Raw genomic sequence first — 53,793 nt, forward strand, 5'->3', positions numbered from 1 at the left:
TTGCCGGTGAACTTGGGCCACCAGAAGTGGAATCCGGCGAACATCGCGAAGACGACCGTACCGAAGACCACGTAGTGGAAGTGGGCGACGACGAAGTACGAGTCGGAGACGTGGAAGTCGATCGGCGGGGAGGCGAGCATCACACCGGTCAGGCCGCCGAAGACGAACGTCACCAGGAAGCCCGTGGTCCAGAGCATCGGGGTCTCGAAGGACAGCGAGCCCTGCCACATCGTGCCGATCCAGTTGAAGAACTTCACTCCCGTCGGGACCGCGATCAGGAAGGTCATGAAGGAGAAGAAGGGGAGGAGCACGCCTCCCGTGACGTACATGTGGTGGGCCCAGACGGTGACCGACAGGCCCGCGATCGCGATGGTGGCCGCCACCAGGCCCAGGTAGCCGAACATCGGCTTGCGGGAGAAGACCGGGATGACCTCGGAGATGATGCCGAAGAACGGCAGGGCGATGATGTAGACCTCCGGGTGGCCGAAGAACCAGAAGAGGTGCTGCCAGAGCAGTGCTCCGCCGTTGGCCGCGTCGAAGACGTGGGCGCCGAACTTGCGGTCCGCCTCCAGGGCGAACAGCGCGGCGGCGAGGACGGGGAAGGCGAGCAGGACCAGGAGTGCCGTCAGGAGGACGTTCCAGACGAAGATCGGCATGCGGAACATGGTCATGCCGGGGGCGCGCATGCAGATGATCGTGGTGATGAAGTTGACCGCACCGAGGATGGTGCCGAAGCCGGAGAGCGCCAGGCCCATGATCCACATGTCGGTGCCGACGCCCGGCGAGCGGACCGCGTCCGACAGCGGGGCGTAGGCGAACCAGCCGAAGTCCGCGGCACCCTGCGGGGTGAGGAAGCCGCCGACCGCGATGGTGGAGCCGAGCAGGTAGAGCCAGTAGGCCAGCATGTTCAGGCGCGGGAAGGCCACGTCCGGGGCGCCGATCTGGAGCGGCATGATCCAGTTCGCGAAACCCGCGAAGAGCGGGGTCGCGAACATCAGCAGCATGACCGTGCCGTGCATCGTGAAGGCCTGGTTGAACTGCTCGTTCGACATGATCTGCAGACCGGGGCGGGCCAGTTCGGCGCGCATGAACAGGGCCAGCACGCCACCGACGCAGAAGAACGAGAACGCCGTGACCAGGTACAGCGTTCCGATCGTCTTGTGATCCGTGGTCGTGAGCCACTTGAGGTTCCTCATACCCCGCCTGTGTCCGGGCTGTGCGCAGCGGTCACACTCGACGGATGCGACGAGCGTCACGCGGAAGGCTGTGACGATCGGGACGGTGCCGGACATGAACGGGACATGAGCAACGACGAGATCTTCGCCGCTGCCTATCGCGAGCACTACTGGGCGGTCAGCCGCTATGTCGCGCGGCGACTGGACGGGCGGACCGGCGAGGTGGAGGAAGTGGTGGCAGAGGTGTTCACGGTGGCCTGGCGCCGCCGCGCCGACCTGCCGGCCGCCCCGCTGCCCTGGCTGTACGGCGTGGCACGCAACTGCCTCGCCAACGCGGTACGCGGGTACGGGCGCCGGCGCCGGCTGGTGGACCGGCTGGGCAACGACGACACCGCGCACGGACGGCACGTCGTGGCCAGCCCCGGCAGCGAGCCGCCCGGCGGCTGGGTGCACGAGGCGCTCGCCCGGCTGTCCCCGGCCGACCAGGAGGTGCTGCGGCTGACCGCGTGGGAGGAACTCGGCGTCGAGGACGTCGCCGTCGTCCTGCGCTGCGGGAAACGGGCGGCGGCGATGCGGCTGCACCGCGCCCGCGGCCGGCTCAGAGCCGAGATCGACCGACTGCGACCCCCCGCCGCCGAGGCCCTTCGCGAGGAACACCGCCATGGCTGACGAACTCGACCTGCTGCGCGCCGCCGACCCGGTGCCCGCCGACGGCCCGCACTTCGGCGACGGCCCCCTCGACCACACCGCCGAACGGCGCCTCGCCCGGCTGCTGGACGAGCCCCGCCCCGCGCGCCGGGCCCGGCCCCGGCTGGCATGGGGCCTGGTCGCGGCCGCCGCCGTGGTCGCGACCCTGCTGACGCTGCTGCTCGGCGGCTCCGCCGGCACCCCCGCGCTCGCCGCACCCCGGCCGCTGACCGTTCGCGCCCACTCCGTGCCCGTACCGCTCGCGGACGTGGCGAAGCTGGCCGCCGTGGCAGCCCGCGACGGGTCGCCGGCCCTGCGCCAGGGCACCCATGTGCAGTCCTGGAGCCTGGGCATGAGCGATGACAAGCCGCCCGTCACCCTCCCCGAGGAGAGGGTGGTGCGCTGGCGGGCCGACGGCAGCCACACCGAACTCGTCGTGGCCACCGACCCGAGCCGTCCCGGCCGCCCGGTCCTCACCGACGAAGGCGACACACCGCGGCTCGTCGAGGACGGCCATGTGCTCAGCCGCCGGACCTTCCCGCCGATGTGGGGCGACGCCCCGCCACTGGCGACACCCCCGCACGACCCGGCGAAGCTGCGCGCCTACCTCACCGAGCTGAACTACACCGACACCCTGAGCACCCCCGAACTCCTCGACGCCGCCGCTGAGTTGCTGGACAACTGGACGCTCGGCGCCCACGAGTCGGCGGCGCTGGCCGAACTCCTCGCGAAGGCCGAGGGGCTGCGGCCGGTGGGGGAGGTCACCGACCGGCTGGGCCGCACCGGGCAGGCCTACGTCTGCGACGACGGCTCCGGGGCGCGCCGCATGCTGATCCTGGACCCGGCCACCGGGACCGTCCTCGGCATGGAGGCCACGCTCACCCGGGCCGAGCCGGAGTACGGCGTGCAGGCCGGGGCCGTCATGCAGTACAGCGCCTGGATGCGCTGAGCCCCCCGCGTCACGCCCCGAGCTGCCGGGCGGCCGCCGTCACCGTCTGCTCCAGCAGCACGGCGATGGTCATCGGGCCGACCCCGCCCGGCACCGGCGTGATCAGCGAGGCCCGCTCGACGGCGGTGTCGAAGTCGACGTCACCGACGTTGCCCTCGTTGTAGCCGGCGTCGAGCACGACCGCGCCCGGCTTGAGGTCCTGGCCGCGGATCAGCCGGGGCCGGCCCACCGCGGCGACCACGATGTCGGCCTCGCGGACGGCCGCCGAGAGATCGCGGGTGCGGGAGTGGCAGTAGGTGACGGTGGCATCGCGGGCCAGCAGCAGCATGCCGGCCGGCTTGCCCAGGATCGCGCTGCGGCCGACGACCACCGCCCGCTTCCCGGCCGGGTCGACGTCGTACGCGTCGAGCAGGCGCAGGATGCCGCCGGGGGTGCAGGAGACGAAGCCCGGCAGGCCGAAGCTCATCGTCGCGAACGACGCGAAGGTCACGCCGTCCACGTCCTTCTCCGGCGCGATCGCCTCGAACGCGGCCCGCTCGTCGATGTGTTCGCCGACCGGGTGCTGGAGCAGGATGCCGTGCACCGCCGGGTCGGCCGACAACTCCCGCAGGACGGCGACCAGTTCCTCGGTGGTCGTGGTGGCGGGCAGGGCCACGTGCCGGGAGGCGATGCCGGCCTTGCGGCTGCGGTTCTGCTTCATCCGGACGTAGGTGACGGAGGCGGGGTCCTCGCCGACCAGCACGGTCGCCAGACACGGCGTGACACCGGTCCGTGCGGTGAGGTCGGCGGCCTGCTTCGCGGTCTCCTCGACGATCCGGCGGGCGACTGCGGTTCCGTCCATGAGGCGGGCCTGGGTCATGCGGCACACTCCTGAGCTGGTTCGACCTTGATCGCCCAGGCGCACGGCATCGACAGTGCGGACCGCTCCCCGGTGGTGCTCCACCTCAGCGCCAGTCACGGCCCGCACCCAGGGTAACCGAGCCGTCAGCGCTTCCCGCCGTCGGTGCGTGCTTCCCGCCGTCAGTGCTTCCGGCGGCGGTGCGGCGCCCGCAGGACCGTCCACAGCAGCACGGCGGACGCACGGCGACGCGGCCGGCGGGTGTGCCCCAGCGCCGCCCGCGCCGAGAAGGTCCAGGTCAACCGGGAACTGACCTGGACCCTCGCGGTCCTCCCGGCTACTCGTCCCATGCCTGGATCATGATCTGCTCGGCGATCTTGCCGTCGCGCAGCGTGATCATCGACTCGGCGAGCACCCGGACCCCGTCCTCGTACTCGCAGGACTCGCTGAAGGCGGCCTTGTCGCCCTGCACGATGCACTGGTCCAGCGTGTGCGTCATGTCGCGGCTGTAGACGTCGTCCAGCAGCGCGGCGATGTCCCTGCGGCCGTGCAGGACCTTGGGGTGACTGGGCTGGGTGTTGCGGTCGATGATGCGGATCTCGGCGTCGTCCGCGTAGAGCGCGAGAAGGCTGTTCCCGGTGTTCCCCTCTATGGCCCGGCGCAGCGTGTCGGTGTCGAACGTGGAACCGGTCGCGGTGCCCATGGTGACCTCCTGCGGGAGCCCGCGACCCGATGCGGAGCAGGCCGCGCGAGCCCCTCACATCGAGCGTCCTCCGGCTCACCGGGCTCGGCAAGCGCAGGCCGTGCGCTCCGCCTGACGGGTGAGGGGGACCGGCTGCCCGTGTCCGGCGCGGCGCCGGGGGCGTTGCTGAGGACATGATCTCAACACGACGTATCGTCGCCGCCGTCGGTCTCGCCGTCGGGGTCACCGGCCTCGCCGCGCCGCTGGCGAACGCGGCCGACGCGAGCGCGCAGCACCCCGGGAAGGTCACCGCGCTCGGCGTGCTCGACTCAATCTCCCGCAGTGACATCCCGGCGGAGTACCGGGGCAGGATGCCGAAGGTCTCGGAGCAGGTGCAGGGGCTGAACGGAGTCCACAAGCTCGGCGAACTGCACCAGGTGACCGACCTGGCCGCGCCCGCCATGGGACTGGTGCCGGGCATCGAAGCCTGACCCCGCCGCACACCGAGGGCCGTCCCGCGCAGGGGCGGCCCTCCTCGTTGCCCGTCGTCCTCAGTGCTCCGAGGCCAGGAACTGGGTCGCCGCCAGCTCCGCGTACAGCGGATCCGCCGCCACCAGTTCGCGGTGCGTGCCCACCGCGCGGACCCGGCCCGCGTCCATGACGACGATCCGGTCCGCCATGGTCACCGTCGACAGCCGGTGCGCGACCACCAGCACCGTGGTCGACCGCGCCACATCGGCGACCGTGTCCCGCAGCGCCGCCTCGTTCACCGCGTCGAGCTGCGAGGTGGCCTCGTCCAGGAGCAGCAGCCGGGGCCGGCGCAGCAACGCCCGGGCGATCGCGACCCGTTGGCGCTCGCCGCCCGACAACTTGGTCCCGCGATGCCCGACCAGGGTCTCCAGCCCCTGCGGCAGCCGGGCCACCAGACCGTCGAGCCGGGTCGTCTTCAGCACCCGCGCGACCGCGTCCTCGTCCGCCTCCGGGTTGCCGAGCAGCAGGTTGTCCTTCAGCGTGCCCGACAGCACCGGAGCGTCCTGTTCGACATACCCGATGGCCGAGCGCAGCAGCGGGAGTTCCCAGTCGGCGACCGGGCGGCCGTCCACGGCGACGGTGCCGGACTCGGGGTCGTAGAACCGCTCGATCAGCGAGAACACGGTGGTCTTGCCCGCGCCGGACGGCCCCACGAACGCTGTCATGCCCCGCGCGGGGACGTCGAAGCTGACGCCGTGGTGGACGTACGGCAGGTCGTCGGCGTACCGGAAGCGCACGTCGGTGAAGGCGACGGCGGCCGGTTCGGCGCCGGCGGACGGCAACTCGGCGGGCCGGGCCGGGAGTTCGGCGGGCAGCCGCAGCGCCTCCTGGATCCGGGCGAGCGCGCCGGCGCCGGTCTGGTACTGGGTGATCGCCCCGACGACCTGCTGGATCGGCTGCATCAGGTAGAAGACGTAGAGCAGGAACGCCACCAGCGTGCCCACGCCGATCGCACCGGTCGCCACCCGGGCCCCGCCCACCGCGAGCACCGTGATGAACGCCAGCTGCATCGCGAGTCCCGCCGTGTTCCCCGCGGCCGCCGACCACTTGGCGGCCCGCACGCTCTGCCGCCACGACTCCTCGGCGGCCTCGTGCAGCGCCAGTTCCTCCCGGTGCTCGGCGCCCGACGCCTTCACCGTGCGCAGCGCGCCCAGCACCCGCTCCAGCGAGGCCCCCATCACCCCGACCGCGTCCTGCGCCCGGCGGCTCGCCCGGTTGATGCGCGGCACGATCGTGCCCAGCACCGTGCCCGCCGCGGCGATCACGACGAGCGTGACGCCAAGCAGCACGGGATCGACCACCCCCATCATCACCACGGTGGCGACCAGGGTGAGTCCGCCGGTGCCGAGCGCGACCAGCGAGTCCGTGGTGACCTCGCGCAGCAGGGTGGTGTCCGAGGTGATCCGCGCCATCAGGTCACCGGGTTCGGTACGGTCCACGGCGGTGATCCGCAGCCTGAGCAGGTACGACGACAGGGTGCGCCGCGCCCCCAGCACCACCGACTCGGCGGTGCGTCTGAGAACGTACGAACCCAGCGCGCCCACCCCGGCGTTGGCGACCACCAGGCCCGCCATCGCGAGCAACTTGGCGGTGATGGAGCGGTCGTGGGACAGGTCGTCGATCAACCCCCGGGCCACCAGCGGCAGCAGCAGCCCGGTCGCCCCCGTCACCAGCGAGAGCACCGCACCCGTCAGCAGGGCCCAGCGGTGCGGCCGGACATAGGAGAGAAGCAGCCGCAGCACGGGCTCTTTCGGCTCTCTCGTCGGAACTGCGTCTGCGGCGGTCACGGTGCTCCTCGTCCGGCGGCGGGCGGCGCCCGCCGACGATCCCCAGGCTACGTCGGCCGCTTCCGGCTCCGGCGTCCGCTCAGCCGCGGGCGGAACCCAGGGCCGCGAGGGTCGCGTCGAGGTCCGTCGCGCGGGGCCGGTTGTGCGGCAGCTTCGCCAGCAGCGCGGCCATGCCGCAGGTGTCGCTGACGGCCGAGAACACCAGGCCGCCCGCCACGCCGGCGGACAGCAGCAGCCAGGCCGGGTGCAGTTGCCCGAGACCCAGCCCGGCGAGGACGACCGTCCCGGCGGTGAGCCGGACCTGGCGCTCCATGGCCCATGCCGTACGGGACGCGCCCGGCGGACGGTGGAGTTCCTGACCGCGCCCGGCCCAGCCGCGGGTGCCGCCGGTGAGGGTGGCCGCCGGGATGCCGTGCCCGGCGAGGACCGCCCGGGCGGTCTCGGCCCGGGCGCCGGAGGCGCAGACCAGGAGGAGCTCGCCGCGTGCCGCGCGCAGCGTGGGCAGGGCCCGGGGCAGGGTGTCCAGAGGGATGTTGTGGGCGCCCGGCAGGTGACCGGAGGCGAACTCGCCGGGGGTGCGGACGTCGACGACGGTCAGCTCCGGCAGGCGGGCGAGGACGTGCTCGGGGTCGAGTCTCGGGTGCGAGGGCGTCGTGGGCATGGGGGTGCGATCCTTCCCGGAGGTGGTGAGCAGCGGGGTAACATACCCCTACGGGTATGTGAGGAGTGGTTGTGGAGCTTCAGTTCGAAGGCGATGAGCTCAAGTCGGTGCTGAACCGGCTGCGCCGGGCGCAGGGCCAGATCTCCGGAGTGATCAAGATGATCGAGGAGGGCCGTGACTGCGAGGACGTGGTCACCCAGCTCGCCGCCGCCTCGCGCGCCCTGGACCGGGCGGGCTTCGCGATCATCGCGACCGGGCTCCAGCAGTGCATCGCGGATCCGGGGCGCGGCGGCTCGGACGGCGAGACCACCGAGCAGATGAAGGCACGGCTGGAGAAGCTGTTCCTGTCACTGGCCTAGCGCGTCGGCCAGCATGAACGCGGCCACCGCGAGCAGCGCGTAGGCGAAGAGCCGCTGGAGGGTGCCCGCGGACAGCCGGGCCGCGAGCCGTCTGCCGTCCCAGGCGCCGAGGACCGCGGCCCCGGCGAACGGGCCCACGGCCGACCAGTCGACGTCCGCCGCCGAACCGGCGCGCGCCGCCAGCGCGGTGACCGAGTTGATCGTGATGACCAGCAGGCTGGTGCCGATCGCCGCGCGCATCCGCAGCCCCACGACGTTCACCAGGGACGGTACGGCGAGGAATCCGCCGCCCACACCGAGCACCCCGGTCACCGCGCCGAGACCGGCGCCCGCCCCGGCCACCCGGGACGCCCGGGCCGGTGCCGGCGTCGTGGACCCCGCGGCCGCCGGCGACAGCATGCGCAGTGCCGCCACGGCGGCGAGCACCGCGAACGCCCCGGTCAGCAGCGCCGCCGGCAGCTGCCGGGAGACCGCCCCGCCGACCGCCGCCGGCACCACACCGGCCGCCGCGAACACGGCACCGGCCCGCCACCGCACCGCGCCCTCGCGGGCGTGCGCGACGAGTGCGGTGGCCGAGGTGACCGTGACGACGACCAGGCTCGCGGTGGTGGCCGCGGCGGGGGTGAAACCGAGCAGATAGATCAGCGCCGGTACGGCCAGCACACTGCCGCCACCGCCCAGGGCCCCGAGCGCCAGCCCGGTGACGGCCCCGGCGCCGAGCGCGAGCACAAGCGCGCTCATCCGGGGGTGACCTCGGCGCTCACCGCGAGGCCCGCCGCGCGCCAGGCGGTCATCCCGCCCACGACGTCCACCGCGTCCAGCCCCCGGGCGGTCAGCAGCGCCGCCGCCTCCCGCGAACGCCGTCCCGAGCGGCAGATCACGACGAGCGGGCGGCCCGCGGCGGCCGGCGGCAGCGGAGCCCCGGCCACCAGCCCGGAGAGCGGGGCGTGCACTGCCCCCGGCGCGTGTCCGGCCGCCCATGCGTCGGCCTCGCGGACGTCCAGCAGCACGGCATCAGCGTCCGTGCGTTCCCGCGCCTCGGCCGGGGTGAGCCGCGCCATCGGCAGCCCGGCCGCGCGCGCCGCCGCGAACCCGTCGTCGACGGCGACCACGGCACGACCGGCCGCGTCGAGGAGCGAGGCGGCGACGGCCGCCCGCATTCCGCCGGCGCAGTGCACCCACACCGTGCCGCCGGGTATCTCTCCGAGCCGCTCCCGCACCTGGTGCAGGGGTATGTGGAGGGAGCCCCGGAGGTGGCCGTCGGCCCGTTCGGTGTCCCGGCGCACGTCCAGGACGACGACGTCCCGTGTCCCGTGTGCCGCCAGCTCCGCGAACGTGGCGCGGGGGAAGGAGCGGGGCCGCTCGCCCGCGCGCAGCCAGGCCCGGGGAGTGCCGGTGGCGGCCGCGGCCGGGCGGTCGATGCCGACGCGGGTCAGTTCCCGCTGGGCGGCGGCGAGCTGCGCGGCCGACTCGGCGAGCAGGGTGACCGGTCTGCCCCAGGGCAGCAGCCAGGCCAGATGGGTGGCGAGCCGCCCGTCGGCCTCGAAGTTGAGCGTGCCGGCGACATGCCCCTCGGCGAACGCCACCCGGTTGCGCAGGTCCACCACCCATTCCCCGGCCGCCAGCCGTGCCGCGATCTCCGTCGCGTCCGCCCGGTGCGGCGGCGTGAGGTCGACGGGGGCCGGGCCCCGGGAGTTCAGCGGGCCCATGTGGGCGTAGTAGGCCGGTACGTCGTCGAGCCGGGCCAGCAGGCCGGCGACGAACGTGTCGACGTCCTTGACCAGCGCCTCGTTCACCGCGCGCTCCCGGCCGACGGTGCTGGCCGGGCCGGACGCGTCCCCGGCCGAGCAGAAGCTGCCGAAGCCGTGGGTCGGCAGCACCGCGGTCCCGTCCGGCAGCTCGGCGGCCAGCCGGTGCGCCGAGGCGTGCTGCGCCCGGGCCAGCTCACCGGTGAGCCGGGGCTCCACCAGGTCGGGCCTGCCGACGGTGCCGATCAGCAGCGAGCCGCCGGTGAAGACGGCCACCGCGCGGCCGGTCTCGCGGCCGGTCTCGCGGCCGGTCTCGCGGCCGGTCTCCTCCAGGACGTACGACGTGTGGTGCGGGGTGTGCCCGGGGGTCGCCAGCGCGCGCAGCGCAAGCCCCGCCTCGATCTCCAGCACGTCCCCGTCGGCCACCGGCACCCGCTCGTACGCCACCCGCGCCCCGGCCGGCACCACGTAAGCGGCCCCGGTCAGCCGGGCCAGCTCCAGGCCGCCGGAGACGTAGTCGTTGTGCACGTGCGTCTCCACGACATGCGTGAGCCGCACCCCGCGCCGGGCGACGGCCGTCAGCACCCGGTCGACGTCCCGGGGCGGATCGACCGCGGCGGCGCCGTGCGCCCCGCCCGCCAGATAGCCGCGGTTGCCCAGTCCTGGCACCTCGATGGTGTCGATGAAGGACACGACAGCACTCTCCTCTCCTCGTTCCCCGAGGTGAATTACCCCCTGGGGTATATCTAGCACCGTAGCAGAGGTACCCCCGGGGGTATGTGGCGAAGAGGGTGAGCACCACGGACGGTGGTCGTCCGGGAAGATCCGCGACGAGCGATGCGTGCCGTCGCTGATCGTTCCCGCGTAGGGTCGGAAGCCAGCACGGCAGCAGAGCGACGAAAGGGCAGGTCCATGGCGCAGGAAGTACGCGGCGTGATCGCACCGGGCAAGGACGAGCCCGTGCGGGTCGAGACGATCGTGGTGCCGGACCCGGGGCCGGGCGAAGCCGTCGTACAGGTGCAGGCCTGCGGGGTCTGTCACACCGACCTGCACTACAAACAGGGCGGGATCAACGACGAGTTCCCCTTCCTGCTGGGCCACGAGGCAGCCGGGGTCGTGGAGTCGGTCGGCGAGGGCGTCACGGACGTCGCGCCCGGTGACTTCGTGATCCTCAACTGGCGTGCGGTGTGCGGGAACTGCCGGGCCTGTCTGCGCGGCCGGCCCTGGTACTGCTTCAACACCCACAACGCGAAGCAGAAGATGACCCTCGCCTCCACCGGGCAGGAGCTCTCCCCGGCGCTCGGCATCGGCGCCTTCGCCGACAAGACGCTGGTCGCCGCCGGACAGTGCACCAAGGTCGACCCGGCCGTCTCCCCGGCGGTCGCCGGGCTGCTCGGCTGCGGGGTGATGGCGGGCATCGGCGCCGCGATCAACACGGGCGGCGTCGGCCGGGGCGACTCGGTCGCCGTGATCGGCTGCGGCGGGGTCGGCGACGCCGCGATCGCCGGGGCCCGCCTGGCGGGTGCCGCGAAGATCATCGCCGTCGACATCGACGACCGGAAGCTGGAGAAGGCCCGCTCCCTGGGCGCCACCCACAGCATCAACTCGCGCGAGAGCGACCCGGTCGAGGCGATCCGCGACCTGACCGGCGGCTTCGGCGCCGACGTGGTCATCGAGGCGGTCGGCCGCCCGGAGACCTACCAGCAGGCCTTCTACGCCCGCGACCTCGCCGGCACCGTCGTCCTGGTCGGCGTGCCCACCCCCGAGATGAAGCTCGAACTGCCGCTGCTGGACGTCTTCGGCCGCGGCGGCGCGCTCAAGTCCAGCTGGTACGGCGACTGCCTGCCATCCCGGGACTTCCCCATGCTCATCGACCTGCACCTCCAGGGGCGGCTGCCGCTGGACGCCTTCGTCTCCGAGACCATCCAGCTCGACGAGGTGGAGAAGGCGTTCGAGCGGATGCACCAGGGCGACGTGCTGCGTTCGGTGGTGGTGCTCTGATGACCACGCGCATCGAACGCCTCGTCACCTCCGGGCAGTTCACCCTCGACGGGGGCACCTGGGACGTCGAGAACAACGTCTGGATCGTCGGCGACGAACGCGAAGTGATCGTCATCGACGCCGCGCACGACGCCCAGGCCATCGCCGAGGCGGTCGACGACCGCGTCCTGAAGGCGATCGTCTGCACCCACGCCCACAACGACCACATCGACGCCGCGCCCGCCCTCGCGGACCTCACCGGCGCCAAGATCTGGCTGCACCCCGACGACCTGCCGCTGTGGAAGCTCACCCACCCCGACCGCGACCCCGACAACCACCTGTCCGACGGGCTGGTCATCGAGGCCGCGGGCGCCGACCTGACCGTGCTGCACACGCCCGGCCACGCGCCCGGCGCCGTCTGCCTCCACGACCCCGGCCTGGGCGTCGTCTTCACGGGCGACACCCTCTTCCAGGGCGGCCCCGGCGCGACCGGGCGGTCGTACTCGCACTTCCCGACGATCATCGACTCCATCCGGGACAAGCTGCTCACCCTCCCGCCCGAGACGAAGGTCCTGACCGGGCACGGCGACCCGACCACCATCGGCGCCGAGGCCCCCCAGCTGGCGGAGTGGATCGCCCGGGGCCACTGAGCCGACCCGGCGGACGGCGTCCGCCGGGAGAAGCAGGAGACGACACGTGATGTCAGGCTTCCGCGAGAAACCCGCCACCGGCTACCGCGGAACCGGCACGCCCCTCAGCCGCCGGAATCCGGCCGGGTCGGCCAGAGCGCCGGGTGCCCCGGAGGCAGCGCGAGATCCTCGCGTACGGCGGTGTAGTAGCGCTCCCGGCAGGCCCGCTGCCGTGCCAGCAGGTCCTGCCAGGCGTCCGGGTCGACCGTCCCGGCGCGCATGAACCGCTCCATGGCCATCACCGCGGTCACCCAGTGCCGTGCCTGCTCCACCACCTCCCGGCTGCCCAGCATGATCAGCGCCTCCCCGGCCGGATCACGGCCGTCCGTGGCCGCCGCCAGCTGCGGCTCGGCCTCGGCCGGGGAGATCGGGTGCGGATGCGGATCGTTGCCGAGATGGGCCGCGACGCGGTAGGTGAGGTTCACCGTTTTCTTCAGCGCCCGCGCATAGTCGCTGTACACCGCCAGCCGCCGCTCCTCCCAGCGTGCCTCCTGCTCCCGCCGGAACCGCACCCGGTCGCCCCGCACCACCGCGAGATACGAACCGAGCGCGCCGATCACGACGCCTATGAGGGCCGGGAGTTGCTGCAAGAACGAGGACATGTGCGCACGCTATCTGTCCTGTTGATCGTCCGACCCGTACGGTCGTCGTCATGACCGGACTCGATCGCTTTGCCGGACACGGAGTTCTCGTCACGGGCGCGGCCCGCGGCATCGGCGCGGCCGTCGCCCGCCAGCTGGCGGAAGAGGGTGCCAGGGTGCTGGCGACCGACCGGGACCTGCCCGAGGCGGAGCGGACGGCGGCCGCGCTGCGCGAACAGGGCCTGGCGGTCACGGCGTTCGCCTGCGACGTCGCCGACCGCGACTCGGTGGAGGCCGCCGTCGCCCGTGCCGTCGATGCCTTCGGCAGGCTCGACGTCCTGGTGAACTGCGCCGCGCACTGCACCCCGGACGTCCCGCTCTTCGAGGACCAGCCGGACGACGGGTGGGCCCTGGACCTCGACATCACCCTCACCGGCGTGTACCGCTGCTGCCGCGCCGCCCTCCCGCACCTGGCCGCCTCCGGCCGGGGCGCGATCGTGAGCATCGGCTCCGTCAACGCCGAGGCCGACTTCGGCAACCACGCCTACAGTGCCGCCAAGGCCGGTCTCGCCTCGCTGACCCGCACCCTCGCCGGGCGCGCGGCGGCGCGCGGGGTACGGGTCAACCTGGTGGAGCCGGGCACCGTCCGCACCTCGGCCTGGGCGGACCGGGAGGACGAACTCGCCGCCCTCCGGCCGCTGTACCCGCTCGGCCGGGTCGGCGAGCCGGAGGACATCGCCGCGGCCGTCGCCTTCCTGGCCTCCCGCGACGCCGCCTGGATCACAGGTACCACCCTCCGCGTCGACGGCGGGCTCACCGCCGTCAACAGCGGGTTCCACGCAGCGCTGCGGCCGCACCGGGAGGCCCGGCGCGGGTCAGAGAGCGGCTGAGGCGGCAGCGAGGACGGCCAGTACGCGCCGGGTGTCGTCCTCGGTGGTCCGCCAGTTGCTGAACGCCGCCCGCAGCGCCGGGACCCCGCCGTACACCGTCGGCGTGAGGAACGCCTCGCCGGACGCGGCGACCGCCCGGGCCAGGGCGGCCACCCGCTCCTGCGTGGGCTGCTCGGCGAGGGTGAAGCAGACGACGTTGAGCCGGACCGGGGCGAGCAGGCGCAGGGCGGGCAACTCCCCGATGCCGGAGCCGAGCCGGCGCGCCTCGGTGACGTTGCGCTCCACGATCTCGCGGTGCCCGTCCCGGCCGTACGCGGTCAGCGCGAACCAGGCCGGCAGCGCCCGCATCCGGCGGGAGTTCTCCGGGGTGAGGTGCAGGAAGTCCGGGGTGTTGGTGGGCAGGCCCAGGTAGGGGGACTCGTTGTGGAAGACGGCCACCTGGAGGTCGCGGCGGCGGGTGAACTGGACGGCCGCGTCGTAGGGGACATTGAGCCACTTGTGCAGGTCCACACAGACCGAGTCGGCCGCGTCCAGACCGGCGACGAGCGGGGCGTGGGCGGGGGAGAGGGCGGCGAAGGCGCCGAACGCGGCGTCCACGTGCAGCCAGAAGCCGTACCGCTCCTTGAGCGCGGCGATCGCCTGCAGGTTGTCGAAGTCGACGGTGTTCACCGTGCCCGCGTTGGCGACGACGATCGCGGGCCGCCCGCCCAGTCCGGCCAGCGCCGCGTCCAGCGCGGTCACGTCCACCGCCTCCCGGCCGCCGGGCAGCAGCGGCACCGGACGCAGCCGGTCCCGGCCGATGCCGAGCACCGACAGCGCCTTGCCCACACTGGAGTGCGGGCTGCCGGAGAGCACGTCGACCGGGCCGAGCGCGGCGGCCCCCGCCCGGGAGACGTCGACCCCGAGCCGCTCGCCGAGCCATTCCCGGGCGATCGCCAGGCCGACGGTGTTCGACATCGTGGCCCCGGTCACAAACGCCCCGCTGTGCGCCTCGCCGAGCCCGAACAGCTCGGCCAGCCAGGCCACGGTCTCGCGCTCCAGGGCGGCACCCCAGGAGCCGGCGTCCCCGGACAGGTTCTGGTCGTAGGCCGAGGTCAGCCAGTCGCCGGTGAGGGAGGCGGGGGTCACACCGCCGGTGACGAATCCGAGGTAGCGTGGCCCGGCCGAGGCGGACATTCCCGGCGCCCATCGCTCGGTGAACCGGGCCAGTGCGCCGGCACCGCCCTCTCCCCGCTCGGGCAGCGGCGCCCGCGCGGGCGCCGTCGCGAGCGCGGCCACCGGCCGTTCGGCCGACCCGGCCGCCGCGCGGGCGGCCACGTCGCGGGCGGACTGGAGGAGTTCGGGAAGCCGGGCGAGATCGTCGGCGAGTGCGGGATGCATGAACCGCAGACTAGGTCGGCCACGACGCTGTGGCGCGGTCCACTTCCGGGTAGGTGGACCGATGCCGGCAGCGGCGGCCGCGGCGGCGAAGTTAACCGTTTCGTCACAGCCTGACCAGGGCTACAACCAATGCCGGGCATCGGCCGGTCCAGTACGACGAGACCACAGGACAGGAAAAGGAGACAGACGTCATATGGGGGACATACGCAGACGAAGTGCCGTAGTGCTCGGTGTCACCGGGCTTGTGGCGCCGCTCACGCTCGCTCTCACCTCCGCTCCGGCGCAGGCCGCGAGCTGCACCACGCAGGCCGGGCCGTACCAGAAGCAGGTGGAGAAGTTCCTCGGGCGACCGGTCGACGGCAAGCAGTCCGCGGCGGACTGCAAGGCGATCAAGGCATTTCAGGACAAGCACGGAATAACGCCTGACATCGGTTACGCCGGCCCGGTCACCTGGGGCGTGATGGACCTGATGAACAAGCAGAAGGCCGTCGGGAACAAGCCCAACAAGGACGGCAAGTGCCCCACGAACAAGGGGCGCATCGCCTGCGTCAACCTCACGCTCCAGCTGAGCTGGATCCAGGACGGCAGCAAGCTGGTCTACGGCCCGGTCCCGGTCCGTACCGGCCGTGACGGGTACGAGACCCGGACCGGCCTGAAGAAGATCTACTGGCGTGACATCGACCACGTCTCGTCCGTCTACAACGTGCCGATGCCCTACAGCCAGTTCTTCGACGGCGGCCAGGCCTTCCACTCGGTGAACCTCAGCATGTGGAACCCGCCGGGCTCGCACGGCTGCGTCAACATGACACCCACCGTCGCCAAGAAGTACTGGTCGTTGCTGAAGACCGGCGACGACGTCTTCGTGTACGGCCGCAAGCCGGGCACCTGACGGCACCCGGCCCGGGCCGGCGGCTTCGGCCGGCGGCTTGGGCTCAGCTCTCCGGGGCGTCCCCGAAGTCCGGGATCTCCAGCCTGGCCCCGCCCTGCCGCGCCGACTCGTGCGCGATGATGCCCGGCAGGGTGTAGCGGGCCGCGACCCAGGCGTTGACCGTCGGCAGGCCGCGCGTGTTGACCGCGGTCACGAAGTCGTCCACCAGGAAGTGGTGGCTGCCCTCGTGCCCGTTGTGCAGCGCGTCGAACTCCCGCGGCAGCCGCGCCCGGTCGTGCACCGGCGCCGACCCGGAGGTGAAGGCGGCCCGCAGCTCCGGCGCGATGTGCTGCAGCGAGGGGTCGTCGGGCGACATGGTGGGCTTGGGTTCGAGCAGCTCGCTGATGTCCTGCACACCCTTCTTGTCCTGCCACAGCGCCACCGTCGCCAGCTGCTCCATGCTCGCCTCCGTGCCGAAGAACCGGAAGCGGGACTCACGGATGTGCGACGGGTAGCCCACCCGCCGGAACTCGTTCGTACGGAACGAGCCGCCGCCGGCCACCTCGAACAGTGCGGTCGCGTTGGAGACGTCGTTGCCGAACTGGCTGACCTCCTTGTCGAAGACGCCGTCGCCCCGGTCGTCCACGACCCCGATCGCCGACACGCTCACCGCGTGCGTCTGCCAGGCGCCGAGCACCCCGCCCACCGCGTGCGTCGGGTAGAGCAGCGGGGGATAGCTGGCGGTGGCCTTCCAGTTCTCGCCGCCGCTGTAGCGGTAGGCGTCGTAGAAGCCGAGGTCCATGTCGTGGACGTAGTCGCCCTCGGCGTAGAAGAGCCGCCCGAAGGCGCCCTCGGCGATCTGGTTGCGGGCGTGCACGGTCGCCGGGTTGTACTGGCTGGTCTCGCCCATCATGTAGGTCAGGCCGGTCGCCTTGACCGCGTCGATGATCGCGGCGATCTCCTCGGTGGTGATCGCCATGGGGACCGCGGAGTACACGTGCTTGCCGGCGTTCAGGCCCGCCAGGACCAGCGGGCCGTGCGTCCAGCGCTGGGTGAAGATCGCGACCGCGTCGACATCGGACTCGAGCATGGCCTCGTACGACGGGAAGGTGCCCGCCAGGCCCTGGGCGGCGGCGAGCTGCTCCGCCCGCTCGGGGAGCAGGTCGGTGACGTACACGTCGCCGACGCCGGGATGGGCCTGGAACAGCGTGGCGAACTGGCCGGAGAACTGTCCGGCGCCGACGATGCCGAGTGAGAAAGTCATGGGGTTACTTTTGCTGCGGAAGAATCTTGGCGTCAAGGGGCGGAAGGAAGTCGGAAAGATGCGGGGAGGGCGCTTATGCGGCGCACCCGGCGCACAGTAGGGTGGCTTGGTTGCTTCAGCTCCGGAAGAAAAGGGATGCCGTGTCCGATTGGCTGCCGCTGAGCCCCGCGGAGCGCTCCGTGGCGATCGAGGTGCTCGTCCACGGCCCGCTGTCGCGTACCGAGCTGGCCCGCCGGCTGAACCTCTCCCAGGGCAGCCTCACCCGCCTCACCAAGCCGCTCATCGAGTCCGGCCTGCTCGTCGAGGCCCCCTGGGCAGGTGCCCCGGCGGAGGCGCGCCAGGGCCGTCCCTCGCAGCCGCTCGGCGTGGTCGCCGAGTCCCGGTCCTTCCTCGGCTTCAAGATCACCGACGAGATGGTCTACGGCGTCGTCACCAGCCTCAGGAGCGACATCGTCGACCGCCTCGACCGGCCCCTCGCCGGCCATGACCCGAAGTACGTCGCCGACCTGCTGGCCGCGATGACCGCCGAGCTCGCCGGCCGCCACCCCGCGGTCGCGGGCATCGGCATCGGTGTCGGCGGGTTCGTGCGCGAGAACGCGGTGGTCGGCGAGTCGTCCTACCTGTCCTGGCGTGACGTTCCGCTGGCCGGGCTGGTCCGGGAGCGCACCGGGCTGCCGGTCGTCGTGGAGAACGACGTGGCCGCCCTGGTCGAGGCCGAGACCTGGTTCGGCGCCGGCCGCGGACTCGACCGCTTCGTCGTGCTGACCATCGGCGCCGGCATCGGCTACGGCCTGGTGCTCGGCGGCCGGCGCGTCCCCTACGCCGAGGAGGACCGCGGCTTCGGGCGGCACTGGATCATCGACCCGCAGGGCCCCCTCACCCCGCAGGGCGACCGCGGCAGCGCCGTGTCGCTGCTCACCATCCCGAACATCCGCTACCAGGTGCGGGCCGCCACCGGCCATGACGCGTCGTACGAGGAGATCCTCGCCGGCGCCGCCGCGGGCGAGCCGATGGCCGCGCGGGTGATCGGCGAGGCCGGCCGGGCGCTGGGCACGCTCCTTGCGCAGATCGCCAACTTCGTCATGCCGCAGAAGATCCTGCTCGCGGGGGAAGGGGTCGGCCTGATGGAGGTGGCCGGGGGGACGGTGCGGGACGCGGTGCGCGCCCACCGGCATCCGCTCGCCGCGCCGATCGGCCTGGAGACCAAGGTCTCCGACTTCCACGACTGGGCGCGCGGCGCCGCCGTACTGGCCATCCAGGTGCTGGTGCTCGGCCGGGCCGGGGGCTGAACTGCCGTTTCCGCTCGCACGGCCGCTGCCGAGCCGCATCGAACTCCCGCCTCTGCTTGACACATTGACGTGATGAGTAACACGGTCCGATATGTCCGGATCGATCGTACTTACTCACGGCGCCTTCACGCCGACCGGCATATGCTTCACACCATGTCCACCACTGTTGAAACCGTCACCGAGCGATCGGCCGACGAGGTCAACGAGGAGATCCGGGCCCTGTGGCTCCGGTCGGGCGGGACACTGAGCACCGAGCAGCGCGAGGAGTACCAGCGGCTCGTCCTCGAATGGGCGGCGGCAACCCCGTAGCAGCCGGACCAGACGGCCTGACCGCCCGTCCCGGGCACCCGCAGCGGGCGGGTGCCCTTCTCGTAAGACCTCGCGCGGCGGACTTCGCGCCGCCCCTCGTCAGCCCCAAGTAGCCGAGTAGTAGCGCTGGTACGCCTTGCGGTCCTGTTCCGCGCGGATGTACCGGGTCCCGACCAGCGCGATCAGACTCCCCCCGATCACCAGCAGGCCCGGCCCGACGTTGCGGGTGTCCGTGAGCCGGGCGATCAGACTGGTTTCCTCCCCGGTGACCGGCGCCGTCGAACCCGGCGAGGTCGTGCTCGGCGCGATCGCACTGTGGTTGGCCGACGCGGACGGCGCCGGCGTTGCGCCCTGGGCCCCGGCGGCCTGCTTCGTCACGATCAGCTGCACGTTCAGCGCCGCCATCGCCCGCGTCAGCGGCTGGAAGAACGTCACCCCGCCCGTGGTGCAGTCACCGCTGCCGCCCGAGGTCACCCCCAGCGCGATGCCGTTGGAGAACAACGGACCCCCGCTGTCGCCCGGTTCGGCACACACATTGGTCTGGATGAGCCCGGTGACCGTGCCCTCGGGGTAGTTGACCGTCGCGTTGAGCGCGGTCACCGTGCCGTCGTGCAGCCCGCTGGTGGAGCCGCTGCGGAACACCTTCTCGCCGACCGTGGGATCGGCCGCCCCCGTGATCCGCACGCCCTGGCCGTTGCCGATCGCGACCACGTCCGCGTTGTCACCGGCCTTCCCGGACGCGTACTGGATCAGCGAGAAGTCGTTCCCCGGGAACTGCGTGTTGATCGTCGTGCCCAGCTGCTGGTTGCCCTGGCTGTCGTCGAACCAGATGGTGTTGGCGGGACCGCAGTGACCGGCGGTGAGGATGAAGTCGGTCGTCCCGTTGGTGACGTTGAAACCCGCCGAACAGCGGCCGCCCGTGGACAGGATCGGCTGCGCCGGGTTGAGCCGGGTGGTGAACTTCCCCTCGGAGCGCTGCATCTGCACGAAACTGCCGATGCCCCCCGCGACCCGCTTCAGGTCCGACCAGTCGGCGGCGGAGACCGTGCTGTCCGCCTCCACCATCACCCGGTTGGTCTTGTAGTCCACCGCCCATGCGGTGCCGGGCACCCGCGGCGCCGCCTTCAGCGTGGCCGCGGCCGCCTTCAGCACGTTCATGCTGTGCGACACCATCTTGGGCTCGGCGCCCGCCTGCTTCACCATCGCCGCGGCCTGCTCGTCGGTCACCGCGACCACCGGCTTCCCGTCGGCGCCGATCCAGCTGCCCGCCGTACGGGCCGTGCCGAGCTTCGCCACCAGTGCGGCACCGGTGTCACCGGCCTCGGTCGCCGAGCCGGAGCTGAACGGGACGGCGGACGTCCCGGGAGTCTCGCTCGCCATGGCCGTGGTGACCATGGCGCCTCCCAGAAGGAGTCCGCCGACCGCCGCCAGCTGTGTACCCCGCCGGACGACCCGTCGTCGTGCGTGCCTCATCCATGGCTCCCGAACCCCGAACGCGCGGTGCCTGCACCGCGGGGCCCTCCGGTCGTCGAGCGCCCTGCTCTCCATACGCGGGCGGCCCCCAGGGTGTTCACAGCGATAGTGATCTTTACGATCCCGTGGCGTACGGCACGGCCGCACGCCTCGTTCCCGGGTCCGCCGCAGCCGCCTATCTTGAGCCCATGACCAGCATCCCGCAGGAGAATCCGGGCGAACCGAACCCGCTGCGCGCCCTCACCCTCGACCGGTTGCGATGTCGTACCAGCATGAAATGGCGCACCTATCCCGAGGACGTGCTCCCGGTGTGGGTGGCCGAGATGGACGTGCCGCTCGCCGCAGCGGTCGTCCGCGCGGTCACGGCGGCGATGGAACTCGGCGACACCGGCTACCCGGCGGGCACCGCCTACGCCGAGGCGCTCGCCGCGTTCGCCGCGAAGCGCTGGGGCTGGGACGGGCTCGACGTGGCCCGCACCGCGATCGTCCCCGACGTGATGCTCGGCGTGGTCGAGATGCTGAAGCTGGTCACCGGGCCCGGCGACCCGGTGGTCGTCAACTCGCCGGTGTACCCGCCCTTCTACCAGTTCGTCGGGAACATGGACCGGCGGGTGGTGGAGGCCCCGCTCGGCGCCGACGGGCGCATCGACCCCGACGTGCTGGAGGCGGCGTTCCGCGGGCTCGGCGGCGGCCGGGCCGGCTATCTGCTGTGCAGCCCCCACAACCCGACCGGCACCGTACACACCGCCGCCGAGCTCACCGCCGTCACCGCTCTCGCCGAGCGGTACGGCGTCCGGATCGTCGCCGACGAGATCCACGCCCCGCTCACCGCTCCCGGCGTCGACTTCGTCCCCTACCTGAGCGTGCCCGGCGCGGACCGCGGGCTGTCGCTGATGTCCGCGTCCAAGGCCTGGAACCTCGCGGGTCTCAAGGCCGCGCTCGCCCTCGCCGGACCCGGGGCCGCCGCCGACCTCGCCCGCCTGCCGGAGGAGGTGAGCCATGGTCCCAGCCATGTCGGCGTCATCGCCCACACCGCCGCGCTGACCGACGGCACCGCCTGGCTGGACGCCCTGCTCGCGGGCCTCGACGAGAACCGGCGGCTGCTCGCCGGGCTGCTCGACCGCCACCTGCCGGGCGTCCGGTACCGGCCCGCCGAGGCCACCTACCTCGCCTGGCTCGACTGCCGCGCCCTCGGCCTCGGTGACGATCCGGCCGAGGTCTTCCTGGAGCGCGGCCGGGTCGCCGTGAACTCCGGCATCCCCTTCGGGACCGGCGGCGCAGGGCACGTACGGTTCAACCTCGCCACCTCGCCCGAGGTGATCACGGAGGCGGTACGGCGGATGGCGGCGGCGCTCGCGTGAGGCGTGACCGCACGGCTGACATCATGGCCGTATGCGTGTGCTGATTCCGCTTCCCGACCGGGACTTCGACGTGACCGAGGTGGCCGTGCCCTGGCGGGAGCTGACCCGGGCCGGCCACCAGGTCGTCTTCGCCACCGAACGCGCCGGCACCCGGCCCGCGGCCGACCCCCGGCTGCTCACCGGCGTCCTGTTCGGACAGCTCGGCGCCGCGGCCGAACCCCGGCGGTTCTACGAAGAGCTCACCGCCGCACCGGAGTTCACCGCCACCGCCGCCTGGGCCGACCTGGACGTCACCGGCTTCGACGGGCTGGTGCTGCCAGGCGGACACGCGCCCGGCATGCGCCAGTACCTCGGCTCGCCCGAACTCCGCGAGCAGGTGCGGAAGTTCTGGGTGCTCGGCCGCCCGGTCGGCGCGATCTGCCACGGCGTCCTGGTCCTCGCCCGCACCCTGGACCCGGCCACCGGGCACAGCGTCCTGTCCGGCCGCCGGACCACCTGCCTGCCCAAGTACATGGAACGCACCGCCTACTTCACCACCGCCTGGCGCCTGGGCCGCTACTACCGTACCTACCCCGCCTACGTCGAGGACGAGGTGCGGGCCGCCCTCGCCGAGCCGGACATCCAGTTCGAGCGCGGCCCCCGCGAGCTCACCCGGCGCGGCACCGCGGGCGACGACACGCACGCCTTCGTCGTCGAGGACGGCACCTATCTCTCGGCGCGTTGGCCCGGCGATGCGTATCTGTTCGCGCGGAAGTACCTCGGACTGCTCGACCGGGGTACGGCCGCCTGAGCGCTCCGCTCAAAGAGCCGCGCCATGTTGTCTGTCGACTGCGACACCGTCGTGGCTGGTCGCGCCCACGCGGCGGAGCCGCGTATTGACACAGCCCCGCGCCCCTTCGGGGCGCTGCCTCGCCGGACCCGCCTAGACTCCGGGCATGGACAACACCACCGAGACGGACCTCGACCGGCTCGGCGCCGGGAAGTACCTGCTCGTCACCAGTTTCCGTAAGGACGGCACCCCCGTTCCCACCCCGGTGTGGGTGGTGCGGGACGGGGACACGCTCGGCGTCTGGACGGCCGCCGACACCTTCAAGGTCAAGCGGATCCGGCGTCGCGCCGATGTCAAGGTCGGCCCCTGCGACCTGCGCGGCCGCCCGACCGGCGACCCGGTCCCGGCCACCGCCGAGATCGCCGACGCGGCCACCACCGCCCGCTACCGCGACCTCATCGCCCGCAAGTACGGCATCACCGGCCGCCTCACCCTCCTCGGCAGCAGACTGCGCCGCGGTGTCGACGGCACGGTCGGCATCCGGGTCACCCTGACACCCTGAGGGGACCCGGGCCGCGGCCGGGACCGCTGGGTCCGACTCTGCACCTGCCGAGTTCGGGGGCGGGCCGTCCCGTGGCGAGTTCCGCCGCGACCAGGCGGCCCACGGTGGGGGCGAGGGTGACCGCGGAGTGGGCGACCGCCAGGTAGGCGGAGCCGTCCTGGGTGAGCGGGCCGATCAGCGGGCCGGCCGCGGGCACGGGGCGGACGCCCACCCGGGAGCCGAGCACGCGGAACTCGCCCTCGAACGCCGTGCGGAAGGCGGCGACGGCCGTTTCGTCGTTCGCCTTCGTATGGGTCAGCAGCAGTCGGCCCTCGCTCACTTCGCGTACCTCGAAGTCCGGCCCGGCCACCACGGACCGCACCAGCCCCGGTGGCGCCGCCAGCCGCAGCAGCCGGGCGGGGGAGCCGGTGACCGGCAGGGTGATGCCGAGAGGGGCGGCCAGCTCCACGACTCCCGTCCCGGCCGCCAGGACCACGGCGGAGGCGGGACGGAACCCGGCGGCGGTGTCGACTCCCATGACGCGCCCGGTGTCCGTGCGCAGTGCCACCCCCGCCGCCCCGTACCCGACCCGGGCACCCCGGGCCCGCGCCGCCCGCACCAGCGCCGCCGTGACCGCGACGGGGTCCACGCCCGCGTCGGACGGGGTGTGCACGGCCGCGTCGGGGGGCGTACGGAAGTGGGGTTCCAGCGCCTGGATCGCCGCGCGGCCGACCGGATGCCGGTCCCCGGAGAGCCGGCCCGCGCCGGGACCGTACGGCACCGGCCAGGTGAGCGACCCGGTGCGGCGGACCGTCACACCCGGCACCTCGCGCTCCAGCCGGCGCCAGTCCGCCAGGACCGCGGGGCGGAGATCCTCGGCACCGCCGGGCCAGTTCCCGCCGGTCGTGCCCCCGATCCACGCGAAGGAGTCGGCGGTGACGCCCGGGGCCGGACCGGCGCCCTGCTCGACCAGCGTCACCGGTACGTCCCGGCACGCCAGGTGGTAGGCCACCGACGCGCCGAGGATGCCGGCCCCCACCACGACCACCGTCACGGCTGTCCTCGGCCCCGCGCTACTCGACGCCCGGCGGGACGACCGTGGCGTGGTGGTAGTACATCCGCCAGCCGCTCGCCTCGTCGCGCCGGCGCCAGAGGGAGCTGTGCCGGGAGCGGCGGTCGCCGAGCCGGGCCTCGAAGGTCACCTGGACCAGCCCCGGAGCGAGCAGGACACCGGTCATGCCGGACGGCTCGTACCACGGGCCGTCCTTCGACGCGCCCGGCTTGTCCGGCAGTTCGGCGAGCAACTGCTCGTACGTGAACCGGCGGCCGGACGCACCCACCTCCACGAACTCCGGGTCCAGCAGTTCGGCCGCCAGCTCCCGGGAGGCGCGCACCTCGGGGTCCAGGAGCCTCAGCTCGCCCGCGACCGCAGCCGCCACCTGGGCCGTTTCATCGCTCATGGGCCCATCCTCGCCCAGGCCACCGGTCGCCGGACAACCGGATTTCCGGGCATCAGCTCCATGCGCGGTACGGCTCGTCGAGCAGTTGGAAGACCGGCTCGCCGCGCACCGGGTCCCTGGTGGTGGAGAGCTTGACGCGGTCGCCGCTGTGGATGCCGATCGGCGGGCCCATGACCCGGCCGCGCACCACGAACCCCTCGGCCATCTCGATCAGGGACACATTGCGCGCGGCGGGCGTGTTGCGGTGCACCACCGTCGAGTGGCGGACCGTGCCCGTGCCCTCGCTGTGCTCCGTCCGCAGCTCGCTGCCCTGGCACACCGGACACAGCAGCCGGTGGTACATCGCGGTGCCGCACCAGGTGCAGCGCTGGTAGACGATGGCGTCCTTGGCGCGGTCCGCGGGCGCGGGGTCGAGAACGCCCGTCGCGAATCCGACCGCCGACTGCGCGGCGCTCGTCGAGTGGTGGTACACGCTGGTCAACTCCCTGCGCTCGCCCGGAATGCCGCGTGTCCGGACCCGGCCGGGCACGCCTGTGCCCGGTTCGCGGTGCCACCGTGCACGCCGACAGAGTATGGCACTCAGTGTCAACCGTAAAGGCACTGCGTACCCTCAATATGGGTTCATCGGAACTTCTCAGGCGCGGCCGAACGCGGTCTCGATCTCCTGCACCACCCGCCACAGCGGGGCGTCGCGCCGCGAGACGAGGACGACCACGTCGTCCGGGTGCTCCATCGGGCCGCCGAACAGCGCCGTCGACGCCCCGCCCGGAGCGGGCCCGGCAGGGCCGGCGGGCTCGGCGGGCCCGGTGCCGAACGCGGCCTGCACGTACCCGAGGGCGTGGTCGACCGTCTCCTCCGCGTCGCTCCGCCCGTCCGAACGCAGCCAGGAGCGGAGCGCGTTGTTGTGTGCCGCGACCACCGCCGCCGCGACGACATCCGCCCGCAGTGTCCCGTCCGGGCGGCCGGCGTACCGGCCCCGCAGATACTCGGCGAGCGCGCGCTCGTAGCGCCACACCACCGACAGCTCGTACGCGCGCAGCCCCGGCACCTGCTTGGTGAGCCGGTAGCGCTGCACGGAGAAGGTGGGATTCTCGGCGTACATCCGCAGCACCAGACGCGCCGCGTCGCACACCCGCCGCACCGGCTCGCACTCCGGCGCGTCCGCCGCAAGGAAGGCGGTCATGTCGGCCAGGCACCCCTCGTGGTCGGGGAAGACCACATCCTCCTTGGACGGGAAGTACCGGAAGAACGAGCGCCGTCCGACCCCCGCGAGGGCAACGATGTCGTCGACGGTCGTCTGCTCGTAGCCGCGCTCCAGGAAGAGCCGGAAGGCCGCCGCGACCAGGGCGTCCCGCATGGGCGGCTTGGCGGGCGGTGCCGCGCTGCTGGAGCTCATGAACGCGAACGTAGCACCCCGTCGGCCACATGGCACTCAGTGCACAAGATCGGGGGACTGAGTGCTCTGCCAGCCGTCCCGGGGCCCGCTCGTGCTCCCGGGCTGAACCGGTGGGCCGGTCCTCCCGTATGTGTTCTCGGGGATCGCGGATCCCGTGCGCACGGGACGTGGAAGGAGAGCAGTGTGTCGACACCGCCCGACCCTGAACAGCCGCACCGCGGACCGGTCCTGGAACCGGTCCGGGTCCTGCGCCCCCGCCGGCTCGACACCCTCGCGGAGCTGATGCGCGAGTTCCACGAGGGGGCGGAGGCCGACGCGAAGGCGAGGGCGCCGAAGAGCCGGGACCCGGCGGACTTCGAGGCCTTCGACCCGGCCTCCGACTCCGGCACGGAGGACGAGACCCAGGAGCTGCCGCCCGTCACCGACGGCCCGCGCACCGCGTCCCGCGGGCGCCGCGGTGGTCACGGGTACGACCACGGGTACGCTCACGGCCCCGACGCCGGCTCGTCCTCGTCCCGTGCCTTCGGCTTCGGTCCGGGACTGCGCCGGGCCGCCGTCGTGGTGGCCGTGAGCGCGGCCGCCCTGGTCGGCTTCGGCTGCGCTCTGCTGCTGCCCGGCCGCGAGGGCACCGCCGAGGCCGCCCAGCCGTCCGCGTCCGCCACCACGGCACCGGCCACCACCCCGTCGGCCACCGCCACCGCCACCGACCCCGACGGCGCCGGCACCCTCCGCCAGGGCGACACCGGACCCGACGTCGTCGAGCTGGAACAGCGCCTCCTGCGCATCCCGGACGTCTACCGCGACGGCTCCACGAGCGGCACCTACGACGCGGCGCTGACCGCCGCCGTGGAGCGCTTCCAGGTCTGGTACGGCATCAGCGGCGACGAACGCGGTGTCTACGGCGACGACACCCGCCGATCGCTGGAGTCCCGTACCAGCCTCACCGACGGCTGACGCTCCGGCTACCCCTCGCCCGCCGCCGGCACCCGGATGTCCAGCACGCACACGTCGTCCCGCCGTTCGCCCGTCAGCATCGTGGCGAGGAGCGCGTCCAGGGAGGCGGGGCCGGTGTCGAGGGCGGCCGCGGCCAGCCGGGCCAGGCCCACCTCGATGTCCTCGCCGGGCCGCTCGACCAGGCCGTCGGTGTACAGCAGCAGCCGGTCGCCCGGTTCCAGCCGGAACTCGGCGGACTCGTAGACCGGATCCACGGACGCCCCGAGCAGCATGCCCGCCGGACGGCCGAGGAAGCGGGCCTCGCCGCCGCGCACCAGCAGGGGCGGCGGGTGACCCGCCTGGGCCCAGGCGAGACGGCGCTCGGCGGGCTCGTAGCGGGCGAGGACGAGCGTCGCCGTGGACTGGGTGTCGCGCGAGTGCAGGAGCAGGAAGTTGAGCCGGGCCAGCGCACCGGTCAGGGAGGAGCCGGTGGTCACCATGCCCTTGGCGGTGAACCTGAGCTGGGCCATCGTCGCCACGGCGTCGACACCGTGCCCCGCCACGTCGCCGACCACGAACAGTGCGGCCTCGTCGGGCAGTTCGATGGCGCTGAACCAGTCGCCGCCGACGTGCACGCCCGCCTGGGCGGGCAGATAGGCCACCTCGATCCGCAGCCCGCGCAGCCGTACCGGCTTGCTCGGCAGCGGCAGCAGCGCGTGCTGGAGCCGGGCGGCCAGCGCCCGCTCGGCCTCCAGGACCCCGCGCTGCATCAGGATCGCCCGCTCGCTGTCCACCAGGGCGAGTTCGGCGCTGCGTTGCGCGGTGAGGTCCTGTACGAAGCCGTGCACCTCGACGACCGTGCCGTCGGGTGCGGTCACCGCCTCCGCGACGGCCCGCAGATGCCGTACGGCGTTCTCGGACCTGATCCGGAACGGGACGTCGACCCGGCGGCCGGTGCGGGCGAGTTCGGAGACCGCGCGGGCCAACGCGTGGGCGTCCTCGGGCAGTACCAGGTCCGGCAGCAGGTCCAGCGGGACCGCTCCCCGCCCCGGATCGCGGCCCAGGATGGTGTACACCTGCGAGGACCAGTGGATCTGATGGGTGACCAGGTTCCAGTTGGCCCAGCCGAGGTTGCCCAGCCGCTGCATGTCCGCCAGCCGCTGCTCCTGCCGTTCCTCCGGGTCGTGCCGCAGCCAGGTCACCAGCAGTCCGTCGCCGAGCCGCGCGGCGCGCACCGAGTAGGTGGCGGTCACGGTCACCCCCGCGACGACCTCCTCGTAGACGAACGGCTCGCCCTCGTACGGCTCTCCGCCGAGCGCCTTCAGATACCCCTGCCACAGCGACTCGCCGGCGACCGAGGGGTAGCTCTCCAGGATGCGCGAGCCCACCAGCTCGTGGCCGGTGCGGCCCAGGATGTCGACGGCGTTCGGGGTGGCCGCCTCGATGCGGTAGTCCTCCACCTCCCCGGTGCCGGTGCGCAGCGGGGTCAGCAGGACCGTGGCTCCCGGCAGTGCGTCCAGTACCGGCTGCACCGCCCGGGAGAAGTCGGAGGCCACCGGCTCGGCGGGGGTGCCCAGGGCGACGAGCCGGCCGGCGCACAGCCGCGCGACGGCTCGCAGCAGCTCGCGGTCCGCGCGCCGGAAGGCGGCATCGGTCCGGCGCAGTACGCCGAGGGCCACCTCGGCCGTGCTGTCCGCCGGGACCGGCAGCCACGCCCGGGACCTCCAGCGTGCGGCCGGTTCGCCGATGAGCCGGAACTCCTGCCGGTCCTCGGGGAAGTGCTCCAGCCAGAGCGGCTCACCGTCCTTGATCGCCTCCAGCGGGGCGAAGCCCTCCAGCGGCGGTACCTGGTGCCACTGGGCGGCGAGGGTCGCGTCGACACCGGCGTACCCGATGAGTTCGGCCCCGCCGCCGGGGAGGCGCCGGTAGAGGAGAACCGCGTCGGCTTCGGTCTCGGGTGCCAGGTGTTCGAGCAGCATCACGGCCAGCTCCTGGGGAGAGCCGACGCGTACCAGGGCCTTGCCGAGGCGGCCGAGCGTCTGGGCGGTGCCGGCCGGGACGGGCACCTCCCGGGGAGCCGTCGGCTCGGGCGGGCCGGTGTCGTCGCCGGGGATCCCCGGGGGTATCAGAGCGCCGAGGGTCAGCCAGCACTCCTCCAGCAGCGTGCGGTGCCCGGCCGCGGCCCGCTGCGACAGTGCCTGGTGCGCGGCGTCGGGTGAGCAGCCCAGGGTGGCCATCAGCGCGCCCTTGGCCCGCTCCAGCACGGCGGAGGTGGCCACGGAGTCCCGCAGTCGTTCCAGCTCGGCGCGTTGCCTGGACACCACCTTGGCCAGCGCTGCCGGCTCGGCGACGGCACCGGTGTCCACCGCCGGCACGTGCTCACTCGTCACGGGTCGAGCATGGCACAGGAAGGTGCCTCCGATCACACTCGTGCCCGGCCGGTGAAGGACATGGACATCCGTGGACCGGTACGGTCAGCGGCCGGTGCTGTGCCCGACGAGCGCCTCGGTGACCGCGCGGACGCTGCGGGCGATGTGCTGGAGTTGCAGGACCTCCGCCGCGTACAGCTTGATCGTGTGCTCGATGACCGACTCCGGCAGGCCCAGCAGCGGCAGTTCCGCGCGTGCCGTCTGGAGCGCCGTGCGGGCCACCCGGACCTCCTGCTGGACCTGGATCTGCGCGTGCCGGGCGAGCAGTACGGGGTGCTTGATCAGCGCCGGATAGCTGGCGTAGCGGGCCGGTACCAGTTCGCGCAGCCACTTGGCGGCGGAGCGTTCCCAGTCGTAGCTGCCCGGTGCCTTGACCTGGCAGGGCCAGTCGGAGCTGATGCGCGCGGTCGTCGTCAGAGTCATGATCATCGCTTCCGGGGGTGCGGCGCCGTGAGGGTGTGCGACGGAGGTCTGGGCGGCTCCGGCCTAGGGGATGGCCGGAGCCGCCGCGGGCAGATCGCGCAGGCGATGCCCGTTCGAACATCCCCGGCGCCGACGCGGGTAGGAGACGGCGGCTGGGGGTGTCCGTGCGAGGCCCCGGACGCCGGCCGCCGGCACTGCGGGTGGTGCTGCGTGCGCATGGGCGGTCCGTCGGCTTTCTCGGGGCGGGTGCGAGCGGTGCGTGCTCGGGTGCGGAACGAGCCCGGAGTGGGCCGGGGGTGATCCGTGAGCAGTATTTATATATGCCGTCCCGTTTGCAAGACGTATGAAAACATTCATGCGCGAAATGCGGTGAATGCTCCCCCTACGCGATCATGCGGGGGCGGGGGAAGGACGCCGGAGGAAAGCCGGGACAGCCGGTGCGCCGGATCTCCGGGTCAGTCCTTCAGGAAGAACTGGTGCTCCTCGGCGACCTGCTCGTACTCCTCCAGCCGCGCCTGGGTGCGCTCGGGATCGGCGTCGGTCATGGCCTGGAGCAGCGTGGCGGCCATCAGGCCGGGTGCCGCGTAGGTGTCGAAGACCAGGCGGGACCCGATGCCGGTACTGAAGGTGACGTCGGCCTCGTCGGCCAGCGCGCCCAGCGCCAGGTCCGTCACCAGCGCGACCCGCAGCCCCGCGGTGCGCGCCACCCGGATCGCGGTCAGCGTCTCCTGCGCGTGCCGCGGCATGCCGAAGGCCAGCACCCAGGTGCCGCCCGCCTCGCGCGACTGCAGCAGCGCGTCGTAGGCCACGCTGCCGCCCCGGGTCACCAGCCGTACGTCGGGGTGGATACGGCGGGCGGCGTAGGCGAAGTACTCCGCCAGCGAGACGGAGATGCGCAGGCCGAGCACGGTCAGCGGGGACGACTGGGACAGCTCCCGGCCGATCCAGATCACCCGGTCCGGGTCGGCGAAGTCCCGGCGCAGGTTCTCCAGGTTCTCGATCTCGGCGTCCACGGCGGCCTGGAGTTCGTTGCTGCGGTGCTCGGTGGCGGCCCCGGTGCCGCCGGCCAGGGTGCGCAGCGCGATCGACTGCAGCCGCTCGCGCAGCGCGGGGTAGCCGCTGAAGCCGACCGCGCCCGCGAACCGGGTCACCGACGGCTGGCTGACCCCGACCCGCTCGGCGAGGTCGGTGATCGACAGGAAGGCGGCCTCGGTGATGTGGTCGATCAGGTACTGGGCGATGCGGCGCTGGCCGGGGGAGAGCCGGGGCCCGTCGAAGAGTTCGCGGAGCTGGGAGGTGGGCGCGGCCTCGGCCTCCGGCACGGTCTTGCCCGAGGTGATCGCGGACGCCTGTGCGCGGGCCTGCTGCGGCGATGGCACCGAAGCGCCTCCTTTGTCTCCCACGAGGACTCAACATAGCTCACGGACCGTGGTGACCAGGGGTTGTGCGGTACGCCGGACCGTCCCGGCGTCCGAACGCACAGGATGCGGAATCAGCACCGGGATTCCGGTGCGCACCGGCGACGGATGCGGTGGCCGACGCCGGTGGATCGGATGGATCGTACGGTCACCGGCGATAGATGGTGATCGAATGACCGACATCATCGACCGGACGGCTGGTGTCGATCAATTCGGCCAGTTCGCCCCGTGCCTTGGCGGCCGACGAGTCCGAGACGACCAGCAGCCCGTGCACCCTCCCGGGCGGCACCTTACGGGGATCGGCGGCGTGGATGCCGTAGTACGCCGGGACGCCACTGCCCTTGTAGACCAGCCAGATCCGCTCGCCCGTATAGCGCTGCTCCAGCCGGTCGGCGAGCCGGCCGAGGTCCTGCCCCCAGTCCACGTTGGAGTCGTGCAGCCGCAGGTGCGTCTTCGCCGGCCCCCCGAACGCCTCGTTGGCGTACGGGAGATAGAACGGGAACGTGCGCAGCGAGCTCACCGCGACGAACAGCACCAGCGCCCCGCCCACCGGCCGTACCCACCGTCGGCGCACCGTCAGGACCGCGGCTCCGCCCACCGCCAGGAACATCGGCATGAAGATCGCGTACCGCGTCCCGAAGTCCCGTGACCCGGTCATCGCCGAGGCCAGCAGCACGGCCGGCGGCAGCAGCAGGTAGGGCGCGGCCCGCCGCAGCCGCCGTACCGCCACCAGCGCGACGGCACCGGCCGCCCACAGCACCAGCATGCCGAGCGGGGTCTTCACCAGCAGGGCGGCCGGCAGGTAGTACCAGCGGGAACCGGTGTAGACGTGCCCGAAGAGATAGCCCTGCCAGGGGTAGTCCTCCAGGGCGAACTGCATCCGCATGCCGTCCCGGTAGGACTGCGGAAAGGGCATCAGGTCGACCAGGAGGCCCCGCAGTCCGTGCACCGCAGGGACGGGCTCGGCGGACAGCGCGCGCAGCCGGGGATCGACCGCCAGATAGGAGAGCCACACGACGGCGACCGCGGTCCCGGCCACCACGGCCGCGGCCACGAGGGCGCGCAGCGCACGGCCAGGGCGCGCCCCCCACACCGACACCACGGCCAGTGCGACGAGCACCGGGACCGCGGGCAGCGCGCTCATCTTCGTGGCCACCGAGGCCCCCAACGCGGCTCCGGCCAGGGGCAGATACCGCCGGGGACGGCGCCGGGCCCGCCACACCAGCCAGGCCGCGGTCAGCACGAACCCGGCCGACGGCACGTCCAGGGTGGCAAGGGAGCCGTGCGCGATCACGTCCGGGGAGAAGCAGTACAGGGCGAGCGCCAGCAGCCCGGCGGCCGTACCGAGGATCTCGCGGGCGAAGGCGAGGACGACCAGACCGAACAGCAGCGTCAGCACGATCACCGGCAGCCGCGCCCACAGCATCACCCGCCAGGGGTCGTTGCCGGACGAGTACAGCAGATGCCGGCCCACCTGCCCCTGGTCGCCGTGGTACGACGGGTCGTAGTGCGGGTCGGCGACGGCGAGGCCGGCCATGACGACGAGCTTGCCGAGCGGCGGGTGCTCGGTGTTGTAGCGCAGCCGGTGCTCGTGGAGGTAGTCGGTGGCGGTCGCCACGTAGACCGGTTCGTCGATGGTGGGTGTCTGCTGGACCGCGGTGGTCACCATCGCCGCCGCCATCTGGGCGAGCAGCAGCACCGCGAGGACCGGCACCAGCCACCGCCGGCGGGCGCGCAGCGCGGCGGCCAGCCGGGCCGCGGCGGCGGGCCGGGGGCGGGGCCCGGGGCCGGCGGGGAGGTCGGGGACGTCGGGTTCGAGGACCGACTGCTGTTCGCTTGCCATCATCCGCCCCACGGGGACACCGGGCCCGCGGTGACGGGAGCGATCACGATCGGCCATGGGCCCTACTGTCGCATCGCTCCCGCCACCGGGCGCGTCACCGCTTCACGAGTCGTACCGACAGACCGTCTGCCGTGTACACGGGTACGGCCCGGAGCGTGGCGGAGTTCAGCTCCACCTTGTCGAACTGGCCGCGCAGCCGCGGAGCGTCGACGACCGGGAGGGTGCTGCCCGCGGCCGGCGGGCGCTCGGTGTCGAGGTTCAGGGACAGGGTGGTGCCCCGGCCCAGGACGGCCAGGTGCTTGACCGCCAGCGGTGCCTTGCGGCCCTTGCCCAGGGTGACCTCCAGGGCACCCGCGTCCTGTGTGTACGTGCCGCGCACGAACAGTTCCCCGGCGACCCGCAGGGTGCCGGCCGAGACCCGGACGTCACCGCGGCCCAGCGCGTCCTCGGAGGCGGCGACCAGGGTACCGGCGGCCAGCACGGTGCCGCCCCGGTAGCGGTTGCGGCCGGTCAGGGTCAGGGTGCCGGTGCCCTTCTTGGTCAGACCGCCGTGGCCGTCGATGTCGTTGCGCCAGCTGTCGGCCGCCGCGAGGCCGCCGGCCGCGGCGTCCAGGGTGACCGTGACGTCGGAGTCGAAGGCGCCGTAGCCGTCCGCGGCGGCGAACAGGTTGAGGCGGCCCCACTGCTCCGGGCCGTCCAGCAGCACGTACCCGGAGGGCAGCCCGGTGCTGCGCAGCACCTCGCGGCGCTGGTCGGCGGTGAGGTACGGCTGGCGGGTCTCCAGCAGCACCTCGGCGCCCTTCGGCACGGTGAGCGGGAGCTCGCTGCCCTCCCGGTCCAGGATGTACGTCAGCCGGGGCGTGGCCGCGCGCTCGTTGGCCTCGCGGTCGGCGTACGGGTCGGTGGCGGTGCCCGCCGAGTGGGCGTAGGCGTACAGCGTGTCGGCGGTGCTGCCGGTCTGCGCCTCGAAGTACGCGAGGGCCTGGGCGCGGGCGGCCGCCTTCAGGCCGGCGTTGGCCGGGTCGGCGAGGGTGGCGGCGGCCAGGGCGGTGGCCATGATGCGGCCGCCGATCACGTCGACCGTGTTGTGCATACCGGCGATGATCCGGGTGTCGCTCAGTTCCAGGGCGCGGGTGACCAGCTCCTGGAAGCGCTCCGGCACCGCGTACGCGTAGGCCAGGCCCGCCAGGTGGAAGGCGTTGGTGTGGCCGGACGGGAAACCGCCGTCGTCGGTGGGGGAGGTGCTGCGCTGGCGCAGCAGCTGCGGGGCGACGACCACGTCGGACTCGTACACCGGGAAGCCGTACGCGTCGGTCTTTCCGGTGTCGACGACCTCGCTGTCCTCGTTCATCCGCCATGGACGCGGGTACTGGTAGGCGTACTTGGACGGGTTGCCGGACGCGTAGTTGCCGCGCAGGGTGTCGACCAGGGTGGCCACCTGGCCCAGCGCCGAGTCGTGGGAGCCCGCGCCGAGCGCCGAGCCCGCCGGGGCGTCGGCCGGGACGGCGTCGTTGATCGTGGTGGCGGGGGTGCCGTCGGGGGCGCTGGTGATCGAGGTGACCGCGAGCGAACCGGCCTTGTAGAGGTCGGCGAGCGGGCCGAGGCCGGCGATCATCGCGTAGCTCTGGTGCTGGCGGTCGTAGAGGAACGCCTTCTTCGCGTCGGCGGCGCTGCGCTTCCTGGTGATCTTGGCGCAGTAGCGCATGTTGGCGCGCAGGATGTCGGCGCGCAGCACGGAGCCGGTGTTCCAGACGGCTCCGGTCTTCCAGATCCGCGCGAACCCGCCGAGGATGCGGACCACCGCGTTGGTGTCCGCGGTGAGGTTGGTGCTGATGTTCGTCTTGTAGTCGTCCACGAACGCGAGGGCGGCGGTCGCGGCCTTGGCGTCGGCCGCGGCGAGCCAGCCGACCAGGGTCGGAGCGGCCACCACACCCGCCGACGCGCCGAGCGAGGTCTTGAGGAATCCCCGTCGGCCGACGGCGAGTCCACGGGCCGGAGAAGCGGAGTGGTGCCCGGCAGGTGACGGCATGGGTGTGCCTCTCTTCAGTTCTGGCGGAGTTCACGCGGGCGGCCGGTGCTCCGGATGCGCGTGAGTGTGTGGGATCGCGGGCGAAAAGTGTTGAACGAGCGAAGTTCTAGGGCGAGTTCGTGTCCCGGCGGTCATCGCCCGACGACCGCCGTGTGGCCCGGAGTTGAACGGCAGCTCTGTGGTTCACAGGAAGAACCGCCCGGGACCTGCGCGTTCGCAGCGTCGAACAGCCCGTGGTCCGGGCCCGCGGGACCGGACGGGCCGCGGACGGGTTCCTCACAGGATCGAACGCGCCAGCGCCACCGCGCCCTCGACCGGCGGGAGCCGCAACGGCTGCGGCCGCGCTCCGGGTACGGCCTCGGCGAGCGCGGCGGCGAAGGCGTCGTACAGGCGCGGCTGGGAGAGGATCGTGCCGCCGGCGACCACCACGTCGTCCACGGCGAGACCGCGGGTGGCGAGCCGGGCCACGAGGCCGGCGAGGGCGCGGCCGCCGTCGGCTATCACGTCCGCGGCGAGCGGGGAGCCCGCGTCGGCCGCGGCGAAGAGCACCGGGGCGTGCCGGCCCCACTCGGCGGAGACGTCGGAGGCGCTCTCGAGGGCGGCGCCGAGGGCGGGGACCTCGGCCACCTGGAAGGCGGCGACGAGTCCGGTCGCGAGGGCGTCGGGGGCCTCGCCGCGGTCGTGCGCGGCCCAGACGGCGCGGGCGGCCTCCCGGACCAGCCCGGCGGCCCCGCCCTCGTCACCCAGGACCGCGCCCCAGCCGCCCACCTGCACGGGGCTGCCGTCGGGCTGCCGGCCGACGGCCACCGAGCCGGTACCGGCGACCAGGCCGACGCCCTTGTCCAGGCCGGCGGCGGGGACGAGGAGCTCGGCGTCGCCCACCACCCGGACGGGAACATCGAGAAGCCCCCGCAGTGCGGCGGCGATGCCGGCGCACTGGCGGGGGGTCTCACAGGCGTGCCCGCCGACGGCCAGGGCGGCCGGGCTAAGGCCGGCCGGCAGGGCGTCGTGGACGAGTGCGGCAAGCCAGTGGGCCGCGGCGGCCGCGTCGTGCGGCCGCCAGCCGCTGCTCGGGCGGACGTGGTCGGCGACCCGGTCGGCGCCGGCCAGGGCGCGGAGCTGGGTCTTGGTGCCGCCCACGTCGATGCCGACCACAAGCGGGGAAGAAGGTGCGTCCTGCACGGATCCTCTTTCGTCGTCTGGGCGAACAGCGCCGAAGAGCGGGTCCGGCGCGGTCCGCTGCGGATCGGCAGCGCCCCGGAGGGGCGCGGGGCCGTATCCGGCATGCGGTTACCGCCGCATGGGCGCGAAAAGCCACGACGGCGCCGCGGGTGAACGACGGCGCGTCGCGGCACTTCCAGCGGAGCGCTTGGCTGCGACAGCGGGCGAACCGTGCCTGGCCGAACAGGAGTTGAGCAAGTCAGGAAGCCCCGGGACGGGCTTCTTCGGGAGCACGGCAGGCGAGTACCGTGTACTTCGTTAGGAAGTTAACTAACGAAGTACAGTGCGTCAAGAGTTGCCGCGGACTCGATCAACGGGACGCTGTCGAGGCCACAACCGCGCGGCACAAGGGCACCGCATCGCCGCATCCCGCGACACCCGGGGGAGCGCGGCCCCTGACCCATGGGGGAACTGTGGAACACGTCGTGGCTGAAGCCCCCCGGCTCACCGAGAGCGCCGGCGCGGTCTTCGCCGTGCTGGCCCAGGCCGGCAGCGCCACCCGGCCGCAGCTCGCGAGCCTCGCGGGCCTGTCCAAGCCGACGGTCTCCGCCGCCGTCGCGGAGCTGGAGGGGGCCAAGCTGGCCACCCATTCCGGCAGCGCGTCCAGCGGCACCGGCCGCTCCGCCGCCGTCTACGGCCTCGGGCCCGCCTCCGGCTCGGTCCTGGCCGTCGACCTCGGCCCGGCCCGTACCAGGGTGCGCGGCTGCGCGCTGGACGGCACCCTGCTCGCCGAGGCGGACACACCCCGCCCCCGCGCCGCCGACGCCGTCCGCGAGGCCCTGGCCGCGCTGCCGGCGGGCGCTCCGCTGCGGGCCATCGTGGTGGCCATCGGCGACGTCACCGCCCCGGACCTGGCAGGCACCGCCATGCGCCCGGCGACCGCGAAGGCCGGGCCCGTCTTCGACGCGGTCTCGGTCGCCCTGCCGCCGGGGGTCCCGGTCCACCTGGAGAACAACGTCAACTGCGCGGCCCTCGCCGAGCTCCACGAGGGCGCCGCCCGGGGCCGCCGGACCTTCGGCTACCTGCGGATCGGCGTCGGTATCGGTCTGGGCATCGTCATCGCCGGCCAGGTGCTCCGAGGCGCCAACGGCGCGGCCGGTGAGCTGGCCCGGCTGCCCTACCCCTGGGACGACGACCGGGAGCCCCGCCAGGAGGCCCTGGAGGCCTACGTCGGCTCGCAGGCCCTGCTGCGCCGGGCCGCCGAGGCCTGGCGGGATACCGACGGCCCGTGCCCCCGTACCGCCGACCGGCTGTTCGCGCTGGCCGCCGAGGGCCGCGAACCGGCCCGCTCGCTCGTTGCCAGGCACGCCGCCGACGTGGGCCGGCTGGCCGCCGCCGTGGCCGCCGTACTGGACCCGGGGCTGATCGTCCTGGGCGGCAGCACCGGCGCCGACCCGCAGCTCCTGCCCGGGGTGCGGACCGAGCTGGGGCGGCTGAGCTGGCCCACCGAGGTGGTCAGCAGCCAGATCGGCGATCTCGGTACCGTGGTGGGGGCCGCCCGGCTCGCGGTGGCCAAGGGAGTCCAAAACGTGACCGAAGGTGTGCAGGCGAAGGATTGACGGGTTCCTTATCGGTCTGCCAATGTCCGGACAAGCGCTTTCTAAGTCGGCCGGGACGCCGACTTGGGGTGAGTCTCCCAGCCCGTACACGACGTACGGCAACCGCACGAGGGCGTGTCCGTGCGGTGACGGCCAGGACGGCCGGGGATCTCGCCCCGCGTGGACGATGCGGCCGGGTGAGGCCGCGCCCCCCGGAAAGCGACTTTTCCTTCAAAATGCACCAGTGCCGCCTCAGCCGGCGCCGTGCTCCGTCCGTACGACGAAATGGGATCGAAGATGACCACTGTGGGTGTGCGGCGCTCCCGCCGACTCGGCCGCGGCGGTATGCGCCGCCTGGTTCCTCTCGCTGCCGTGGCTTCGGCAGGAGCCCTGCTGCTCTCCGCCTGCGGGTCGGGGTCCGGCTCGGGCGGGACCGCGAAGTCGCTGACGTTCTGGATCTCCACGGTTCCGGGACAGGACGCGGGCTGGAAGAAGCTGGTCGCGCAGTACAAGAAGGAAACCGGCGTCAACGTCAAGCTCGTCAACATCCCCTACGACGGGTACCCGACGAAGCTGCACAACGCCGCGCAGGCGAACTCTCTGCCCGACGTGGCGGACGTGCCGGCGCTTGACCCGATCTGGTCGAGCAAGCTGATCGACCTCAGCTCCATCGCCAACAACAAGAGCTACAACATCAACGCCAACTTCCTGGCCAAGGACTCGTCCGGGAAGGTGCTGTCCATCCCCTCGGACGTCACCGCCTCCGGCCTGTTCATCAACAAGACGCTGTTCCAGAAGGCCGGCGTCTCCGTCCCCACCTCGCCCGACAAGACCTGGACCTGGTCCGAGTTCATCGCGGCGGCGAACAAGGTCCGGGCCAAGACCGGTGCGAAGTACTCCCTGACCTTCGACCAGTCGCCGTCCCGGCTGCGCGCCATGGTGTACGAGATGGGCGGGAAGTACGTCCACGCCGATTCCTCCGGCAAGTTCTCGGTGGACGCGGCGACCACGAAGGCCGTGAAGTACTTCGTCGGGCTGAACGACGACAAGGTCATGCCGAAGTCGGTGTGGACCAGCGGCGCCGACCCGTCGGCCATGTTCCAGAGCGGTGACGTGGTCGCCTACTGGTCCGGTGTCTGGCAGGTCGCCTCCTTCGCGGACAGCATCAAGAAGTTCGACTGGGCGAGCGTCCCGACTCCCGCCCAGCCGGTGCAGGCCAGCGACGTCAACAGCGGCGGCATGATGGTGGGCTTCAACAACAACGGCGCCGCGTCCACCGCCGCGAAGAAGTTCCTGTCCTGGGTCTACGAGCCGGACCAGTACCGCACGCTGTGCGAGGCGTCCGGGTTCCTGCCCGTCGAGAGCGGTCTGAACCCGAAGTACCCCTTCACCTCCTCGGCGGCGCAGGCGGCGTTCACGCTCTACAACGAGGAGATCCCGCTCTACGACCCGATCTCGGGCTACTTCAACGGCGCCCAGACCGCCTGGGTGCTGAAGGGCAAGAGCCTCACCACCGACCCGACCAAGACGGAGCTGGGCAAGGCGATCAACGGTCAGGAGTCGGTCGACAAGGCCCTCCAGAACATCGTGGACGGCTACAACCAGCAGGTCGGCGGCTGATCGTAGGCCGGGGGCCCGGGCGGCGGGGTCGAGACACCCCCCCCCCGGCCCCGGCGGCCACCGGATTCCCGGGGCACCGCGGGTGCCCCCACCCAAACAAGACACCGCCGCCCGGGCCCGGTCGACCACGTGATGCCGGGCTCACGGCGTGAGCCCACAGCAATCCATCCACCAGCACGGAAGTCAGGAAGATGACAAAAAGTGCCGCGGCAGTGTCCGTGAGGCCGCCCAGGAGACGCAGTACCTACACCCTCGCGCCGCTCGTCCTCATCGCGGCCAATGTCGTGCTCTTCGCGCTGTTCTTCGCGTGGCCGGCGGTGATCGGGCTCGTCTACTCCTTCACGAACTACACGGGTGTGGGGGCGTTCCAGTTCATCGGACTGGACAACTACCACAACCTGTTCGGGGACTCCGCCTTCTACGACGCGCTGACCCGGACGCTGCTGTACACCGTCCTCTTCGTGCCACTGAACTTCGCGCTCTCACTGCTCGCCGCCAACCTGCTGGTGAGCAAGCATGCCAAGGGCGCGTCGGTGGCCCGTGTCATCTTCTTCATCCCGTGGCTGCTGTCGCCCATCGTCGTGGGTGTCCTGTGGCGGTGGCTGTTCGGTGAGAACTTCGGACTGGTCAACTACGTCATCGAGAAGCTCGGCGGGTCCGCCGTTCCGTGGCAGTCGAACGCGGACCTGTCGCTGCTGGTGGTGGTGTTCGCGGCATCCTGGGCCTGGACGGGCTTCTCGATGCTGCTGTTCATCGCGGCGATCAAGAACGTACCGGTGTCGTACTACGAGGCCGCCTCGCTCGACGGCGCCGGCCCCTGGCGCCAGTTCATCAGCATCACGCTGCCGAGCATCGCGCCCACCTCGTTCATCGTGATCCTGCTCAACACGATCAACGCGATGAAGGAATACCCGGTGTTCGTCTCCCTCAACAACGGCGGACCCGGAACGTCGAACAACCTGCTTGTCCAGTACATCTATCAGACCGGCTTCCAACGGGGCCAGATCGGCTACGCGAGCGCCGCGTCGTTCGTGCTCATGCTCATCCTGATGGCCGTCGCGATCATCCAGCTGATCGTCAACCGACGGGTGGAGAACCGATGACAACCACAGACATGCCGCCCAAGGCCGACGCCGGTCCCGGACGGGCCGTATCCAGAAAGCGGCCCCGCGGTGCGAGCACTGGTGGGCTCCGGCAGGCGGTGTCCGCGACGACACTGCTGTGGATCATGGCGTGCCTCTACGGGCTGCCGGTGCTGTGGTTCATCCTCAGCTCCCTCAAACCGGCCGGGGACCTGTTCTCCTATCCGCTGACGCTGGTTCCGCACCACCCCACCCTGTCGGGTTACTTCCAGGCGTGGCGCAGTGCCAACTTCTCCCAGTACTTCATCAACACGACCCTCGTGTGCGTGATCACCACGATCCTCACGGTGGGCGTCAGCTGCTGCACCGGCTACGCGCTGGCCAAGTACGACAACAGATGGCTCAAGGCGTTCTTCATCTGCATCCTGGCCACCACGATGCTGCCGGGCGAGGTCATGCTCGCCCCCGAGTTCCTGGTGGTCCGCAACCTAGGCCTCTACAACTCGTTCGCCGGCATCATCCTCCCGGCCGTCCTCACCGCGACCGGCTGCTTCATGTTCCGCCAGTTCTTCATCACGGTCCCCGACGAACTCGTGGAAGCCGCCCGCATCGACGGCGCCCGCGAACTGTCGATCTTCCTGCGGATCATGGTGCCGCTCTCCCGGCCCATCATGCTGACCCTCGCCATCCTGTCCTTCCAGTGGCGGTGGAACGACTACATCTGGCCGCTGCTGATGCTGAACGACCCCAACAAGTTCACCGTGCAGATCGGCATCCAGAGCATCGTCGGCGCGCAGAACATCAACTGGTCGGTCCTGCTCGGCGCATCGGTCATCTCGATGATCCCGCTGATCGTGATCTTCCTGGTCTTCCAGCGCTACGTCATGGGCGCCGACATCAACGCCGGACTGAAGGACTGACCTTGTCCACCCCGCTCGACCACGAGTTCGTCCGCGCGGTGGCCGGCGCCGCCGACCGGTCGGCGGCGCCGCTGGCGGCCGACCCGGACGTGGAACCCGCCGGTGTGCCGCACCGCGGTCTGGCGCGGCGGGTGAAAATGCTGACAGCGGCATACCGTTCCCCGGACTCGGCACTGCACGGCAGCGGACAGGCGGTCGCCGCCGCGACGACCCACCTGCGCGCTCTGCGGGCCGTGCAGACGGCCTCCGGCCTCTTCGCGGGCGGCGACAACGTGCAGTCACCACCGGACTCCGCCTTCACCGTCAACGACGTGTGCGACGCCTACGTCCTCGCCGCCGACGCGGGACCGGAACTGGGCGAGGTGACGGCCGTGCTCGCCGATATCGCCGGCGCCGCCACCACCAGTCTCCTGACCGGTGGCGTGCACACCCCGAACCACCGCTGGGAGCTGAGCGCGGCGCTCGCCCGTCTGCACCGGTCGTTCCCCGACGACCGGCTGCTCGACCGCGTCGAGGAGTGGCTCGCCGAGGGCGTCGACATCGACACGGAGGGCCTGTACTCGGAACGCAGTGCCGTCTACGCGTCCCTCGTGACCAACCCGTCGCTGCTGTTGCTGGCCGAGGTGCTCGGGCGCAGCGACCTGCTGGACGCGGTCGAACGCAACCTCGCCACGACCCTGGACCTGATCAGGCCGGACGGCATGGTGGAGACCGTCCACTCGCGCCGCCAGGACCAGAAGCTTTCGTTCCCGCTGTGGCCCTACCTGCCGCACTACCGGCTGCTGGCGATCCGCACCGGCCGGGGCGACTTCGCCCGCGCGGCCCGCCTGGCGGCCGCCGACGGCATCGACGACCCCGACCTGCTCGCCCAGACCCTCCTCACCCCGGATCTGTGCCGCGCCCTGCCGGCCCCGGACGCGGAGAAGCTCCCGCGCGACCGGTACCTCCGCACCGCACGCCTCGCCGCACACGTCTCGGCCACCGCGCACACCGTGGTCTACGGCGGCTCCGACGTGCCCGAGCACCGGCGCATCCGCTCGGGCCTCGCCTGCAACCCCACCTTCCTGCGCCTGTTCGCCGGTGCCGCCGTCCTCGACGCGGTCCGCCTCTCGCGGGTGTTCTTCGATCTGGGCCCGTTCCGTGCCGCCGACATGGAACAGCTCGCCGACAACCGGTACCGGCTCACGCAAACCCTCACAACCGCCTACTACCAGCCGCTCCCGAAGGACCGGAGGCGCGACGACGGCGCCTACCCTCTGGTGGACGAGGGCCGCTTCTCCGCGGCGATGGCCTTCCCCGACCGCCCTCAGGACGAGGTCTCCCACACGACCCGAGTCGAGGTCGACCTGCGGGAGGACGGGGCCGACCTGCGGATCGACATCAGCGGCCCACCGGTGGCCTGGTCCCTCGAACTCACCTTCCGAGCAGAGGGAGTTGTGGAGGGCGCCACACCGATCGGCGACGGCCGCTGGTGCCTGACGACCGGGCCGCTGACCTATCGGGTCGGCGACGACGAGATCCGTGTCGAGGTCGACGTCGAGGCGGGCGAACCCCTCGCCGGTCCGGACCGCGGCGACGTACTACGGTACGACCCGGGCCAGGACTACACGGTGGTGGGCGGCACCGACGCGACGACAGGGAACCGCGTCTACATCGGTGGAATCGGCCCCCAGACACTGAGCGTCGCCCTGCGCACCAGCCGCCCCGCACCCGCATCCTGACCCCGACGAACCACGCCACGGCCATCTCCAGCATGAAGGGCTGACCTCCTCCGATGCACCTGCCGCGCCAGCTCGGCCCGCTGCACGACCTGCCGTCCACCCCCGAGGCGTACGACGCGGTCCTCGTCGACGTCGTCGAACAGGCCCTGGCCCGCCTCACCCCCGAGGGCAACCTCGAACACCCCGACGCCGACGACGACATCGGCGACACCTCCCTCGGCGTCACCTCCCTGCTGGCCCTGGCCTGGCAGCGGTCCAAGGACCCGCGGCTGCCGGAGGCGGTGCGCCGCAGCCTCGCCTTCCATCTCCGGGAACGGGTCTACACCGAGGACAACCCCGGCTACCCGAACCTCACCGTCCGCGACTCCGGCCTGCCGTACGCCCGTTACGTCCTGGCGCCGGGCGCACACCCGATCGGCGACTGGCCCAGCACGGTCTGGGCGCTGCTCCAGGCCGTGAACATCCTCGACCTCGCGGACGGCCTGGTCGACGACGGACAGCGCGCCGAGCTGGTCGAGGTGGGCCGCGGCTACTGGCGCTGGCTGACCGAGGCCACCTTCTTCAACCCGCAGGAGGCCGGCAACCAGGCCATCGGGTGCGTGGTCGGCGGCCTGATGCTGGCGCGGCACCTCCCGCCCGCGGAGGCGGAGCCGGTCCGCGAGCGGGCCCTCGCCCTGTACACGGACAAGATCCGTGCCCACCGTGTCCTGGACCGCGGCGCGCTGCTGCCGCCCGAGCACGGCGGCGCCTACGACAACAACTACGGCCCGATCTCCCTGTCCTTCCTCGCCCAGGCCCACCGGATCAGCGGCGCGGAGATGTTCGCCGAGGACGGCGACGCCCTCGCCCGCTACATCGACGCCCGGCTCACGGGCGGCGGCTTCGACAACGGCGGACCGCGCTACAGCGAACAGCACTCCGCCTTCGAGTCGGTCCTCGGCCTGCGCTACTTCGGCGCCCGGATCGGCTCCGACCTGGGCCGCTACCGGGGCGACAGCCGCTGGGCCCGGCACGCGGTCAAGGCGGACGGCGGGGTCGACGGGCACTTCGCGTGGATGCTGGTCTGGCAGATCCAGGACTCCACCCCCTGGCACCGCGACCCCTCTACGGCCCCGGCCCGCCACCAACTCCGCGCGGGATCCGTCTCGGTGGCCTTCGACACCCGGATGACGCCGTCCCTGGTCGAGGCGGGCGGCACCTACTACCTGCCGGCGGCGGTGAACCGGCAGCACGGCTTCGGTCCGGCGCTGGACGGCTTCCTGTACTGCCGGCCGATGGGCGAGGTCCGGGTCCGGGACGTGCGCGTCGACGGCCTCACCGCCAAGCTGGTCAGCAAGCCGGTCGTGGGGCGTGACCACGTCCTGCGCCACGTGCGCTCCCTGTACGTCACGGACGGCACCCGGCTGTGGGCGACGGTGGCCGTGGAGCGCCTGGACGGGGCGCCGTACCTGCTGGCCGGGCTGCCCTACGCGGCCGACGACGGCGACCGGGTGCGCCGGGTGGCCGAGGGCGAGGTCGCCGCGGCGGGTGCGGTGCGCCTCACGCACCCCGCCGGGCAGAGCGTGGACCACTTCGACGCGCGCGCCGAACTCACCCAGGAGCAGGCCGCGTTCGCGCTCGCCGCCGACCCGCGCGGCTACGGAAACCCGGACGAGGGCTGGCACCACCTGGTCACCTCGACGGCCTACGAGGCCGAACCGGCGCCGGGCGCACCGGAGCACCTGCACGTGTTCGCCGTGCGGTACGGTCCCGGCGGTGACTTCACGCCGTCGTTCGAGGGCGACCTGACCGTGCACACCGAGGCGTTCACGGCGGTCGTCGGGGCCGAGGACGCCTACGGCAATCCGGAACTGGCTCTCGCTGCCTGCTAGGCGCTCCGCTGGAAGGGCCGCGATATGCCGTCTGCTGACTGCGGCGCCGTCGTGGCTGGTCGCGCCCACGCGGCGGTAGCCGCATGTCGGATACGGCCCCGCGCCCCTTCAGGGCGCGGGCAGCGCCGCCTCCGGGACCACCAGGTCCGCCCGGTCCCGGGTGGCGGCGACCAGGTCGGCGTTGTGCTGGTCGGTGCCCGCCACCCAGGCCACCGCCTCCTCGTGCCCCTTGCCGAACTCCTCGTGCCGGGCGACCAGTCGCCGTACCCGCTCGCCCTCGTCGATCTCGCAGAACCACGCCTCGTCCAGGGCCGGCCGCACCCGCGCCCACAAGCCCTCCGCCAGCAGCAGGTAGTTGCCCTCCGTCACCACCAGCCGGGCCGTCGGCAGGACGGGGATCACGCCCGCGAGCGGCTGCTCCAGGACCCGCTCGAAGCCCGGCGCGTACACCACGACGTCCGTCTCCTCGCGCAGCCGCCGCAGCAGGGCCGCGTACCCGGCCGCGTCGAAGGTCGCGGGCGCCCCCTTGCGGTCCCGCAGGCCGAGGCGGTCCAGCTCGACGTCGGCCAGGTGGAAGCCGTCCATCGGCACATGCGCGGCCAACGGCCCACCGGCGCTGTTCAGCTCCCGCACCAGATGTTCGGCCAGGGTCGTCTTGCCGGCACCGGGGCTGCCCGCGATGCCGAGGATCGCGCGCGGGCCGCGTTCGGCGAGTGAACGGGCGCGGTCGAGAAGGTCGTCGAAAGTCAGCGGCACGCAAAAAGTGTGACAGCAGGCCCGGAATGTGGCGGGCGCCACCCCCTTGAAGCCGTCCGGTGGGGAAGATGCGGGTCATGACTGCACTCGGTCTGCCCGAGACCATCCAGGCCTGTCTCTTCGATCTCGACGGGGTCGTCACCAAGACCGCCGTCGTGCACGCCGCGGCCTGGAAGGAGACCTTCGACGCCTTCCTGCACGGCCGCGACGGACAGCGGCCCTTCGACGCGGTCGCCGACTACGACGAGTACGTCGACGGACGCCCCCGCGCCGACGGGGTCCGCGCCTTCCTCGACTCCCGGGGCATCCACCTGCCCGAGGGCACCCCCGACGACCCACCGGACGCCCCGACCGTGCACGGCCTCGGCAACCGCAAGAACGAACTGCTGCTGGAGAAGATCCGCACCCAGGGGGTCGAGGCCTACGACGGCACCCTGCGCTACCTGGAGGCGGTCCGCGCGCAGGGGCTGCGCACGGCGATCGTCTCCTCCAGCGCCAACTGCCGTGACGTACTGCGCTCGATCGGCGCCGAGCACTTCTTCGACGTCCGCATGGACGGGGTCGTGGCCGCCGAGCGCCGGCTGCCCGGAAAGCCGCACCCGGACACCTTCCTGGCCGCCGCCCGTGACCTGGGCGTCGAACCCGCCCATGCCGCCGTCTTCGAGGACGCCCTGGCCGGGATGGACGCGGGTCGCGCGGGCCGTTTCGGGTACGTCGTCGGCGTGGACCGAGTGGGCCAGACGGACGCCCTGTACACACACGGCGCGGACACGGTCGTGAAGGACCTCGCCGAGCTGGGAGGCAAGCAGTGATCACGCACCGGGCGTACGTCGTGGAACCCTGGACGGTCCGCGAGACCGCGCTCAACCTGGACGTGCTCGCGCAGAGCGAGTCGGTGTTCGCGCTCTCCAACGGGCATGTCGGCTGGCGCGGCAACCTCGACGAGGGCGAACCGCACGGCCTGCCGGGCAGCTACCTCAACGGCGTGCACGAGGTGCACCCGCTGCCCTACGCCGAGGCCGGCTACGGCTACCCCGAATCCGGGCAGACGGTCATCAACATCACCAACGGCAAGATCCTGCGGCTGCTGGTCGACGACGAGCCCTTCGACCTGCGCTACGGCCGGCTCGTCACCCATGAGCGGGTCCTCGACCTGCGCCGGGGCGTCCTGGAGCGGACCTGCGAATGGACCTCGCCGGCCGGCTCCACCGTACGGGTGCGTGCGACCCGGCTGGTGTCGCTGACCCAGCGGGCGATCGCCGCCGTCTCCTACGAGGTGGAGGCGGTCGACCGGCGCTGCCGGATCGTGGTCCAGTCCGAGCTGGTCGCCAACGAGCAGCTGCCCGGGTCCAACGGCGATCCGCGCACCGCGGTGGCGTTGGACTCGGTGCTGGAGCAGGAGGACAACTTCGCCTCCGGGCACCGGCTGCGCATGGTGCACCGCACCCGGCGCAGCGGACTGCGGGTCGCGGTCGCCGCCGACCACACGGTCTCCGGTCCCGAGCGGACCGAGGCCCGCGCCGAGAGCGGTGTGGACGTGGCCCGGCTGACCGTCACCTCCGTGCTGGAGCCCGGGCAGCGGCTGCGGGTGGAGAAGTTCGTCGCGCACGGCTGGTCCGGGGTGCGCTCGCTGCCCGCCATGGCCGACCAGGTGGACGCGGCGCTCGCGGCCGCCGCCCACGAGGGCTGGCAGGGGCTCGCCGACGACCAGCGCGACTACCTGGACGACTTCTGGTCCCGCGCCGACCTGGAGGTGGACGGCGACGAGGAGGTCCAGCAGGCCGTCCGCTTCGCCCTCTTCCACGTGCTCCAGGCGGGCGCCCGCGCCGAACAGCGGGCGATACCCGCCAAGGGCCTCACCGGCTCCGGGTACGACGGGCACGCCTTCTGGGACACCGAGATGTTCGTGCTGCCCGTCCTCACCCACACCGCCCCCGGCGCCGTCGCCGAGGCGCTGCGCTGGCGGCACAACACCCTGCCGGCCGCCCGCGAACGCGCCGCCCAGCTCGGTCTGGACGGGGCCGCGTTCCCCTGGCGGACCATCGCCGGCTCGGAGGGCTCGGCCTACTGGCCGGCCGGCACCGCCGCCTTCCACGTCAACGCCGACGTCGCCGACGCGGTGGTCCGCTATGTCGCCGCCACCGGCGACACCGACTTCGAACGGGACACCGGCGTCGAACTGCTCGTGGAGACCGCCCGCCTGTGGCGCTCGCTCGGCCACCACGACAGCCGCGGCGCCTTCCACATCGACGGCGTCACCGGCCCCGACGAGTACAGCGCGGTCGCCGACGACAACACGTACACCAACCTGATGGCCCGGGGGAACCTGCTGGCCGCCGCCGACGCCGTCGAACGCCACCCGGGGCAGGCGGCCCGGCTCGGCGTCGACGCGGAGGAGAGCGCGGCCTGGCGGGACGCCGCCGAGTCCGTGCACATCCCCTACAACCACGAACTCGGCGTCCACGAGCAGCACGCCGGGTTCACCCGCTACCAGCGCTGGGACTTCGAGAACACCCGCCCCGAGCAGTACCCGCTGCTGCTGAACTTCCCCTACTTCGACCTCTACCGCAAACAGGTCGTCAAGCAGGCCGACCTGGTGCTGGCGATGTACACCTGCGAGGCGTACTTCGACGAGGAGCAGATCGCCCGCAACTTCGCCTACTACGAGCCGCTGACGGTCCGCGACTCCTCGCTGTCCGCCTGCTGCCAGGCCGTCGTCGCAGCCCAGGCCGGGCACCTGACGCTCGCCCACGCCTACACGGCCGAGGCCGCGCTGATGGACCTCGACGACCTGGAGCACAACACCCGCGACGGACTGCACATCGCCTCCCTCGCCGGCACCTGGATGGCACTGGTGGCCGGCTTCGGCGGGCTGCGCCACTACGACGACGGCGCCCGCTTCGCCCCCCGGCTGCCGGAGCGTCTGCGTCGGCTGGCCTTCAGCCTGCAACTGCGCGACAGCAGGCTGCGGGTGGAGATCGGCGCCGACAAGGCGACGTACACCTTGATCGACGGCCCGCCGCTCACGGTGTACCACCACGGAGAGCCGGTGACGGTCGGCACGGAGAGCCCGGCGGTACGGGCGGTACCGCCGACCAGGCCGGGCCCGGAACCGGGCCAGCCACTGCACAGGGCACCGAATCGGCCGACCTGAGCGATAGCTTTCTTGGGGCGCGGGGAACTGCGCGATCAGCCACACTCAACCGGCACTTCGCAACACATCCGGACCCTTACGGCGCAATCGGTTGTCCGCGGCGCCGTCGTGGCTGGTCGCGCCCACGCGGCGGCAGCCGCAAATCGATACAGCCCCGCGCCCCTGAAGGGCGCCTTACGTGAGGGCGTTTATCAGCAAGGTCACCAGATCGCTCGTCGCGTCCGCCGCGAACAGTGCTGCCAGGGCGCCCAGGGCGAGGACGGCCGCCGCGGCCGGCCAGAGGTACGGCGGCGGGGTCGTCTGCAGCGCCGCGATGCGGCGGGTGACCGCGCGGTCGGTGAAGTTGAGGGCGCAGGCGGGGCGCGCGGCGCGGCCCGCGCTGAGTGCCGCCCGGGCCAGCGCCCGGGCGGTGGTGCCGCGGTCCCCGACCGCGGTCGCCGCCTGCTCGTCCGCCCACCGCTCCACGAGGAACGTCACCGCCGAACGGACCGGGCCGAGCAGCGGATTGGCGGCCGCGGCGAGCGTCACCGCCGTCACCAGGCGGCCGTGCCGGTGCCGCAGATGGGCCCGCTCGTGGGCCAGCAGCACCCGCCGCTCCGCCGGTGCCAGCGCACCCAGCATCGCCGAGGTGACCAGGATGCGGCCCGGCCGCCCCGGGATCGCGAACGCCTGCGGCACCTCGCAGGCGGCCACCACCAGTTCGGTGTCCCGCGGATGCCCCTCGCACAGCCGCCGCAGCGCCCGCCGGGTGCGCCGCTCGGCCCGCACCGCCCGCTGCACCCGCCAGACCACCACGGCCAGCGCCAGCCACGCGGCTACGCCGATCACCTCGGGCACCGGGTCGGCCAGCGGGCGCCCGTCCTGGTGGGCCTCCCGGACCACCGGCGGGGCGTCGCCCAGCAGGGCAGTCGTCAGCAGGATCAGCGACCAGGTCGTCGCGGCGGCGGTCAGCGCGGCGGCACAGGTCAGCACGCGCGCCGCCAGCGCCGGCGCGACGCGGCGGCCGATCACCGGGCTGACCAGCGGCAGCAGCAGGGAGACCAGCAGCGGGGTGTAGACGTCGAACCTCATGCGCCGCCTCCGGCGAACAGGTTCCGCAGCGCCCGCTCCTCCTCCGGGCTCAGCCCGGACACGAACTGCTGGAGCGCGGCGATCGGGTCCGGGCCCCGGTCCAGGGCCTCGTGCATGGCCTCGGCGGTCAGCTCGGCCGCGTTCTTCGCCGGCCGGTACGCGCCGCGCCGCCCGTCCGCGTCCCGCAGCACCAGCCCTTTGTCGTACAGCCGCTTCAGGATCGTGTGCACCGTGTTGTACGCGAGCCCGCCGCCGATCTCGGTCTGGATCTCCGCCGGGGTCAGCGGCCGTTCGGTCGCCCACAGGGCCGCCAGGACCTCGCTCTCCAGCTCTCCGGCGCTGCGCCGCTCCGCCCTGCCGCGGGACCCTGTGCCAGCCATGGCACAACCTTACAGGTTGTAGTGCCGCCGTTCGTATGGACGTACCCGCGCTGCCTCCGCCGGTAAGTCCGGTTAATTTGTCAGTGTTTGTCCCTGAAGCCCATGAGGGTCCTGCGCACCGCAGGGGAACAGGGGTGGGTGCCTCGATGGTCCCGAACGTGAACGCCACGCCCGTGCCGGGCCGCCGGGGACTCTACTGGCAGAGCGGTGCCTGCCTCGTGCTGCTGCTCGGCGCGGGCTGGCTGGTCCGGCGGCACTGGCAGACCGTGGCGCACGGGGCGGTCCGGCTCGCCGTCGCCGACCAGGGATGGCTGCTGCTGGCGGCCGTGGCGGCGGTCGGCACCTGGGCGTCATCCGCGCTCGCCCAGCAGGGCGCGGTCACCCACCGATTGCCCGGCGGACGGCTGGTCGCGGCGCAGTTCGCCGCCTCGGCCGCCAACCACGTGCTGCCCGCCGGGCTCGGCGCGGGCGCGGTGAACCTGCGGTTCCTGATGCGCTGCGGACTGCCGGCGGTCCGCGGTGCCTCGGCCCTGGCGGTCAAGGCGGCGGCCGGCGCGGTGGTCCGGCTGGCCCTCATCGCCGCGCTCGCCCCGGCCTGCCCGGGGCTGCTGCGGATCCCGCGCGTGTCCGTCGCCGCGCTCCTCGCCGGGACCGCCGTGGCCGTCCTGGTCGCCGTGCCGCTCGGGGTCCGGGTGTGGTCCCGCTGCCGGGGCGCGGTGGGCGCCGTGGCCGCCGACATCCGGGCCCTGCACGCCCGTCCGGTCCGGGCGGTGGCGCTGTGGGGCGGTTCGCTGGCCTTCGTCGGGCTGCACGCGCTGGTCCTCATCGCCGTGACCCGGGCCGTCGGACTGCCGCTGCCCCCGGCCCGGGTGGCGCTGCTCTACCTCGCCGCCAGCGGCGCCGCCGCACTGCTGCCCACCCCGGGCGGCTTCGGCTCGCTCGACGCGGCCCTCGCGCTCGCCCTCACCGCCTCCGGAACCCCGGCCGCCGCGGCGGCCTCCGCCGTGCTCGGCTACCGGCTGCTGACCGTGTGGCTGCCGCTGCTGCCGGGCCTCCTGGTGCTGGGGCTGCTGCTCCGGCGCCGGGCGCTGTGACCCTCCTGGCTCACGGCGCGGCCACCGGTGTCTCCGGTACGCCGTCCCGCGCCCACGTCCTGGGAACCCAGCGGACCGCCACGCAGGCGCAGACGCCGAGCCACCCGGCCGCGAACAGCCAGCCGCCGATCACGTCGGTGCTCCAGTGCACGCCGAGGTAGACCCGGGTGGCTCCGACGGCCGGTCCCCAGCAGGCGACGGCCGCGCACCACGCCGTACGGCCGCTCGGGGCCCTGGTCCAGATCGCGAGGATCACGAGACCGGCGGCCAGCGCGGCCGTGGTGGTGTGGCCGGAGGGGAACGACCACCCGGAGGCCGAGGTCTGCCAGTCGGCCTGCGGCGGCCGGGGCCGGGCGACCAGCTCCAGCACGGCGCGCCGGGCCGTCTGGCCCAGGGCCAGGCAGCCCGCGCCGAGCAGCGCGGCGACCAGCCGCTGCCGCCGGGTGCGGCCCACGGCCACCCCGGCCGCCACGACCAGGGCGTACGGCACGACCCCGGTGCCGGTCGCGGTGATCCCGCGGGCCACGGCCACCGCCACGTCCGGCCGATGACCGAGGGACCAGGCCAGCAGGGTGCGGTCCGGGCCGAGCGGGGCGCCATGGCGGCCGGTCACGACCAGGGCCAGCACCGCGAACGCCGCCCAGGCACCGAACGCGACACTCCCCGCGAACTCCGCGGTCCTCTTGCGGTCCATGACGCCGACGACGGCCCTTTCGGTGGGGAGCGGTGCAGTGGCACCCGAGCGGTGACTACGAATGTGTAGACGGTCTACCCGAATGTAGACGATGGTCCCCCCGCCGGGCTTCCGGTTCGGGTTCGCCCGTGTCCGGTCGCGGCTTTTGCCGCACCATTGCCAGTTCATGACCGACTGACTACATGGGTGTAGTCATCATGGTCGGCGGAGTAAGGCATGCCTTCACTAAGTTCGAGCCAAGGGGCGGGGACGGGCCTGCCGGGGAGGGCTGCGACGGATGTGGGACGACGCGTTTCCTAGTTTCCTGATCGGGCTGAGGGAAGGTCTCGAGGCCGGGCTGATCGTCTCGATCCTCGTCGCCACGCTGGTGCGGGCCGGGGCCAGGAACCGGCTGTCGCAGGTGTGGACGGGGGTGCTGGCCGCGATCGCGCTGGCCCTGAGCTTCGGTGCGGTCCTCACCTTCACCGCCGCCTCCCTCTCCGCGACCGCCCAGGAGGCCTTCGGCGGCACCCTCAGCGTGATCGCGGTCGCCTTCGTCACCGCGATGGTCTTCTGGATGCGCCGCTCGGCCCGCGGCCTTGCCGGCGAGCTCAAGGACAAGGTCACCGGCGCTCTGGCCATGGGCTCGGGCGTGCTGGTCCTGACCTCGTTCCTCGCGGTCGGCCGCGAGGGCCTGGAGACCGCGCTGTTCCTGTGGACCACCGCCCGGGCGGCCGGCGAGTCCGCGGGCCCCCTGACCGGCGCCGGTATCGGCCTGGTCCTGGCGGCCGGCCTCTGCTGGGGCCTGTACCGGCGGGTGCTGAAGATCAACCTCACGAGGTTCTTCACCTACACGGGCGCCGTCCTGATCGTGATCGCGGCCGGCGTCCTCGGCTACGGACTGCGCGACCTCCAGGAGGGCGGCGTCTTCCCGGGCAACACGGCATACGTCTTCGACCTCAGCGGCCACATCGACGCGGGTTCCTGGTACAGCACCCTCCTCCAGGGCGTCCTCAACATCACGCCGGCGATGACCTGGCTCCAGGTGATCGGGTACGTCGGCTATCTCGCCGTGGTGATGACCCTGTTCGTGCGCGGAGTACGTACCGGTACGCCGAAGCCGGCCGCCGGGCAGCCCGAGCCGACGGCGCCCGCCGACCGGTCGGAGCCGGAGCCGCAGCCCGCCGCGGACCGACCGGAACCTGCCGCGGACCGGCCGGAACCCGGCCCGGAGCCCGTGGGGGGATCGCGTCGGCGTCCTGCCTGGGTGGTTCCGGTCGCCGTGGTCGCCGTCCCCGCCGTGGCCGCCGGGCTCGTCGTCGGCCTGGCGCGGCCCAAGCCGAGCGGCGGGCAGACCGTCGCCGTCTCCGAGACCGAGTGCGGCAAGGGCTTCACCGCGCCGAAGCCGGGCCGGCAGACCTTCCAGATGCAGAACACCGGCAGCAAGACCGCCGAGGTGTATCTGATCGACCCGAGCAGCAACGCGGTCTACGGCGAGGTCGAGGGCATCGCCCCCGGCACCACCCGCGATCTGGTCGCCACGGTGACCGGCGGCACCTACGCCTGGCGCTGTGTCCCCTCCAGCGGCAAGGCCGTCACCTCCGGCTCGGTCACCGTCAGCGGCGGCACCGGCAGCGCCAAGGCGGTCGTACCGGTCTCCGAGAACGACCTCGCGGCGCCGCTGAAGGCGTACAAGGCGTACGTCGAGCAGGGACTTGCCACCCTCGTCGCGCAGACCCGCACGCTCGACGCCGACATCGCGGGCAACCACCTCGCCCAGGCCCGCACCGACTGGCTGACCGCCCACCTCACCTACTCCTCCCTCGGCGCCGCCTACGGCACCTTCGAGGACTTCGACAAGAAGATCAACGGCCGCGCCGACGGCCTCCCGGGCGGCGTCGCCGACCAGGACTTCGCCGGGTTCCACCGGGTCGAGTACGGGCTGTGGCA

Annotated in this window: 50 protein-coding genes, 1 pseudogene and 1 riboswitch (1 of these 52 only partly in view); of the genes and pseudogenes, 24 read left to right on the forward strand and 27 right to left on the reverse strand. The window is 72.7% G+C overall.

Features of this window, described 5'->3' with window-relative positions; all coding sequences use genetic code 11:
• On the reverse strand, nucleotides 1-1,196 hold the 5' portion of the coding sequence (gene ctaD / locus ACWGKQ_RS03570; protein ID WP_453290199.1) for an aa3-type cytochrome oxidase subunit I. The gene continues 400 nt to the left of window position 1, outside the view; the window shows 1,196 of its 1,596 coding nt (coding positions 1-1,196); it begins with the start codon at nucleotides 1,194-1,196; its stop codon lies beyond the left edge, outside the window.
• A gap of 105 nt (nucleotides 1,197-1,301) precedes the next feature.
• Here ctaD and ACWGKQ_RS03575 point away from each other — a divergent pair, with 105 nt between their 5' ends.
• Complete coding sequence (locus ACWGKQ_RS03575; protein ID WP_453290200.1) at nucleotides 1,302-1,844, forward strand: RNA polymerase sigma factor; 543 nt, start codon at nucleotides 1,302-1,304, stop codon at nucleotides 1,842-1,844.
• On the forward strand, nucleotides 1,837-2,811 hold the full coding sequence (locus ACWGKQ_RS03580; protein ID WP_453290201.1) for a CU044_5270 family protein: 975 nt from the start codon (nucleotides 1,837-1,839) through the stop codon (nucleotides 2,809-2,811). Before ACWGKQ_RS03575 ends, ACWGKQ_RS03580 begins: the two co-directional genes overlap by 8 nt.
• A 10-nt stretch (nucleotides 2,812-2,821) precedes the next feature.
• On the opposite strand, the gene ACWGKQ_RS03585 is transcribed toward ACWGKQ_RS03580, so the two are convergent.
• The 3 genes from ACWGKQ_RS03585 to ACWGKQ_RS03595 all read right to left on the reverse strand — a co-directional run bounded on the left by ACWGKQ_RS03585 (nucleotide 2,822) and on the right by ACWGKQ_RS03595 (nucleotide 4,352).
• Nucleotides 2,822-3,670: a bifunctional 5,10-methylenetetrahydrofolate dehydrogenase/5,10-methenyltetrahydrofolate cyclohydrolase gene (locus ACWGKQ_RS03585; protein WP_453290202.1), complete on the reverse strand. Its 849-nt coding sequence runs from the start codon at nucleotides 3,668-3,670 to the stop codon at nucleotides 2,822-2,824.
• A gap of 26 nt (nucleotides 3,671-3,696) precedes the next feature.
• Nucleotides 3,697-3,779: riboswitch (ZMP/ZTP riboswitch) on the reverse strand.
• Nucleotides 3,780-3,831: 52 nt separating this feature from the next.
• Nucleotides 3,832-3,999, reverse strand: a complete 168-nt coding sequence (locus tag ACWGKQ_RS03590) for a hypothetical protein (protein ID WP_453290203.1) — start codon at nucleotides 3,997-3,999, stop codon at nucleotides 3,832-3,834.
• Complete coding sequence (locus ACWGKQ_RS03595; protein ID WP_453290204.1) at nucleotides 3,987-4,352, reverse strand: nuclear transport factor 2 family protein; 366 nt, start codon at nucleotides 4,350-4,352, stop codon at nucleotides 3,987-3,989. The genes ACWGKQ_RS03590 and ACWGKQ_RS03595 overlap by 13 nt, the downstream gene beginning before the upstream one ends.
• 173 nt (nucleotides 4,353-4,525) lie before the next feature.
• Between ACWGKQ_RS03595 and ACWGKQ_RS03600 the strand changes: the two genes are divergently transcribed.
• Nucleotides 4,526-4,822, forward strand: a complete 297-nt coding sequence (locus ACWGKQ_RS03600; protein WP_453290205.1) for a hypothetical protein — start codon at nucleotides 4,526-4,528, stop codon at nucleotides 4,820-4,822.
• A 60-nt stretch (nucleotides 4,823-4,882) separates the two neighbouring features.
• On the opposite strand, the gene ACWGKQ_RS03605 is transcribed toward ACWGKQ_RS03600, so the two are convergent.
• Both ACWGKQ_RS03605 and ACWGKQ_RS03610 read right to left on the reverse strand, forming a co-directional pair.
• Nucleotides 4,883-6,649 carry an ABC transporter ATP-binding protein gene (locus ACWGKQ_RS03605; protein ID WP_453290206.1) on the reverse strand — a complete coding sequence of 589 codons (1,767 nt, stop codon included), beginning with the start codon at nucleotides 6,647-6,649 and terminating at the stop codon, nucleotides 4,883-4,885.
• A 79-nt stretch (nucleotides 6,650-6,728) separates the two neighbouring features.
• Nucleotides 6,729-7,310 (reverse strand): rhodanese-like domain-containing protein, encoded by a 582-nt coding sequence (locus ACWGKQ_RS03610; protein ID WP_453290207.1) that lies wholly within the window; start codon nucleotides 7,308-7,310, stop codon nucleotides 6,729-6,731.
• A gap of 71 nt (nucleotides 7,311-7,381) precedes the next feature.
• Here ACWGKQ_RS03610 and ACWGKQ_RS03615 point away from each other — a divergent pair, with 71 nt between their 5' ends.
• On the forward strand, nucleotides 7,382-7,669 hold the full coding sequence (locus tag ACWGKQ_RS03615; RefSeq protein WP_089103491.1) for a metal-sensitive transcriptional regulator: 288 nt from the start codon (nucleotides 7,382-7,384) through the stop codon (nucleotides 7,667-7,669).
• Here ACWGKQ_RS03615 and ACWGKQ_RS03620 read toward each other — a convergent pair.
• The 3 genes and pseudogenes from ACWGKQ_RS03620 to ACWGKQ_RS03630 form a co-directional block, all read right to left on the reverse strand.
• Nucleotides 7,658-8,410: a sulfite exporter TauE/SafE family protein gene (locus tag ACWGKQ_RS03620; protein WP_453290208.1), complete on the reverse strand. Its 753-nt coding sequence runs from the start codon at nucleotides 8,408-8,410 to the stop codon at nucleotides 7,658-7,660. The genes ACWGKQ_RS03615 and ACWGKQ_RS03620 overlap by 12 nt on opposite strands.
• On the reverse strand, nucleotides 8,407-8,730 hold the full coding sequence (locus ACWGKQ_RS03625; RefSeq protein WP_453290278.1) for a rhodanese-like domain-containing protein: 324 nt from the start codon (nucleotides 8,728-8,730) through the stop codon (nucleotides 8,407-8,409). Before ACWGKQ_RS03625 ends, ACWGKQ_RS03620 begins: the two co-directional genes overlap by 4 nt.
• Nucleotides 8,728-10,110: pseudogene (locus tag ACWGKQ_RS03630) on the reverse strand (MBL fold metallo-hydrolase); the annotation flags it as partial. The pseudogene ACWGKQ_RS03630 and the gene ACWGKQ_RS03625, both read right to left, overlap by 3 nt.
• Nucleotides 10,111-10,329: 219 nt before the next feature.
• On the opposite strand from ACWGKQ_RS03630, the gene ACWGKQ_RS03635 reads away from it, so the two are divergent.
• A complete protein-coding gene (locus ACWGKQ_RS03635) occupies nucleotides 10,330-11,418 on the forward strand; it encodes an S-(hydroxymethyl)mycothiol dehydrogenase (protein WP_453290209.1) in 1,089 nt (362 codons plus the stop codon).
• Complete coding sequence (locus ACWGKQ_RS03640; RefSeq protein ID WP_217545024.1) at nucleotides 11,418-12,047, forward strand: MBL fold metallo-hydrolase; 630 nt, start codon at nucleotides 11,418-11,420, stop codon at nucleotides 12,045-12,047. The genes ACWGKQ_RS03635 and ACWGKQ_RS03640 overlap by 1 nt, the downstream gene beginning before the upstream one ends.
• Nucleotides 12,048-12,151: 104 nt before the next feature.
• Here the strand turns inward: ACWGKQ_RS03640 and ACWGKQ_RS03645 are convergent, their stop codons facing one another.
• A complete protein-coding gene (locus ACWGKQ_RS03645; protein WP_453290210.1) occupies nucleotides 12,152-12,688 on the reverse strand; it encodes a hypothetical protein in 537 nt (178 codons plus the stop codon).
• 50 nt (nucleotides 12,689-12,738) lie between these two features.
• Between ACWGKQ_RS03645 and ACWGKQ_RS03650 the strand changes: the two genes are divergently transcribed.
• Nucleotides 12,739-13,557, forward strand: coding sequence for an SDR family NAD(P)-dependent oxidoreductase (locus ACWGKQ_RS03650; protein WP_453290211.1), 819 nt, complete (start codon nucleotides 12,739-12,741; stop codon nucleotides 13,555-13,557).
• Here the strand turns inward: ACWGKQ_RS03650 and ACWGKQ_RS03655 are convergent.
• Nucleotides 13,543-14,937 carry a pyridoxal phosphate-dependent decarboxylase family protein gene (locus ACWGKQ_RS03655; RefSeq protein ID WP_453290212.1) on the reverse strand — a complete coding sequence of 465 codons (1,395 nt, stop codon included), beginning with the start codon at nucleotides 14,935-14,937 and terminating at the stop codon, nucleotides 13,543-13,545. The two genes, ACWGKQ_RS03650 and ACWGKQ_RS03655, sit on opposite strands and share 15 nt — an antisense overlap.
• Nucleotides 14,938-15,130: 193 nt before the next feature.
• Here ACWGKQ_RS03655 and ACWGKQ_RS03660 point away from each other — a divergent pair, with 193 nt between their 5' ends.
• Nucleotides 15,131-15,826 carry a L,D-transpeptidase family protein gene (locus tag ACWGKQ_RS03660; protein WP_453290213.1) on the forward strand — a complete coding sequence of 232 codons (696 nt, stop codon included), beginning with the start codon at nucleotides 15,131-15,133 and terminating at the stop codon, nucleotides 15,824-15,826.
• A gap of 43 nt (nucleotides 15,827-15,869) precedes the next feature.
• Here the strand turns inward: ACWGKQ_RS03660 and ACWGKQ_RS03665 are convergent, their stop codons facing one another.
• Nucleotides 15,870-17,069 (reverse strand): Gfo/Idh/MocA family protein, encoded by a 1,200-nt coding sequence (locus ACWGKQ_RS03665; protein WP_453290214.1) that lies wholly within the window; start codon nucleotides 17,067-17,069, stop codon nucleotides 15,870-15,872.
• Nucleotides 17,070-17,209: 140 nt separating this feature from the next.
• On the opposite strand from ACWGKQ_RS03665, the gene ACWGKQ_RS03670 reads away from it, so the two are divergent.
• Together ACWGKQ_RS03670 and ACWGKQ_RS03675 are read left to right on the forward strand one after the other, a co-directional pair.
• Nucleotides 17,210-18,358, forward strand: coding sequence for an ROK family protein (locus ACWGKQ_RS03670; RefSeq protein WP_453290215.1), 1,149 nt, complete (start codon nucleotides 17,210-17,212; stop codon nucleotides 18,356-18,358).
• Nucleotides 18,359-18,511: 153 nt separating this feature from the next.
• Nucleotides 18,512-18,667, forward strand: coding sequence for a hypothetical protein (locus ACWGKQ_RS03675; protein WP_351500593.1), 156 nt, complete (start codon nucleotides 18,512-18,514; stop codon nucleotides 18,665-18,667).
• Nucleotides 18,668-18,766: 99 nt separating this feature from the next.
• Here the strand turns inward: ACWGKQ_RS03675 and ACWGKQ_RS03680 are convergent, their stop codons facing one another.
• Nucleotides 18,767-20,140, reverse strand: a complete 1,374-nt coding sequence (locus ACWGKQ_RS03680) for a S1 family peptidase (RefSeq protein WP_453290216.1) — start codon at nucleotides 20,138-20,140, stop codon at nucleotides 18,767-18,769.
• 188 nt (nucleotides 20,141-20,328) lie between these two features.
• Between ACWGKQ_RS03680 and ACWGKQ_RS03685 the strand changes: the two genes are divergently transcribed.
• The 3 genes from ACWGKQ_RS03685 to ACWGKQ_RS03695 all read left to right on the forward strand — a co-directional run bounded on the left by ACWGKQ_RS03685 (nucleotide 20,329) and on the right by ACWGKQ_RS03695 (nucleotide 22,832).
• A complete protein-coding gene (locus tag ACWGKQ_RS03685; protein WP_453290217.1) occupies nucleotides 20,329-21,501 on the forward strand; it encodes a MalY/PatB family protein in 1,173 nt (390 codons plus the stop codon).
• Between the two features lie 31 nt (nucleotides 21,502-21,532).
• Complete coding sequence (locus ACWGKQ_RS03690) at nucleotides 21,533-22,291, forward strand: type 1 glutamine amidotransferase domain-containing protein (RefSeq protein ID WP_453290218.1); 759 nt, start codon at nucleotides 21,533-21,535, stop codon at nucleotides 22,289-22,291.
• A 145-nt stretch (nucleotides 22,292-22,436) separates the two neighbouring features.
• Nucleotides 22,437-22,832, forward strand: a complete 396-nt coding sequence (locus ACWGKQ_RS03695; protein ID WP_453290219.1) for a PPOX class F420-dependent oxidoreductase — start codon at nucleotides 22,437-22,439, stop codon at nucleotides 22,830-22,832.
• On the opposite strand, the gene ACWGKQ_RS03700 is transcribed toward ACWGKQ_RS03695, so the two are convergent.
• The 4 genes from ACWGKQ_RS03700 to ACWGKQ_RS03715 all read right to left on the reverse strand — a co-directional run bounded on the left by ACWGKQ_RS03700 (nucleotide 22,816) and on the right by ACWGKQ_RS03715 (nucleotide 25,667).
• On the reverse strand, nucleotides 22,816-23,865 hold the full coding sequence (locus ACWGKQ_RS03700) for an NAD(P)/FAD-dependent oxidoreductase (RefSeq protein ID WP_453290220.1): 1,050 nt from the start codon (nucleotides 23,863-23,865) through the stop codon (nucleotides 22,816-22,818). The two genes, ACWGKQ_RS03695 and ACWGKQ_RS03700, sit on opposite strands and share 17 nt — an antisense overlap.
• Before the next feature lie 19 nt (nucleotides 23,866-23,884).
• Nucleotides 23,885-24,271, reverse strand: a complete 387-nt coding sequence (locus ACWGKQ_RS03705; RefSeq protein ID WP_453290221.1) for a nuclear transport factor 2 family protein — start codon at nucleotides 24,269-24,271, stop codon at nucleotides 23,885-23,887.
• A 52-nt stretch (nucleotides 24,272-24,323) separates the two neighbouring features.
• Nucleotides 24,324-24,743 carry a Zn-ribbon domain-containing OB-fold protein gene (locus tag ACWGKQ_RS03710; RefSeq protein ID WP_453290222.1) on the reverse strand — a complete coding sequence of 140 codons (420 nt, stop codon included), beginning with the start codon at nucleotides 24,741-24,743 and terminating at the stop codon, nucleotides 24,324-24,326.
• Between the two features lie 162 nt (nucleotides 24,744-24,905).
• Nucleotides 24,906-25,667, reverse strand: a complete 762-nt coding sequence (locus ACWGKQ_RS03715; RefSeq protein ID WP_453290223.1) for a TetR family transcriptional regulator — start codon at nucleotides 25,665-25,667, stop codon at nucleotides 24,906-24,908.
• A gap of 183 nt (nucleotides 25,668-25,850) precedes the next feature.
• On the opposite strand from ACWGKQ_RS03715, the gene ACWGKQ_RS03720 reads away from it, so the two are divergent.
• On the forward strand, nucleotides 25,851-26,621 hold the full coding sequence (locus tag ACWGKQ_RS03720; RefSeq protein WP_453290224.1) for a peptidoglycan-binding protein: 771 nt from the start codon (nucleotides 25,851-25,853) through the stop codon (nucleotides 26,619-26,621).
• 8 nt (nucleotides 26,622-26,629) lie between these two features.
• Here ACWGKQ_RS03720 and ACWGKQ_RS03725 read toward each other — a convergent pair whose 3' ends face one another.
• From ACWGKQ_RS03725 to ACWGKQ_RS03750, 6 genes are all read right to left on the reverse strand, one after another.
• Nucleotides 26,630-28,990 carry a SpoIIE family protein phosphatase gene (locus ACWGKQ_RS03725; RefSeq protein ID WP_453290225.1) on the reverse strand — a complete coding sequence of 787 codons (2,361 nt, stop codon included), beginning with the start codon at nucleotides 28,988-28,990 and terminating at the stop codon, nucleotides 26,630-26,632.
• An 84-nt stretch (nucleotides 28,991-29,074) separates the two neighbouring features.
• The gene (locus tag ACWGKQ_RS03730; RefSeq protein ID WP_453290226.1) at nucleotides 29,075-29,458 is read right to left on the reverse strand and encodes a hypothetical protein; all 384 of its coding nucleotides are present in this window, start codon (nucleotides 29,456-29,458) and stop codon (nucleotides 29,075-29,077) included.
• Between the two features lie 449 nt (nucleotides 29,459-29,907).
• On the reverse strand, nucleotides 29,908-30,831 hold the full coding sequence (locus ACWGKQ_RS03735) for a MurR/RpiR family transcriptional regulator (protein WP_453290227.1): 924 nt from the start codon (nucleotides 30,829-30,831) through the stop codon (nucleotides 29,908-29,910).
• A 187-nt stretch (nucleotides 30,832-31,018) separates the two neighbouring features.
• Entirely contained in the window at nucleotides 31,019-32,770 is a 1,752-nt protein-coding gene (locus ACWGKQ_RS03740; protein WP_453290228.1) for a glycosyltransferase family 39 protein, read from the reverse strand.
• A gap of 37 nt (nucleotides 32,771-32,807) precedes the next feature.
• Nucleotides 32,808-34,742 (reverse strand): phosphatase PAP2 family protein, encoded by a 1,935-nt coding sequence (locus ACWGKQ_RS03745; RefSeq protein ID WP_453290229.1) that lies wholly within the window; start codon nucleotides 34,740-34,742, stop codon nucleotides 32,808-32,810.
• Nucleotides 34,743-35,018: 276 nt separating this feature from the next.
• Nucleotides 35,019-35,924: an N-acetylglucosamine kinase gene (locus tag ACWGKQ_RS03750; protein WP_453290230.1), complete on the reverse strand. Its 906-nt coding sequence runs from the start codon at nucleotides 35,922-35,924 to the stop codon at nucleotides 35,019-35,021.
• A gap of 464 nt (nucleotides 35,925-36,388) precedes the next feature.
• Here ACWGKQ_RS03750 and ACWGKQ_RS03755 point away from each other — a divergent pair, with 464 nt between their 5' ends.
• The 6 genes from ACWGKQ_RS03755 to ACWGKQ_RS03780 all read left to right on the forward strand — a co-directional run bounded on the left by ACWGKQ_RS03755 (nucleotide 36,389) and on the right by ACWGKQ_RS03780 (nucleotide 44,715).
• Nucleotides 36,389-37,522, forward strand: coding sequence for an ROK family transcriptional regulator (locus tag ACWGKQ_RS03755; protein ID WP_453290231.1), 1,134 nt, complete (start codon nucleotides 36,389-36,391; stop codon nucleotides 37,520-37,522).
• 276 nt (nucleotides 37,523-37,798) lie between these two features.
• Entirely contained in the window at nucleotides 37,799-39,121 is a 1,323-nt protein-coding gene (locus ACWGKQ_RS03760; RefSeq protein ID WP_453290232.1) for an ABC transporter substrate-binding protein, read from the forward strand.
• Between the two features lie 191 nt (nucleotides 39,122-39,312).
• Entirely contained in the window at nucleotides 39,313-40,224 is a 912-nt protein-coding gene (locus ACWGKQ_RS03765; RefSeq protein ID WP_453290233.1) for a carbohydrate ABC transporter permease, read from the forward strand.
• A complete protein-coding gene (locus ACWGKQ_RS03770; protein WP_453290234.1) occupies nucleotides 40,221-41,123 on the forward strand; it encodes a carbohydrate ABC transporter permease in 903 nt (300 codons plus the stop codon). Before ACWGKQ_RS03765 ends, ACWGKQ_RS03770 begins: the two co-directional genes overlap by 4 nt.
• Before the next feature lie 2 nt (nucleotides 41,124-41,125).
• Complete coding sequence (locus tag ACWGKQ_RS03775) at nucleotides 41,126-42,844, forward strand: hypothetical protein (RefSeq protein ID WP_453290235.1); 1,719 nt, start codon at nucleotides 41,126-41,128, stop codon at nucleotides 42,842-42,844.
• A gap of 53 nt (nucleotides 42,845-42,897) precedes the next feature.
• Complete coding sequence (locus tag ACWGKQ_RS03780; RefSeq protein WP_453290236.1) at nucleotides 42,898-44,715, forward strand: hypothetical protein; 1,818 nt, start codon at nucleotides 42,898-42,900, stop codon at nucleotides 44,713-44,715.
• Between the two features lie 108 nt (nucleotides 44,716-44,823).
• Here the strand turns inward: ACWGKQ_RS03780 and ACWGKQ_RS03785 are convergent, their stop codons facing one another.
• The gene (locus ACWGKQ_RS03785) at nucleotides 44,824-45,471 is read right to left on the reverse strand and encodes a nucleoside/nucleotide kinase family protein (protein ID WP_453290237.1); all 648 of its coding nucleotides are present in this window, start codon (nucleotides 45,469-45,471) and stop codon (nucleotides 44,824-44,826) included.
• A 77-nt stretch (nucleotides 45,472-45,548) separates the two neighbouring features.
• Between ACWGKQ_RS03785 and ACWGKQ_RS03790 the strand changes: the two genes are divergently transcribed.
• Together ACWGKQ_RS03790 and ACWGKQ_RS03795 are read left to right on the forward strand one after the other, a co-directional pair.
• A complete protein-coding gene (locus tag ACWGKQ_RS03790) occupies nucleotides 45,549-46,283 on the forward strand; it encodes a beta-phosphoglucomutase family hydrolase (RefSeq protein ID WP_453290238.1) in 735 nt (244 codons plus the stop codon).
• Nucleotides 46,280-48,625, forward strand: coding sequence for a glycoside hydrolase family 65 protein (locus tag ACWGKQ_RS03795; RefSeq protein WP_453290239.1), 2,346 nt, complete (start codon nucleotides 46,280-46,282; stop codon nucleotides 48,623-48,625). The genes ACWGKQ_RS03790 and ACWGKQ_RS03795 overlap by 4 nt, the downstream gene beginning before the upstream one ends.
• Before the next feature lie 174 nt (nucleotides 48,626-48,799).
• Here ACWGKQ_RS03795 and ACWGKQ_RS03800 read toward each other — a convergent pair whose 3' ends face one another.
• Both ACWGKQ_RS03800 and ACWGKQ_RS03805 read right to left on the reverse strand, forming a co-directional pair.
• Nucleotides 48,800-49,696: a M56 family metallopeptidase gene (locus tag ACWGKQ_RS03800; protein ID WP_453290240.1), complete on the reverse strand. Its 897-nt coding sequence runs from the start codon at nucleotides 49,694-49,696 to the stop codon at nucleotides 48,800-48,802.
• On the reverse strand, nucleotides 49,693-50,076 hold the full coding sequence (locus ACWGKQ_RS03805) for a BlaI/MecI/CopY family transcriptional regulator (protein WP_217544993.1): 384 nt from the start codon (nucleotides 50,074-50,076) through the stop codon (nucleotides 49,693-49,695). The genes ACWGKQ_RS03800 and ACWGKQ_RS03805 overlap by 4 nt, the downstream gene beginning before the upstream one ends.
• Nucleotides 50,077-50,222: 146 nt before the next feature.
• Between ACWGKQ_RS03805 and ACWGKQ_RS03810 the strand changes: the two genes are divergently transcribed.
• Nucleotides 50,223-51,170, forward strand: a complete 948-nt coding sequence (locus ACWGKQ_RS03810) for a lysylphosphatidylglycerol synthase domain-containing protein (protein ID WP_453290241.1) — start codon at nucleotides 50,223-50,225, stop codon at nucleotides 51,168-51,170.
• Nucleotides 51,171-51,180: 10 nt separating this feature from the next.
• Here ACWGKQ_RS03810 and ACWGKQ_RS03815 read toward each other — a convergent pair whose 3' ends face one another.
• Nucleotides 51,181-51,864, reverse strand: a complete 684-nt coding sequence (locus tag ACWGKQ_RS03815; protein ID WP_453290242.1) for a phosphatase PAP2 family protein — start codon at nucleotides 51,862-51,864, stop codon at nucleotides 51,181-51,183.
• A 277-nt stretch (nucleotides 51,865-52,141) separates the two neighbouring features.
• Here ACWGKQ_RS03815 and efeU point away from each other — a divergent pair.
• On the forward strand, nucleotides 52,142-53,793 hold a 1,652-nt coding region (gene efeU, locus ACWGKQ_RS03820), incomplete at its 3' end, for an iron uptake transporter permease EfeU (protein ID WP_453290243.1).

This window comes from Streptomyces sp. NPDC054770, assembly GCF_053611985.1.

Excerpts from the sequence above, each read along its gene's own strand:
- ACWGKQ_RS03575 (WP_453290200.1), top strand. The coding sequence starts at position 1,302 with ATGAGCAACGACGAGATCTTCGCCGCTGCCTATCGCGAGCACTACTGG.
- ACWGKQ_RS03580 (WP_453290201.1), top strand. The coding sequence starts at position 1,837 with ATGGCTGACGAACTCGACCTGCTGCGCGCCGCCGACCCGGTGCCCGCC.
- ACWGKQ_RS03585 (WP_453290202.1), bottom strand. The coding sequence starts at position 3,670 with ATGACCCAGGCCCGCCTCATGGACGGAACCGCAGTCGCCCGCCGGATC.
- ACWGKQ_RS03590 (WP_453290203.1), bottom strand. The coding sequence starts at position 3,999 with ATGGGACGAGTAGCCGGGAGGACCGCGAGGGTCCAGGTCAGTTCCCGG.
- ACWGKQ_RS03595 (WP_453290204.1), bottom strand. The coding sequence starts at position 4,352 with ATGGGCACCGCGACCGGTTCCACGTTCGACACCGACACGCTGCGCCGG.
- ACWGKQ_RS03600 (WP_453290205.1), top strand. The coding sequence starts at position 4,526 with ATGATCTCAACACGACGTATCGTCGCCGCCGTCGGTCTCGCCGTCGGG.
- ACWGKQ_RS03610 (WP_453290207.1), bottom strand. The coding sequence starts at position 7,310 with ATGCCCACGACGCCCTCGCACCCGAGACTCGACCCCGAGCACGTCCTC.
- ACWGKQ_RS03620 (WP_453290208.1), bottom strand. The coding sequence starts at position 8,410 with ATGAGCGCGCTTGTGCTCGCGCTCGGCGCCGGGGCCGTCACCGGGCTG.
- ACWGKQ_RS03625 (WP_453290278.1), bottom strand. The coding sequence starts at position 8,730 with ATGGCGCGGCTCACCCCGGCCGAGGCGCGGGAACGCACGGACGCTGAT.
- ACWGKQ_RS03635 (WP_453290209.1), top strand. The coding sequence starts at position 10,330 with ATGGCGCAGGAAGTACGCGGCGTGATCGCACCGGGCAAGGACGAGCCC.
- ACWGKQ_RS03640 (WP_217545024.1), top strand. The coding sequence starts at position 11,418 with ATGACCACGCGCATCGAACGCCTCGTCACCTCCGGGCAGTTCACCCTC.
- ACWGKQ_RS03645 (WP_453290210.1), bottom strand. The coding sequence starts at position 12,688 with ATGTCCTCGTTCTTGCAGCAACTCCCGGCCCTCATAGGCGTCGTGATC.
- ACWGKQ_RS03650 (WP_453290211.1), top strand. The coding sequence starts at position 12,739 with ATGACCGGACTCGATCGCTTTGCCGGACACGGAGTTCTCGTCACGGGC.
- ACWGKQ_RS03655 (WP_453290212.1), bottom strand. The coding sequence starts at position 14,937 with ATGCATCCCGCACTCGCCGACGATCTCGCCCGGCTTCCCGAACTCCTC.
- ACWGKQ_RS03660 (WP_453290213.1), top strand. The coding sequence starts at position 15,131 with ATGGGGGACATACGCAGACGAAGTGCCGTAGTGCTCGGTGTCACCGGG.
- ACWGKQ_RS03665 (WP_453290214.1), bottom strand. The coding sequence starts at position 17,069 with ATGACTTTCTCACTCGGCATCGTCGGCGCCGGACAGTTCTCCGGCCAG.
- ACWGKQ_RS03675 (WP_351500593.1), top strand. The coding sequence starts at position 18,512 with ATGTCCACCACTGTTGAAACCGTCACCGAGCGATCGGCCGACGAGGTC.
- ACWGKQ_RS03680 (WP_453290216.1), bottom strand. The coding sequence starts at position 20,140 with ATGAGGCACGCACGACGACGGGTCGTCCGGCGGGGTACACAGCTGGCG.
- ACWGKQ_RS03685 (WP_453290217.1), top strand. The coding sequence starts at position 20,329 with ATGACCAGCATCCCGCAGGAGAATCCGGGCGAACCGAACCCGCTGCGC.
- ACWGKQ_RS03690 (WP_453290218.1), top strand. The coding sequence starts at position 21,533 with ATGCGTGTGCTGATTCCGCTTCCCGACCGGGACTTCGACGTGACCGAG.
- ACWGKQ_RS03695 (WP_453290219.1), top strand. The coding sequence starts at position 22,437 with ATGGACAACACCACCGAGACGGACCTCGACCGGCTCGGCGCCGGGAAG.
- ACWGKQ_RS03705 (WP_453290221.1), bottom strand. The coding sequence starts at position 24,271 with ATGAGCGATGAAACGGCCCAGGTGGCGGCTGCGGTCGCGGGCGAGCTG.
- ACWGKQ_RS03715 (WP_453290223.1), bottom strand. The coding sequence starts at position 25,667 with ATGAGCTCCAGCAGCGCGGCACCGCCCGCCAAGCCGCCCATGCGGGAC.
- ACWGKQ_RS03730 (WP_453290226.1), bottom strand. The coding sequence starts at position 29,458 with ATGATCATGACTCTGACGACGACCGCGCGCATCAGCTCCGACTGGCCC.
- ACWGKQ_RS03740 (WP_453290228.1), bottom strand. The coding sequence starts at position 32,770 with ATGGCCGATCGTGATCGCTCCCGTCACCGCGGGCCCGGTGTCCCCGTG.
- ACWGKQ_RS03745 (WP_453290229.1), bottom strand. The coding sequence starts at position 34,742 with ATGCCGTCACCTGCCGGGCACCACTCCGCTTCTCCGGCCCGTGGACTC.
- ACWGKQ_RS03760 (WP_453290232.1), top strand. The coding sequence starts at position 37,799 with ATGACCACTGTGGGTGTGCGGCGCTCCCGCCGACTCGGCCGCGGCGGT.
- ACWGKQ_RS03765 (WP_453290233.1), top strand. The coding sequence starts at position 39,313 with ATGACAAAAAGTGCCGCGGCAGTGTCCGTGAGGCCGCCCAGGAGACGC.
- ACWGKQ_RS03770 (WP_453290234.1), top strand. The coding sequence starts at position 40,221 with ATGACAACCACAGACATGCCGCCCAAGGCCGACGCCGGTCCCGGACGG.
- ACWGKQ_RS03780 (WP_453290236.1), top strand. The coding sequence starts at position 42,898 with ATGCACCTGCCGCGCCAGCTCGGCCCGCTGCACGACCTGCCGTCCACC.
- ACWGKQ_RS03790 (WP_453290238.1), top strand. The coding sequence starts at position 45,549 with ATGACTGCACTCGGTCTGCCCGAGACCATCCAGGCCTGTCTCTTCGAT.
- ACWGKQ_RS03800 (WP_453290240.1), bottom strand. The coding sequence starts at position 49,696 with ATGAGGTTCGACGTCTACACCCCGCTGCTGGTCTCCCTGCTGCTGCCG.
- ACWGKQ_RS03805 (WP_217544993.1), bottom strand. The coding sequence starts at position 50,076 with ATGGCTGGCACAGGGTCCCGCGGCAGGGCGGAGCGGCGCAGCGCCGGA.
- ACWGKQ_RS03810 (WP_453290241.1), top strand. The coding sequence starts at position 50,223 with ATGGTCCCGAACGTGAACGCCACGCCCGTGCCGGGCCGCCGGGGACTC.
- ACWGKQ_RS03815 (WP_453290242.1), bottom strand. The coding sequence starts at position 51,864 with ATGGACCGCAAGAGGACCGCGGAGTTCGCGGGGAGTGTCGCGTTCGGT.